Source organism: Streptomyces sp. DT2A-34 (assembly GCF_030499515.1).
GTDB lineage: Bacteria > Actinomycetota > Actinomycetes > Streptomycetales > Streptomycetaceae > Streptomyces.
Genome location: NZ_JASTWJ010000001.1, coordinates 5,212,243 through 5,269,913, shown reverse-complemented (window position 1 = coordinate 5,269,913; position 57,671 = coordinate 5,212,243). Strand labels below are relative to the sequence as shown.

Sequence of the window (57,671 nt, the reverse complement as noted above, 5' to 3'; positions counted from 1 at the left end):
GCGGGGTGCCGGGGTAGTTGTGCGAGGCGACGACCACGGTGACCGCGGCGTCGTCGCTCCAGCGCAGGGGCGCCAGATCGGCGAGGTCGCCCTTGGCGGCGGCCAGCAGGACGCCGGCCAGCGGCGTCTTCAGGCGGGCCAGGACGACCTGGGTCTCGGGGTCGCCGAAGCGGGCGTTGAACTCGATGACGCGGACGCCGCGCGAGGTGATCGCGAGCCCGGCGTAGAGCAGGCCGGAGAACGGGGCGCCGCGGCGGCGCATCTCGTCGACGGTCGGCTGCAGGACCGTCTCCATGACCTCCTCGACCAGCTTCGGGTCGGCCCACGGGAGCGGGGAGTACGCGCCCATGCCGCCGGTGTTCGGGCCCTCGTCGCCGTCCAGCGCCCGCTTGAAGTCCTGGGCGGGCTGGAGCGGGACGACTGTCTCGCCGTCGGTGATGGCGAAGAGGGAGACCTCGGGGCCGTCGAGGAACTCCTCGATGACGACGCGCTCGCACCCGGCGGCGTGCGCCTTGGCGGCCTCGATGTCACCGGTGACGACGACGCCCTTGCCGGCGGCGAGGCCGTCGTCCTTGACGACGTACGGAGCGCCGAAGGCGTCGAGGGCGTCGGCGACCTCGTCGGGCGTGGTGCAGACGTACGACCGTGCCGTGGGCACCCCGGCCGCCGCCATCACGTCCTTCGCGAACGCCTTGGAGCCCTCGAGCTGCGCCGCCTCCTTGGAGGGCCCGAAGACGGGGATGCCCGCCTCGCGTACGGCGTCGGCGACCCCGGCGACGAGCGGCGCCTCCGGCCCTACGACCACGAGGTCGGCGCCGAGCTCCGTGGCCAGCGCGGATACGGCCGCGCCGTCGAGGGCGTCGACCTGGTGCAGCTCGGCGACCTCGGCGATACCGGCGTTGCCGGGGGCGCAGTGCAGCGCGGTGACGTCGGGGGCGAGGGACAGGGAGCGGCACAGGGCGTGTTCGCGGGCGCCGTTACCGATGACGAGGACCTTCACGGGGGTCAGCCTAACGGGGTTTTTGTGCGGGGCGATGAGGGGCCGGGGGTTGGTGAGCTGTACGTTCCTCCAATTCCCGGGCGGTCCTGGATCGCCGGAGAGGCTGACCGGCCGGGCCGAAATGCCTGGGCCTGGTCCTCTTGGGCCAGGGCCCGAGAGGCCCCGCTAGTCGTTCGTGAACTGCTCCACCACCGTCGCCCCCAGCTCCCGCACGATCAGTTCGTAGCCGGACAGGGCCGACTCGTTGAGGTCGGGGTCGTCGTCCTCCGGGATGTCGTCCTCGATGGACACCGGGGGCCGGGGCTCCGGGGCGGAGGGAGGCTGGGGTGCCGAGGTGGGGGCAGCGTTCGGCGCCGGGGCCGCCGGGGCCGCGGGGGGCGGGGTGGGCGTCGGCTGGGGCGGAGCCGGGCGCTGGGTGGTCGTACCGCCACCGCCGTAGCCACTGTTGCCGCCACCGCCGTATCCGCCGGTGCCGCCTCCGCCGAAGCCGCCGCCGGCCCCGCCACCACCGCCGCCGAAGCCGGAGGAACCGCCCGGCGACGGGGGAGCCGAGCCTCCGCCCGACGGGTCGATGATCGCCTCGATCTTCCACTGGACGTTGAACTGCTCGGCCAGCGCCTGTCGCAGGACGTCCTCGCTGCCGCTGCTCACGAAGTTGTCGCGCGCGCCCGCGTTGACGAAGCCGAGTTGGAGGGTGGTGCCGTCGAAGCCGGTCACCTGGGCGTTCTGGCTGAGCAGGATCCAGGTGAAGCGGCGACGGTTCTTGACCGCCTCCAGGATGTTGGGCCAGAGCATGCGGGGGTCGAGGCCGCCGCTCGGGGCCGCGTAGGCCGGTGCCGCGCCGGGCGTGGGCGTGGGCGCCGCGGGCTGCGGTGTGGGTGGGGGCGTCGGGGTGCCGCTCGGCGCTGCCTGGGGGGACTGGGCGCCGCCGCCCGCCGGGGTTGCCGTGGGCCAGCCGCCGGGGCGCCGGCCACCACCTGTGGGGGCGGCTGTGGGCCATGCGCCGGGCGTGGCGGCCGGGGGCGGTGCGGCCGGTGCGGGCGCGGGCGCCCGGGTGGGCGGAGCCTGCGGTGGCTGAGGCTGCTGACCGCTCTGCGTCGGCGGCCGGCCGGGGGCCGAGGGCGGGGACATGGCCTGATCCGTGGGCGCACCCTGACCCGCCGGAGCGGGAGCGGCCGTACCGCCCGTACCGGCCGTCGGCGCACCGGCTCCGGCAGCGGGAGTCGCGGCGGCCGGGGGCGCGGCGGCGGGGGTCGCGGCGGCCGGGGTCGCGGGCGCCCCAGAAGCCCGTACGGCCGCCCGGGCCGCGGCAGGCCCGCCACCCGGCGGAACCGGCTCGGCGGCCGCTCCCGCGTGGGCGTCAGGACCGGGCACGTACCCCATCGGGGGCAGGCCAGCGCCCGCGGCCGGTGAGAAGTTCACGCCCCGCTCCAGCCGGTCGAGCCGGGCCATCACGGAACGCTCGTCCCCGTACGCCGCGGGCAGCATCACGCGCGCGCAGATCAGCTCGAGCTGGAGCCGGGGCGAGGTAGCCCCGCGCATCTCGGTCAGCCCCGCGTTGACGAGGTCGGCGGCACGGCTCAGTTCGGCGGCGCCGAAGGTGCCGGCCTGGGCCTGCATGCGCTCCAGGACATCGGCGGGGGCATCGATGAGCCCCTTCTCGACGGCATCCGGCACGGCGGCGAGGATGACGAGATCCCGCAGCCGCTCCAGCAGGTCGGCGACGAACCGCCGGGGATCGTTGCCCCCCTCGATGACACGGTCCACGACCTCGAAGGCGGCGGCGCCGTCACCGGTCGCGAAGGCTTCCACGACGGAGTCGAGCAGCGACCCGTCGGTGTACCCGAGCAGAGAGGTGGCCATGGCATACGTGACGCCCTCCTCCCTCGCTCCGGCGAGCAGCTGGTCCATGACGGACATGGAGTCACGCACGGACCCCGCTCCCGCGCGCACGACGAGCGGCAGCACACCTTCCTCGACCGGGATGTTCTCGCGGCCGCACACGTCGGCGAGGTAGTCCCGCAGAGTGCCCGGCGGGACGAGCCGGAAGGGGTAGTGATGGGTCCGCGACCGGATGGTCCCGATGACCTTCTCGGGCTCGGTCGTGGCGAAGATGAACTTCAGATGCTCGGGCGGCTCCTCGACGACCTTCAGCAGCGCGTTGAAGCCGGCCGACGTGACCATGTGGGCCTCGTCGATGATGTAGATCTTGTAGCGGCTGCTCGCGGGCCCGAAGAAGGCCTTCTCCCGCAGCTCACGCGCATCGTCCACACCACCGTGGGACGCCGCGTCGATCTCGATGACGTCGATGGAACCGGGCCCGTTGCGAGCCAGGTCCTGGCAGGACTGGCACTGGCCGCACGGGGTCGGCGTAGGGCCCTGTTCGCAGTTCAGACACCGCGCGAGGATCCGCGCGCTGGTCGTCTTGCCGCAGCCACGCGGCCCGCTGAACAGGTACGCGTGATTGACCCGGTTGTTCCGCAGCGCCTGCTGCAGCGGGTCGGTGACATGCTCCTGCCCGATGACCTCGGCGAACGACTCCGGGCGATAGCGGCGGTACAACGCGAGAGACGACACGCTTACGAGGTTATAGGCGCCCACTGACAACCCCACCCCGCAGCGGGAACGCAAACGCCCCCCACGCACCCGCCAGAGCCGACCTACCCTTGCTGCCTTCCGGCCCTGGGGGAGTTCAGTCAGATAGCGCCGCGTGAGGGGCTTCACGAAGAGTACCCGATGTCGGCCTGCGGGAACGAGTTCGCGAGCACTCCTCTCGGTCATGTAATGTTTCCGGCGGAGGATTCGCCTAGAGGCCTAGGGCGCACGCTTGGAAAGCGTGTTGGGGGCAACCCCTCACGAGTTCGAATCTCGTATCCTCCGCCAGTGCCTCACCGGGCACGATGTCGAAGGGCCCCACCGTTCGCGGTGGGGCCCTTCGACGTGTGTGGCAGTACGTGGCCGCACAGCGTCCGGACCTCGCCGTTCGAAGTCTGTGTGGCCGGCCACAGCGCAGTAGGGACACGTAGGCCCATACTGGGGGCAATGACAAAGCCTCTTGTACCGAAGCGTCACTTGCCCACCAGCCCCTTCAAGGCCCCGGTCGCGCCGGCTCCCAAGCACTTCGCCGTGGGTGACCAGGTCACCCATGACGTGCACGGCCTCGGCCGGGTCATCGGCATCGAGGACGGAATCGCGGCACTCGTGGATTTCGGCTCGGCGCAGATGCGGATCCTGAGCCCGTACGCCAAGATGACCAAGCTGTAGGACCGCTGTGCCCGGTCACGGCACGCCAGGCCCTCAGGGCCTGTATCGAAAGGCAGACCTCTCATCGACCTGACGTCGCTGTTCTCCGCTCCGGAAGGGCAACCCCGCCGTTCCGCCACGGCATCGCCGCCTCCGACGACAAGCCCCTTCCAAGCCCCTGACTTCGGGGAAGACGAGATCTTCCCGCTCGACGACGAACAGGAGCCGACCCCGGGCCTGCGTGCCGCGCGGCCCAAGGCCGCCTAGGGGTGTCTTCTGGATCGTGCCGGCGTCGCGGGCCTGGCACGCACTCCCCCACTGCCTCGAAGGCGTGGGGGCACCCCTTGGCGCACCCTGACGCGGGCAGCGTCAATCGCAGCGCTGTGCTTCCTCCCGGGTCGGCCGCGGCGGGACTCGCGCCGTAAGCGGCGCGACCTGGCGCGAGGTGGCCCGAGTGGTCCCTTCGAAGCGGCTCGGGAACGGGTACTTGCGTTCCAGGAACGTGCGGATGGCCGCCTCTGCCGCCGCTCTGGCCGCCGGGGCCGTGTCCACGTCGTTGAGGCAGAAGAAGTCGATGTCCTCGCCGGCCGCGAGGCAGGCCAGGCGGCGGTGCATGTCCGGGGTGCCGAGTTGGACGTAGCGGAAGCGGTAGTCGGCCGGGACGGCCCGGCCGGTCGCGATGGCCCAGTGGTGGTGGAGCGTGGAGGCCGGAGCGATGTCGGTGGTGGAGCGGAAGCGGGAGTAGCACGTCTGCTCCAGCTCCTCGATTCCCAGACTTTCCATCTCGCGCATGACCGAGAGGAGTTGGGGGTGCGGGGTGTGCAGTGATTTGTGGGTGATGTTTCTGCCGTGGAAGCGGCTGATCACCTCGCGGGCGTTCTTGCCGGCGGAGTTCGGGGCCGGTTCCAGGGGGTGCGGGGCGCCGAGTCCGAGCTTCAGGGGGGACAGGGGAATGCGGGCTATGCCGTTGCCGTGGAAGAAGTGCTCGGCCCCTACCGGGCGATTGATGAAGACGTCGTCGTTGAAGTAGAGGTAGTGGTCGGACAGGCCCGGGATGTGGTGCAGGCGGCTCTCGATCGCGTGTGAGTTGAAGACGGGGAGCGCGTCCGGCGGGAGGATGTCCCGGTGGTCCACCACCGTCAGGCCCTCCGCGTCCGGGTCCAGCCAGGCGGGGATCTGGGAGTCGGTCACCAGGTAGACGTGCCGGACGAAACCGGCGTACATCTCCAGGGAGCGCAGCGCGTACTTCAGTTCGTCGTGGCTGGTGTAGCGGGAGGCGCCGGTCTCGCGGGCGGCGATGACGTTCGAGGACAGGGCCTGATGGGCGCCGCGCTTCGCGGCCATCGCCGGGTCGTTCCCGTCGACCCACGTGTATACGGCGTCGACCGGGAAGCACACCTCGTCGATGCCCGGCTCGGCGAACGGGGCGAACGTCGGCACGCTGCGGCGGCGGCACACCACCGCGGCCGGCCGCTGCGCCGCCACCGGGAGCACTTCCGAGACGGCGTTGCGGCGCGGGGCGACCAGTGCCGGGCCGAACACGTCCAGCAGGCGGCTGCCGGGGACGGTGAGCCAGGAGGGGTCCGTGCCCGGGGTGGTGCCGAGGTCCCGGCCATGACGCCAGAACTCGATGTCGCACCCCGTCTCCAAGCCGGTGAGCACCTGCCCTTCCGGGCCCAGGCGCACCACGCCGGTACGGAGCACCGCGGCCCGCCCCAGCGCCCGCGGCAGCTTCCCGTCGGCCCACAGCGCCGCGGTCGTCACGGCGCCGTCCGGTCCTACGGCGCCGACGTACCCGACGGTGCCGGCGAAGCGCTGGGCGGCCCGGGAGAGAACCGCGCCGCGGTGCCTCTCCTCGACGCCGATGACCTGCCGCGGCGCGCCGTGCCCGTGGTCGGCGGGGACCAGGAAGTACGGGACGCCGAGCCCCTCCAGCAGGGTGCACACCCGCTCCAGATCGGCTTCGACGGCGTCGGCGGCGGTGTAGTCGGCGACCGTACGGCCGTAGAGCCGTATCGGTCCGAAGGTGATCCGGCGCAGGCCGGGTACGGCGGTCCGCAGGCGCCGTCGGGCCCGGGTCGCGTGCAGCGCCCAGAGCCGGGCCGTCAGCCAGAGCCGCGAGCGCGAAACAAGGTTCCGGGCCGCCCGGATGCCCCCCGGCAGTCCGAAGCGGTGACGGATGTGCGTGCCCCTCATGTCCATGCCCCCCATGTCCATGCCCCCCAGGCCCGTTACTTCTGCTTCTCGAAGGGGCTCGGGAAGGGGAAGTAGTTCTCCAGGAACTCGTCCATCCGACGGCCGACCTGCTCCCGTTCCTCGGGCGGTACGTCGACGTCGTTGAGGCAGAAGAAGTCGAAGCGGCGGTTGCGGCGCAGGTCGGTCAGGCGCTTCTCGGCATCCGGGCGGCTGATGTTCACGTACCGGAAGCTGTAGTTGCCCGGCACTCCACGGCCGGTCATCAGCGCGTACTGGTAGAGCAGCGGGGCCGTCACGGCGATGTCCTGCGGCGAGCGGAAGCGGGACGCCGTGGTGCGGCGGATGTCCGCCGGGAAGAGTTCCTCGAGGGCCCGCAGAGTTTCGCGCTGTTGCGGCAGGGGGGTGTGCATGAAGTTGTTCGTCGTCATCCGGCCGAACTTCTCCAGCAGCAGTCGGCGGACGTTCTTGCTCGCGGAGTTGGTGGCCGTCTCCTCGGCGTGCGGCTTGCCGACGCCTATCTTCAGCGGGGACACCGGGATCTTCATCAGGCCGCTGCCGTGGAAGAAGTGCTCCGCGGTGACGCGGCGGCCGACGAACACGTCGTCGTTGAAGTAGAGGTAGTGCTCCGACAGGCCCGGGATGTGGTGCAGCCGGGTCTCGATCGCGTGGGAGTTGAAGACGGGGAGGACCTCGGGCGGGAAGATGTCGCGGTGGTCCACGACCGTGATCCCGGGGGCCCGGTCGTCCAGCCAGTGCGGCTTCTGACCGTCGGTCACGAGGTAGATGTGCCGGACGAAGTCGGCGTACATCGCGAGCGAGCGCAGTGAGTACTTCAGCTCGTCGTGGCTGGTGTAGCGGGAGGCGTTGGTCTCCTTGTCCAGGATCTCGGCGATGCCCTGGCCCTGGTACCGGGCCCGCTTGGCCCTCATCTCCGGCTGCTCGCCGTCCACCCAGGTGTAGACGACGTCGACGGGGAAGGTGACGTCCGCCACGGTCGGCAGGGTGAGCGGGACGAAGCTCGGCAGCTCCCGGTCGCCGATCCGCACCGTGGCCGGCTTCTGCTCGGACACCGGCAGAACGTCCGTGATGCCGTTGTTGCGGGGCGCGACGAGGGACTCGGCGAAGATGTCCTCGGACGCCTGCGGCTGCACCTTGGCCAGGCGCCGGGGCCCGTCGTCGGAGGCGAGGAGGTGGGCGCCGTCCTCCCAGAACTCGACGTCGCAGGCGAGTTCCGGGCCGGCGAGCAGCTGGCCCGAGGGCCCGAGGTGGTTCTCCCCGATCCGCAGGACGGGGGCCGTGCGCAGCGGGGTCGGGAGTACGCCGTCCAGGAACAGGGCGGGGTTCTTGAGCTGTCCGCCGGGCAGCGGTCTGCCGATGAACACCGCCTTCCCCGCGTTCTGCGCCTCCAGGATGGTGAGGAAACGCTCCCGGTCGACGGCGTTCACACCGACCGTGTGGCGCGTACGCGAGGTCGGTACCAGGAAGTAGGGGATACCTTCCTGCTCCAGCGCGGCGACGACCAGGCCGAGGTTGGCGGCGGCCGCGTCGGCGGCGCTGAACCGGGTCACGATCCGGCCGTAGAGCTGCTGGCCGCGTACCGCGACCGGGCGGAGCGTCGGGTCCGTGACGGCTGCCGTGCGGCGGCGCCGCATGGTGCGCAGCTGCCACACCCTTTCGGCGGCCTTGCGCTCGACTCGCGGTCGCATCCGCCGGGTGAAGGAACGCACGGTCACGTTCTGAGCTCCTCTTCATGAACCCTCAGACATCCCTGTGTGTGAGAGCAGACCGACGCATGCGGCCGAAGGTTGTAGAAGAGTTCTCCGAGAATTAACAAACGGAGGGTCATATGCACAACTAGCCCTCAGCTGGGCGTGGTAAAGGGCTCAGGGCAGGCGAAAGGCCCCGGCCGTTCGCGGTCGGGGCCTTCGTCGTGGTCCACCAGGCCAGGGGCCCGATCCGGGAGAGTGGATCAGGCCCCTGGCTGGTTTCCGAGGTCGAGCACGGCCGGTCGGACACCGGTGCACTGCCATCGGCGGAACATCCCAGGGGCCGTCTGCGACGGCCCGTACTCCACCGGTAGGTCTCGCCATGGGACACCGGGGTCCGTACCGGCCAGGGCACCCCGTCGGTCGGCCTCCGTCGACATGCGGACGACCAGCCGGCCACGAGAGGCCCTGCTCTGAACCACGGGCTAGAACGCGCTGTTGTCGCAGCCCATGGCCGAGCCGATGTGGGTGTCCTGCCCACCCGAGTTGCCCTCGCCGTTGAGCGCGTTGCCCAGCACGCCGTTGAGCACGCCGACCTGGCCGAGGACGTCGACGTTCAGGTCGTGCGACTTGCAGGAGGAGCTCTGCAGGACGCTGGTCTTGCCGCCGTGGCCGTCCATGCCCTGGGCGGTGGCCGTGCCGGCGCTCAGGATGCCGACGCTGCCGAGGGCGACGACCACGACGGCAGCCTTGCGAAGGTTGTGCATGTCATCTCCGGTGAAGTGAGTTGATTGCGATCCGTGACAGATCGACTTCGTACAGTTATGGGAGGTTAATAGGAAAATGACCAATATGTCCCCGAGGCGCGCCGGGGTTCTTGATCGCGTTGCGGAACCGTCCGGACAACCGCAGGTCTTGTGGAGGGCGCAGCTGAGGGGTCATCAGGGTGCGGGCATCGCCGAGGCGGTGGCTGGTCTCGCGGGAAGGGCCAGGGCCTCGTGGCCGAGGGTTAGAGCCCTACGGCTGTGGCGGTGCCGCTTCGGGCCGCGCGATGCGGCACAGGGTCGACAGGGCCTGCGCCTCCACCGCCCGGAACGAGTGGGCGCGCGCCAGGCTCAGCGCCTGCTCGGCATCGCTGCGGGCCTGGTCGGGACGGGCCAGTTCTCGGTGGGCGGCGGTGACCTGCTCGTCGGTGGCAGCCGCCGTGTCGGCCTCCTTCTCCCGGGTACGGGCCCGGCCGGTCAGGTCACGGAACCGGTACAGGGCCCCGCACTCGGTGGGCGTACGAAGCGTGTGACCGCCTGAACTGCGGCCCCCCACCCGGTCGATGAGCAGGACCGCCGGCGCGCACCGCTGATGCCACCGGCCGAGGGCGGTCTCCGAACCGTCCGCCCTCGCCCGTACCGACCACAGCAACCGGATCTCCACCGGCCCGTCCTTCCGCCAAGGTCCATGCGGCGCCAGGTCTCGCACGCGCCCACCCCGCACCCCGCCCCCCTCCCGGCTCACCGCCCCCTCACCTCGCCACCACCTCGTCATCACCCCTGTCACACCGCAAACCCGAGTTTTCGCCAACTCTCCATCGGTTGACCGAATCACGACGGCGATGCGGCTCCTTGTTCGAGTGGTGTGTCTGACCTCACGATCATCCCCTCGGACGAGGGCGTGGCACCGGCGACCTGCGTCGGGTGGTGGTGGTCGGCGTGCGGCGGGGTGCGGGGCGGCAGGGCGACCAACCTGGCATTCCGCAACTACCGGCCAGTACCCCTGGTATGGCGCAATCCGCTCGGCCCGGAAGTTTGCCCTGCCACCATCAACACCCATCGAAATCCCAGGCGTCCGGAATGCGGCGGGGGGCTGGCCATGGGGCTGCTCGGCAATGAGCGGGCGTTCGCGCACACGTTGACTCCCCAGGAGCGCGAGAGCGTCATGGCCCTCGGCAATCGGAAGCACTACCCGGCCGACGCCCATCTCCTCACCGAGGGCGACCGGACCAGTCACGTCGTGATCATTCTTCAGGGGTGGGTGACCGTATCCGTGGTGACGGACCGTGGGGCCACCCGGCTGATACTCGGCCTGCGCGGCCCGGGCGAACTGCTCGGTGAGATGGCCGCGTTGGATCCGCATCCTCGGAGCGCCACCGTGCGTGCACTGGGCCCCATAGAGGCCCAAGTCATATCCGGGGATGCGTTTCGTCGTTTTCTCGCCCTGCATCCCCGCGTCAGCGGCCTGGTGATACGTCAGCTGACCTCCCGGCTCCGCAGCGCCGACCAGGAACGGTCCGCGCTCGCCTCGCTCACCGTGCTGCAACGCCTGGCCAGCCGGCTCACCGAACTCTCGGGAGCCGAGCCCTCCGGCCCGTACACCCCCACCGCGGCGGGCCCCACGCGCGCCCCCGCCACCGCCGGCCCCGTCGTCCACCTGGCCCAGGACGAACTGGCCGCCACGATAGGCGCCACCCGCGAAGCCGTCGCCAAGGCCCTACGGCTGCTGCGCGCCCAGAACATCGTGCGCACCGGCAACCGGATGGTGGAGATCCTCGATCCCGCGCTGCTCGCCCTCCTCGCGGACGGTCATCAGGAGTAAGCCCACGCACCGCCGTGTGTAAACGGCTACAGACGCCTCACGTCCCGGGCCTGACCCTGAGGGACGGGCCACCTCCGCGGACCACGTCCCCGGCAGGACGTACCACCTCTTCGGCAGCACGAACCACCTCTTCGGCAAGCGGAAAGAACATGCAGGGGGCATGGGTGAACCACGACGCTCTGGAACTCACCGAAGCGCACTACGAGTTGGTGATCAGCGTCGACGCCAGACGTTCCGGCGCGTACGACGACGTCGACAAGCCGCGCATGCGCGCCCGGATCTACCGGGTGCTGGAGACGGCCTTCGGCCACGCCAAGGTGGCTCGGGACGTGGTCCACACGGAGGACCGCGGCGACGGCGTGCTGCTGTCGGTGCCGGGCCGGATCGCGGCGAGCCGGCTGCTCGGGCTGTGGCTGATCGAGGTGCACGAGAAGCTGCGCGACGAGAACCGTGACCTGGCCGTCCCCCTCGGGCTGCGCATCGGCATGCACGTCGGCCCGGTCCGGCACGACGACCGGGGCATCAGCGGACGCGCCGTCGACCTCGCCTGCCGACTGGCCGACTCCCCCGTCGCCCGGCAGCTCCTCGACGCCGAGAAGGCCGACCTCGTGCTGGTGACCTCCCAGTCGCTGTACGAGGACGTGGTCAGCGGCGGCGGCAAGTTCATCGAGCCCGCGCACTACTCCCCGGCCCGGCTGGAGCTCAAGGAGGGCCCGGTCACCGCCTGGTTCCACCTGCCCGGGCGGCCGGCTCCGGAGATCCCCGGGGCCGGGCCGGTAGCCGCGTCGTCGCCGCCGTCCACACCGTCGACGCCCTCGCCCGCCGGTGGTCCGCTGTCCGCCTTCGACGACGAGTTCGACGAGTTCGACGACCTCCACGACAGCGACGACAGCGACGAGGACGAGTTCCCGGTCGTGGACACGTCCGGCCACCGGCCCCGTGACGTCGCCATTCATCAAAACGTCAAGGGCGACGCCTTCCATAACGAGCACAACGTCTACCACGGGCCCGTGCAGATGGGCGGGTCCCACAACCGCGTCACCGAGCAGGGGAAGGACTGAGCCGGGTGAGCGACGACGAGCAGGCGGGCGGCGTTGCCGTCGACACCTCTGAGCAGCCCGGCGGGGGACGGTCGTCCGACGACAAGAAGGCCGGGGACGACAGGAAGCAGGACCGGGACGACCGCGCCCGTGGCGACGACGGCAGGTCCGACGACGACAAGTCCAAGTCCGCGGAGGACGAGGAGTCGGAGAAGGAGAAAGAGAAGGAGCGGGAGAAGGAACGGGAGCGCGCCGCAGGGCGGTTCAAGGAGCGCACCCGTGACCCCCTGGCCGACGATTCCGGCGAGGACGGGCCCACCGATCTCGCCGCCGCCGCACGGACGCGCCTGGCCACCCGGCAGCTGTTCGACGTCCGCCGGGACCTGATCAGCTTCGCCCACTCACGGCTCCAGAGCGCCCACATCGGCGACAACTTCAACCTGCTGCTGGGCTCGCGCCCGCTCGGCCCCGGCATGCGCAGCGGCCCCGTGCCCGAGGAAGAGCTGCGCAGGCTCCGCCGGGACCATGTGGTGCCGCAGGGGTACATACGGCTGCGCGGCGCGCTGCGCGCCCGGCGGCTGCTGGTGCTGGGAGCCGCGCCGGGTACGGGACGTACGAGTACGGCGCTGTCGCTCCTCGACGAGGTCACCCGGCGCGCGACGGGCGACACCGGCGCCGAGCCCGCCGCCGGTCCCCGGGTGCTCCGGGTCGACCCGGAGGGCGGGCCACGTCAGCTGGCCCAGACGCTGGACGACGAGGGCGAGGAGGCCCGACGCGGTACCGGCTATCTGCTGGAGCTGTCCCTCACCCGGCCCGACGCGCTGCCCCCGGACGAGATGGACCTCGACGAGCTCGCCGCGGCCCTGGCCCGCCGCGAGGCCTTCGCGGTGATCGTCGTCACCGTCGGGTCGGCGGCGAACGCGCTGCTGGCCGGGCGGTACGGCATGCTCTGCCCGCCCGCGCCCACCCAGGAGCTGCTCGCCACCCGGCTGCGCGAGCGGCTGGAGGAGCGGGCCGACGAGGCCCGGGAGGGCGATCCCCCGCCGGCCGAGCTGCTGGCGCGGGCGGAGGACCTCTGGGAACGCGAGGAGGTCAAGGACGCGGTCGGGCTGAAGGATCTGCGCCCCGCCGAGGCCGAGTTGCTCGCCTCGCTGCTGGCCGGGCATGTGCTGGGGACCACCTCGTACGACGAGTTGCTGTCCGGCTGCCGCAGCATCGCCGCCGAGCAGGCCCAGGAGTGGTTCGCCGGGGTGGACCGGGCGCTCACCGCGCCGCCCCGCGCCGAGGGGGAGGGGAAGGGCCGGCGGTCGGACACGGCGACGCTGTTCCAGCCGGTGGCGTTCCGTATCGCGCTGGCCGTGCTGGGCGGGGCGTCGTACAGCGCCGTGGCCACCGCCGCACACCTGCTGACCTGGGAACTGTCCGTTCAGTGCGACCCGGACAACACACCGGCCCGCCCCCTGTTCTGCGACGACCCGGTGGTCGACACGGCACTCTCGCGCGCCGAACTCACCGACGGCAAGGTCGAGGTGGCCGGGCACGACGTCCCGGCGCGGCTGATCTGGTACCGGGGTTCCGCCCTGCCGTCCGCGGTGCTGACCGAGCTGTGGGACCGGCACTTCCCGGTCCGGGCGCCGGTGGTGCGCTGGCTGCGGCTGCTGGCGGACGATCCGCGCTCCCAGGTGTGGATGCGCGCCGCGGTCGCCGCCGGAGAACTGTGCGTACGGGACTTCGACCACGGCTACACCGAGCTGGTCCGGCCGCTCGCCGAGGCGTCCACGCCCCGTCGGCGGATCTTCGCGGCCACCACCATGGACCAGGCCGCCGGTCACGACTCCCATCGCAGGACGGTGCACAAGATCGTCGGGGACTGGAGCAGCAACGGCACCAAGTCGCTGCGCTGGACCGCCGCGATGGCGCTGGGCTACGGCAACGCCGCCGCCACGACGGACGACACCCTGGACGCCCTGGCCCGGATCGGGATCCGGGACGAGGGTGAGCAGCTCGCCGTCAGTTCCTTCAACGTCGTACGGCTGCTGACCCTCCCCGATGCCCCCCAGGTGCTGGAGCGGGTGGCCGAGTGGACCCACCACAAGAAGGAGCCGTACCAGGACCTGGGTCTGGTGACCACCGTCCGGCTGGCGCTGACCAGGGTGGACGAGGTCCTGACGGACGACCCCGAGTCCTCCCCGCTGGGCGACCGGGGTGACTGGCCGCTGCCGCTGGCCCTCGCCGCCACCCGGCCCGAACTCGTCGTCCCCATGGCCGACTTGCTGTGGACCACGCTGAACACGGCGCGCTCGAAGGACGTGGCGATGGACGCGCTGGAGGCGCTGCTGCGGTCGGCGGTGCGCAAGGACGGCACCGAGTGGACCCGGCCGGGGCTGGCGGCGCTGCTGCCCGCGCTGGCCACCGAGGCGACCGACCGGCGGCGGCTGGACTGGCTGTTGCGCCGAATGATGAACGACCCGGAGAAGCCGCTCCCCGAACCGAAGGCGCGCGACCTGTGGTGGCTCGCCGTCTCACCGGCGGAACGGACGGGCCAGGAGGAGAGGCATGGCTGACAACGACGACGCGAGGGCGCAGGCGAGGCAGCGGCTCCAGGCGAAACGGGCCGCCGCCGACTCGACCCCCACGGGCCCGTTCCTGAAGGAGTACACGCCGACGGGCGGGCTGCCGCCGATCAGTGCCGAGAAGACCTCGGTGGTGTTCTACCGCAACGGCGGCTACAGCCTGGTCACCGCCTTCGGTGTCCGGCACGTCGACAAGCGGGCGCTGGCCCGGCCGTACACCGCCTGCGAGATCGCGGTCGGCACCTTCGTGACGCCGCTGCGGATGGAGCTCCCGGCCGCCGGCAGCACCGCCTTCTTCAAGGCCGAGGTGGACATCGAGTGGGAGGTGACCGATCCCCATCTGGTCGCCGTACAGGCCGTGAAGGACGTCGCCAAGCGGCTCACGTCCCCGATCCTGGAACGGCTGCACGAGGTCACGCGGTCCTACCGGGTGACCGACGCCGAACAGGCCAACCGGGTCATCACGCGCGAGTGCGCCGGGGGCCGCTGGAGTGATCTGGGGGCCGAACTCGGCCTGCGGGTACGGCTGTACGTCCGGCTGGGGGTGGACGACGACGCTATCGAGCACGCGAAGAAGAAGCGGGACGTGGTGGCCGAGGCCGAGGTGACCCGGCAGCGTCAGGACGCGTTCCGGCGCATGCTGCAGGGCGGGGAACTCGCGCAGCTCAGCTTCATGCTGGCCGCCGATCCCGAGGGGGCCAAGGACTTCCTGGAGAAGATCCGCCAGGAGGGCAGACAGGACGAGCGGGAGCGGATCGACCGGCTCTACACCATGGCGCTCAGCGGAGAGCTCGCCTCCACCGACGTGGAGACACAGGTCCTGAACCTCATCAACCCGGACCGGCGCCGCCCCATCCAGGGCCCCCTCGGAACGCTGCCGCCCCGCCGCGAGCCCCGGCAGCTGGAGCCGTCCACGGACGGGGAGTTCACCCCGGACTGGGTGTCGGACGAACCGCCCCGACGGCGCTCCCACCGGCCCGAGCCCTCCCGGGACGAGCCCCGCCGACCGGGGTCCGGCCGCAGGGAGCCGTATGCCGGCGAGGACACCGACTCGCGACGCCGGCCCCACCGGGACCCCTACTCGGCGGACGACGACGGATACGCACCCGGCCCCCGGCACCGGACGCCCCGCCCGGATCCCTACTCCCCGGCAGCCGACGCCGACTACGACGACCCACGCACCCGCGACCGCCACCGGACCCACCGGCCCGAACCCCGCGACGAGGGCGACGACCCCTACTACGACGACCCACGCACCCGCGACCGCCACCGGACCCACCGGTCCGAGCCCTACGACGAGGGCGACGACCCCTACTACGACGACCCACGCACCCGCGACCGCGACCGGGCCCACCGGCCCGACCCCTACGCCCAGGACGACGACGCCCCCTACGACGACCGTCGTGCCGGGGTGCGGCGGCCCCCGCGCCGGCCGGAGCTCAGCTCCGCGGGACCGGTCCCCGGCCACGCCCCCGAGGATGAGTCGCGCTCCGGCGAGGGGCCCCGGACCTACCGGCCGGAGCCCTACCACCCGGACGACGAGCGGGACTGGGAGCGGCCGCGGCGTCGCAGACGAGATGAGGACGACGGATGGGCCTGGGCGGAAGAGGACCGATGACCGCCGACGGGGCGGCACAGACCTCCCCCGCCTCGGTCGCGCCTGTGCCGGACGGGGGTCGGCACTGCAACGACCGGGCGGGGGAGCGCATCGCCGAGCGACTGCTGGTCACGGTCCGCGAGGACCTCGGCCGGGCCGACTCCAAGGCGGCCGTGCTCCTGTCGGGGACGCTCGCGCTGCCCGCGTTCCTCGTCGGCTGGCACGGCACGCCCGGGTGGGACGGGCTCGCCGACGTGACGCTGGTCCTCTCCGGGGTGCTCTGGGCCGTCGCGGTGGCCGCGCTGGTCGCGGCGCTGATGCCGCGCACCGGCACGGTCCGCGGCCGGGACGAGGTGACCTACTTCGGCGATCTGGTGGCCGCCCGCGACATCGCGAGGCTGTCCGCCCGGGTCACCGAGGCGGCGCGCGACCCCGCCGGGTGGCTGCTCGTCCAGGCCGTGGACGTCAGCTCGATCCTGTCCGCCAAGTACCGGGCCATCCGCTGGGGCGTGGCCTCGCTCGCCCCGTCGGCGGGCCTGGCCGTGGCCTGGGGGCTGACCGCGGGCTGATCCAGAGGGCGCACGCGACACCGGCGTACCACCGCACACACGCCAACGCACCACCGCACACGACATCGGCGCGCACCAGGCACGAGGCACACGCGTCACCACGTACACGTCGCAAGGCGAATCAAGAACCACCAGCACGAACCGCCAGCACCAGCCTCAAGCACGAACCTCAAGCACCAACCTCAGAGACCTAGGGGACGGCCGTGGGAAGAGTCACGGGAAGACGGCAGACAGGAAGGGCCCGGGTGCGCCGCGCCGCGATCTCGGTGCTGGGCACCGCCGCGGTGTTCGTGTCCCTGTTGGCACCGGCCGGTCAGGATCCGGTGCCCGCGGCGGACTCCGAACCGGTGTTCCCGGCGGTCAACTACGCGGTGGCCGTGGACGAGTCGGCCAGCCTCGCGGCCGAGGACATGAAGGCCGAGAAGGCCGCCGCCAAGCGGATCGCGCTGGGCGACGTCTCCTCGTCGTCGCAGGTCACGGTGTTCGGCTTCGCCGCAGCCGAGAAGGCCGGCCAGCGCGTGGTGGACCCGGTGTGCCCGCGCACCACGCTGGACGCGGCGGGCCGCGAGGAGGTCGGCGGTTGCGTGGACAAGCTGCGCAAGCGCAAGGAGAGCGAGGGCACCGGCACCGACCTGCCGACCGCCATCCGGCAGGGCGTGGACGACCTGACCGACGGCTCCGACGCCTCGGTGCCCCGGGTGCTGTTCCTGCTGACCGACGGGAAGATGGACGTCGAGGACAGCTTCAAGTACGGCGATCCCTCGCACCGCGCGGCCGAGGGCGAACGGCAGTTGAAGCTGGCGCTGAAGGAAGCCGCCGAGCAGAACGTCCAGATCTGGCCGCTGGGCTTCGGACCCGACCCGGACAAGAAGCAGCTCGACCAGATCGCCGCCGGCGGCTACCAGAAGGGCTGCGTCGAGCTGCCCTCCGCGACTCCCAAGGCCCACAAGGTCTCCGGGGCGAAGGACGTCGGCACCACACTGGAGAAGATCTTCGCCGCCGCCCACTGCCTGCGCCACGAGGAGGGCCCCAGCAAGCGGCCGCCGGCCACCCTGGAGATCGGCATCTCCCCGCTGGCCACCGTCGGCAGCATCGTCGTCGACAAGGGCGACCCCGAGGTGAAGATCACCTACATCGACCCGGCCGGCGACAAGGTCCCCACCACCTCCGGGACGTACAAGAACTCCCGTTTCGAGCTGGCGGGCGGCTCCGGCACCGTCGAGGCGCTGAAGATCGTCGACCCGTTGCCCGGCACCTGGAAGGTGAAGGCCGAGGCCCCGGAGGGCCACCGCTCGCTGCCCGTCGCCGTCAGCGTGCTGTGGCAGGGCGAGCTGCGCGGCGCCATCACCATGGACCCGCCCTCACCGCAGGCCGGTGAGAAGGTCACCGTGACCATGCGGCTGCAGACCCGCGAGGGCTACGAGATCAAGGACCCGCGCGACTACGAGGGGCTGCGCGTGCGCAGCGAGCTGACCGGGGACGGCTTCTCCCCGCTCGCGCTCGACCTCGCCGACAACGGCAAGGGCTCCGACCCCGAGGCGAGCGACGGCTCCTTCACCGGCACCGTGACCATCCCCGAGGACGCCGACGGGGCGCTGACGGTGAGCGCCACGCTGACCGCCTCGGGCCTGAGCGCCGACACCCGCAGCGAGACCGGCGAGGTCGCGCCCGGCGAACTGCCCGTCAAGGCCCCGCTCGAACTGCCCGCCGGCAACACCCACCCCGGCGGCACCGTCACCGGCACCCTGGACGTCAGCAACACCACCGACTCCCCGCACACGCTGCGGCTGTCCATCGCCGACGTGAAGGACGGGCTGCTCTCCGTCGAGCCGAACGAGATCACGCTCAAGCCCGGTGAGCAGGGCACCCGGCAGGTCACCGTCAAGGTCTCCCCCGCGGACGCCTTCGGTGACCGCCTCGGCGACGGCCTCGACCTCTCCGGCACCTTCACCGTCGTCGACACCACCGACGACGACCGGCGGCTCGAAAGCACCCCGGTCTCGGTGCGGGTCACGCCTGAGCCCGGGATCTGGGAGAAGTACTGGTGGGCGTTCGTGTCCGGCGCCGTCGCGATCGCGCTGGCCGCCGTGGCCGTCGTCGCCTGGCTGGGGCTGCTCAGGCGCCGACGGGACCCCTACGGGCTGGTGCTGCAGCTCGTCTCCGAGGACGGCACCGTCCTCAACGAGCACAAGGCCGGGCACGGCAACAACAAGCAGTGGTACGAGTTCGCCGTCGCCGAGGCCCATCGCAGCCCGCGCATCGAGAAGCGCGCGCACGGCCCGTACGCCGTCCGGCGCAGCCGCGAGGGCGGCGCGGTGGTGCGCAAGGGCGGCAACCGGATCCCGCTGCCCGTCCGCGGCCAGGTCCAGCTGACCGACACCCTGAGCCTCACCCTCGGCGGGACCCCTCCGGCGACCGGCACGGTGCGGGGCACCTACACGGGCGCCCGCGCCGGCCGCACCCACGAGACGTCCCCCAGCCAGGGCAGCGCCTACGACGAGTTCCTGTGACGCGCGGGGCGACGTCCGGACACGTCACCGCCCGGCCCGCCCCACGCACCGCACCGCACCGCACCGCACCGCACCGCACCGCACCGCACCGCACAAGCACCACAACGCACCGCACCACATCGCACCGCACCGCACCGCCGCGCGGCCGTCCCGTCGCGCGGCACCACAGACGTACCGAGCACGAACCGGCGGCCGCGTCGGCCGTGAAGCGGGGAGGAAACCATGAAGATCTTCCAGCCGATGCTTTTCGTCGGCCTGGGCGGCACCGGAGGCCTGGTCGGCGCCGAGCTGGAACGCAGACTGCGCACCGAGCTGTGCGGTCCGGACGGCATGGCGCTCAGCCGGCAGAGCGGCCACGCCCCCTTCCAGCTGCCCGACTGCCTGCAGTTCGTGTACGCGGACTACAGCGAGAGCGATCTGCAGCGGCTGCCGCAGTTCAACGTGGACCCGTCCCTGCGGGCCGCGTACGCCCGCACGTCCCGGGCCACCCACGACCTGCTGCCGAACTTCGACGCCTCCCCGGAAGTGACCAAGATGCTCCGGGCGGTCCTGCGCGACGAGGTCGCCGACTGGCTGCCGCCGCGCATCGACGAGCCGAAGGTCACCCCGCTGCACGCCGGCGCGGGCCAGCTGCCCACCGTCGGCCGGGCCGCCCTGTTCGCCACCCTGCGGCACAGCCTCGCCCCGGTCCTGGAGCCGCTGCTCCAGGCGATCGACGCGATCGCCAAGTCGGCGGGCGAGCTCAGCGAACTCGGCGGCGGCAAGGTCAACGGCTGTGACGTGTTCGTCGCCTTCTCGGTGGCCGGCGGCACCGGCGCCGGGATCTTCCTGGACTATCTGCACCTGATCAACCACGCCTTCCAGCTGCGCCGCTTCGACGGCGTGAAGATCTACCCGCTGGTCGTCATGCCGTCGTCGTTCTCCGCCGCCACCGGTGGCGGACGCGAGGCGGAACTCAACGCCGCCCGGTCGCTGGTCGACCTGTTCCGGCTGGTGGACACGCAGAACGCGCCCTCGGAAGGCCACGAGATCGGCGATCTCGACCAGGAGCTCGGGCTCGGCATCCGCTACCCGGGCACCACGCCGATCCGGCTGCGCACCGGCATCCTGCCCACGGCGTTCCTGTTCAGCCCGACCGCCGGCATCCGCGCGGACGACCTGCGCCGCTCCATCGTCTCCCTGGTGATGTCGCTGATCGGCACCGAGCTGGGCGACGGCCGCGCCCGGGGCCGGAAGGTGGCGGCCGACGACGACTTCCAGACCTTCGCCGCGAGCTTCATCAACCGGGGCGTGCAACGCAGCGCGGTCTCCCCCACCGGCATCGGCCGGCAGGGCGTCTCCACCAGCCTGGTCGCCTCCATGACCGCGCCGATGGACCAGCTCGCCGACCTGGTGGCCGGGCGGCTGCTGCGGCTGGCGGTCACGGACCTCGTGGAGCGGCCGCGGGCGGTGCTGCGGGACGGGGCGGTGCCGATGATCCGGCAGCTGTTCGCCGACTCCCACCTCGAAGAGCTGTGGGAACGCAGGCAGTTGGCGGTCCCCGAGCCCGATCCGCTGCCGCGCGGTGGCCGCAACATCGAGCAGGCGCTCGGCGAACGCATCGCGGACATGCAGCGGCTGCTGTCCGACCTGCGGGTGGAGGCGGACCGCGCGGCCGCCGCGATGGCCGACCGGTTCGCCCCGCGCCCCGCCATCGACAAGCTGCTCCAGACCGTCGACCCCTTCCTCGCCGAACGCGTCGTCAGGGGCGTCCCGGACAGCGAGGAACAGATCGCCCGGCTCGGCTTCCTCGGCATGCTGGAGAACCGCGCCCGCAATCCGCAGCGCCCGCCCGGTGTGACCGAGCAGCCGCCCAAGATCCCCCGCATCAAGGGCCAGTTGGGCGGCCTGGCACCGGCCCGCTGGGGCGACGACGACGTGCAGGCGGCCATCCAGGAGCAGGACGCCTGGTACCAGTGGCGCTGCCGGATGGTGTGGCACGAGGCCTGGCGCGACCAGCAACAGCACTGGCAGCCGCAGGCCGACGCGGCCGGGACCGACCTCGGGCGGCTGGTGAACGCCTTCCGCAGGCACAGCGACCAGGAGCGCAAGACCGCCCAGCAAAAGGGCCTGGAACTGTACGAGGACCGCACCGGCATCTCGTATCTGCTGCCGCCGCAGCGCACCCTCAACCACTTCTACGAGGACGTCGTCGCCCGGCTGGTCCGCCGGGAGGGGCTGCGCGAGAACGACGACGAGGCGGCGCTGCTGCTCAAGCTGGTCGACGGGGACACCTGGCGCCAGGTCCACGGGCTCAGCCGGCGCGACCCCGAGGGCTCGGTGGCCCGGGTCAAGGGGCAGCTGGAGGCCCGGATCACCCGGCTGTTCGCCGAGAGCGGGGCGCATCTGGAGGAGCGGCCGCTGCTGCCGTCCATGGGCACGCTGCTGGCCGCGGCGGCCGGTGACGCGGACGCCAAGGACCAGGTCAGCAAGGAGGCGCTCGACCTGTTCGGCCGGAAGCTGGCCGGGCTGCTGCCGGTGGGGTTCACCCCTGAGGGCACCGGGCTGCTGCGGGTCCTGGTGACCTATCCGCGGGTGCAGGCCGTGGAGGAGGTGCAGGAGTACCTCGGCAAGACGCTGCGGCTGCCCTCGGACGCGAAGAACTCCGTGGAGTACCGGGGCGTGGAGAGCGACTCGATCACCGTGGTCCTCTTCCGCAGCGAGATGAGCCTCACCCAGGTGCCCGAGGCCCGCAAGGTACTGCGCCAGTGGGCCCGCGCGAAGGACAACGAGCAGGCCCAGGACGTCCTGCGGTGGCGGCAGCGGCTCGGCTACCGGGACAGCTGGATGGTCAGCAGCGAGGAGGACCGGCGGGTCATCCTGCACCGCCTCCTGTGCTGCATGTGGAACGGCCAGGTGGACGTGGTGGACGGCGACCCGGCGTCGCCGGACCGGGTCCGGCTGCGGCTGTCCCCCGACAAGGGCACGGACATCCCCGGCGTGCGGCTGCGGCTGGGTGACTACCCCGGGGGCGTGTCGAGCTGGGCCGAGCTGCTGCGCTCGTACGAACGCTGGACGGTCCTCGACGACGAGCGGATCGTCGAGGACTACTGCCGGGAGCTGATGCGGGCCCAGCCGCTGGGCCTGGCCCGCACCGGCAGCGAACCGCATCCGCTCTTCGTCGACCTGGTCGAGAAGGTCGCCCCGCGCCAGCTGGAGCTGCTCGCGGAGCGCCGGGAGCGGGGCGGCGAGCGGGTCGAGGGCTGGGTGCGCCCGCTGTGGGAGTTCTGGGCGGAGACCCTCCCCGCCGCGCTGGACACCCAGTTCGGCGACCAGCGCGCGGTCCAGCCGACCCTGCGCACCCTGCTGGAACACATCCGCGGCGGCAGCCCGGCCCGCCCCCGCGCCCGCGAGGACCTCTCGGAACCCCGGCGCCCCGCACCGGACGAGGACGACTGGGGGACCGCGCCCGTCACCCCGCGCGGCAGGGGCCGTCACGACGACTACGACAGGCCCTACGGCGACGAACGCGGCGACGAGGACCGGGACGGCCGCGACAGCTGGGGCGCCCGCCGCGACAGCGACACCGGCGCCCGCGCCGACGGCCGCCGTGACGACTACGACGACTACGACGTCTACGACCGGCCCGACCCCGACCGGCCCGGGCCTGAAACGGCAGAGCGCGGCGGGGAGCGCCCGAGGTACGACACCGGAAGCGGGGCCCCCGGCTCCGAGGCGCCGCGGCCGCCCTGGGACGACGACGAGCCCGGCGGTCGCGCCCCCTGGGACGGTGACGCGCAGTGAGCCGGTCCCAGGACTTCAGTACGGTCATTCATCTGGACCTGCGCGCCGGGGCGGCGGCGCTGCACAGTCCGTCCGCCCTGCGGGCCAGGGTCGCCCAGGAGTTGGGCCGGGCCGGGCTGCCGGAGCCGGACGAACCGCTGTTCCTGGTGGTCGACACCCCGGCCGGGCTCACGGACCACCAGCCGCAGTACGAGCTGCTCACCGGCTACCGGGCGGTGGGCGAGGTCAGGCTGCTGGTGCTGCTGGTCGGCAGCGCGCCGGGCGCGTTCGCCGGTGCGGAGGGCGGCTTCCAGCCCGACCGCCGGCTGCTGCGGCCCGCGGTGCTGCGCGCCTCGGGCACCGCACTGCTGTGGGCCGGCGATCTGCGCTCCGCCCGCACCGCGCTGGAGCAGCCCGAGCCGGACGACCCGGACGCGCTGGCGGTCCTGGTGGACGTGCTGTCGGTGCCGGACGTCTACCTAGAGGTGCTGGAGCGCATCCAGTCGCTGCCCGACGCCGTCGCCGCGCCCGGCGTACGGCTGCTGGAGCAGGACCTGCCGCCGGAGGTACGTGACCGGGCCTGGCGCGACGCGCTCACCCGGTTCGCCGGGGCGGACACCGAACTCGCCCCGGACGTGCTGCTGACCGCCTCCTCCGGAGCCGATCTGCCGGAGCCGCTGCGCGGCCTGGTCGCGGGCCGGGGCGGCCGGGGCCTGGGGCACCGGGAGCCCGGCGGCGTGGCCGACGACGCCTACCGTGCCTGTGCGGACGCCCTCGACTACGCCGAGGAGGCGCTGGCCGGGCTGCGGACCCTGCCCGGCCTGCTGCGGTCCTCCCGCCGGGAGGCGTTCGAGGCGGACGCCGACCAGGCCCGCCAAGCCCTCGACACCTACCGGGATCTCGTCGCCACGGCCCTGCGCAGCGGCGGCGGCAGCGCACCGTCGGCCGCCGAGTCGGCGACCCGGCTCGCGGCCCTCGGACTGCGGGTGCCCTCGGCCGAGGGCATCGGCGAGCGGATCGGCGAGGGGCTGCGGGAGTTCGCCCACAAACTGCTGGGCCAGCAGCTCGCCCTGCGGTCGGTGGCCCAGCGCTTCACCGGTCTGGCCGGGCGGGTGGAGCCGCTGCCCGGCTCGGCGCTGCTGCCGAAGCTCGCCCCCCACTCCGCCGAGGCCGTGGCCCGGCAGACGGGCGCGGCGGGCACGGCGGGCGCCGAGGTCTCCGGCGTCGCGGTGGCCGGCCCCTTCGCGGCGGCCGGGGCGGGGCTGCTCGGTGCGCTGTGGTCGGGGCCGTTCCTCGCGCTGGCGGTCGTCGTGCCGCTGCTGTTCGTCGGGATGGCGGTGCTCGGGTCGGCCCGGCTGAAGGGTGCGGGACGCCCGGGCCGCTGGGGCGTGGCCCCCACGGTCGCGGCGATCGCCGGCACGGTGGTCGGGGCGACGGTGGGGTACGCGACCGATTCGCCGGCCTGGGTCGGCACCATCGGACTGCTGGCCGCTCTCGGCGTCGCGGAGGAGACGGTCCGCCGGCTCTGGCGCGCGGCGGCCGCCGCCTGGGCCCCGGCCCACGCGACAGCCGTACTGCGCAGGGCACTTGAGGGCCTGGACGCGCTGCTGGCCGAGGCGGTCCGGGAGCACTGGGCCGTCGAGGAGCGGCTGTACTGCGCCGACGCCGCCCGCTCCGTGGCCGGCATGCTGCGGGCGACGGCGGCCGCGGCGGAGGCGGAGGCGGTGCCCGAGCCGGAGCGCCTCGTGGCCGCCGGGGTGTCCACGTCCTTCGGCGCGTCCGGCGCCGGAAGGTCCGTCGGGGGAGACTGGCTCGACGACGACACGGACCTGGAGCCGGACAACGCCCTCGCCGACTCCGACGACGGCGACTGGGCGAGCGTGTACGCCTGGGAGGACGAGCCGGCGCAGGAGGAGAAGGGGAAGGAGCCGGGCGGGGAGTCCGGAATCGCTCCAACCAGGCGGCGCGGCAAGGGAGTTGTCCCGCGCTGGCTGGAGCGGGAGAGCGGGGAGGGCGGGCCCGAACTGGTCGCCACCCTGTCCGCCGACCTGACGGACGCGGCCCTGGAGGCGATGAAGCAGTACTGGGGTGCCGTGGAACGCGGCCAGGCCGGTGCCCGCGCCGTCCTGCGCACCGAGGAACGGGTCCGCGAGCTGCTGTCGACGGCCCGCCACCACCTCCAGCACAACGGCGTGCTGGCCCCGCCTCCGTTCGCCGCCCCGCGCCGCGTCCGCGCCACCTCGGCGAGCCTGCTCGGCACCGACCCGCACGGACCGGCCGAACTGGTCGGCGCGGAGGCCGACCGGCAGTCCGTGGTGCAGCTGTCCACACCCGAGCAGGGCACCCTGCTCAGCCGCGACCCGGCGGCCGCGGTGTGGCTCAGGTTCGCCCCGAGGGCCGTACGCGACGAGGTCGAGAAGGCCTGGCGGACGAGCGGTTCGGTCCATCCGGAAGAGGTCCTGTGGACGTCGTCGGGCCGGTACGCCGGCCTGGTGCGGCTCACCCCGCTGCGCATGGGCGTGGTGCACACCGTCCGGCCCCGGCACGGCTCGGGGCCGGACGGGACGGACAGGGACGGGGACATGGGCCGGGACCCGGGCATGGCCAGGGACCACGGGATGGACGGGATGGAGGCGTACGGCTCGACGGACGCGTACGACCGGACTGAGCCGTACGACCGGACAGAGCCGTACGACCGGCCCGACCGGGGTGAGCCGGCGCACCCCTACGAGCGGACCGCCTCGCACGAGCCGCCCGCCCCGCACGAACCGCCCGCCTCGTACGACCGGACGGACTCCGGCGACTGGCTGAGCTCGGGCGACTGGACGCAGAGCGACGACCGAGGGGACGGCGACCGCTGGTGACGAGCACCACGCATTCCCCCCTGCCGGGGCCGGGCGGACCGGCTCCGGACAAGCTCACGTTCACCGTGCCGTCGGGGCGGCGGCGCGTCACCCCGGTCCGGGTCGGCCGCGAGTTCCGCCGCGACCGGCTGCTGCCCCAGCTGATCCGCAAGGCCGTCCTCGACGACGAGGGACAGCAGTGCGTGCAGGTACGCCTGAGCGCCAAGGAGGCGGCGAACCCGGCGGCGCGCGCCCTGCTGGACACCGAGGCGGGCACGGCACTGCAGCTGAACCAGCTGCTGGGCGGCACGGAGTACGCGGCCCTCTTCCCGAGGATCGTCGGCTACGAGCTGGACACCGCCGAGCCCTATCTGCTGTACGACCCGCCCCGCGGCACGCCCGTCGCCCGGATCCATGTGATGTCCGCGACCGACCAGGAGATCCTCACCCGCGATCTGATGCTGGCCCTGTGCCTGCTGGAGGGCCAGGGCCTGGTGCCGCGCGGCGTCTCGCCCGCCACCGTGTTCTGGGACGGCGCCAAGGTCCAGCTCTGGGGGCTGGAGTCGGTGACCCGGACCGGACGGCCGCGGCGCCCCTGGGGCCGCTCGCCCTTCTGCTCGCCCGAACAGCGCCGGGGCGAGGCCCTCGCCGACTCCCGGGACGCGGTGTGGAGCGCGGCCCAGGTTCTCTACCAGCTGGTGACGGGGCGGGCCGGCCCCGCCGACCGGCCGCCCGCCGACCTCGGCGAACACCGCAAGCTCGACCAGACGTTGCGGGACGCCTTCGCGCCGAGGGCGGCCGACCGGCCGACGCCCGCCCAGGTGCTCGGCCTCGTGGCGCCGGGTGCCGCGCGCCGCGTCCGGCTCGCCGTGCCCCCCGATGAGACGCGCCCGCACCACGAGGCCTTCGAGGAGGCGCTGCGGCTCAAACGGCAGGCACCCGCGGCCCGCCCCCGCAACGGCTCCACGTCCGGGTCGGGGTCGGGGTCGGGGTCGGCCGACGGCGAGGTGCTCTGCCCGTACTGCCTGGAGACCATCCGGCTCGACCTCACGAAGCTGTTCGTCACCGACAGCCGGATGCAGTACCAGCCGCTGGACCTGGCCGGCATCAAGAACCCCCTGCGGCGGACCGACATCATGCGCGGCGCCGTCCAGAAGTGCACGGCGGACCCGGAGTTCCCCGCGCACTACATCCCGGTGCCCTACCTGACGTACGGCCGGCCGCTGACCATCGCGATGGTCGGCCAGTCCTCCACCGGGAAGAGTCATCTGCTGGCCCAGATGATCGCGGCGATCACCGACGGCGGTCTGGAGCCGTTCGGCCTGAAATGGCAGTCCGTCAATCCGGAGCAGCACGCCCGCTATGTACGGGACCGGGTGCAGCCGCTGCGCAACGGCAAGGTGCTGGACCACACGGCGGCCCTGGGCATGGACGACTTCGCCCACTTCGTGGAGTCCCTGCTGATCACCGACGCCCGGGGGCAGGTGCGCCCGGTCGCCTTCTTCGACCTGGGCGGCGAGGACCTGGTACGGACCGACGCGGCGCTCAGGTTCCTGCTCGGGGTCGACGCCCTGGTCTTCGTCGTCGACCCGGCGCTGGCCCTGCCGCTGCCGCAGCTGGACCACGCCAGGGAACGCTGGGGCGTGGAGGTCAACCGGGACGGCGACCTCGCCTTCGGCACGGTCCTGGACCGGCTGCCGAAGAACGGCGGGTATCTGGACGTGCCGGCCGCGATGGTGCTCGGCAAGGCCGACCTGCTCAGGTTCCAGCCGCCCGTGGACCGCTGGCTGAGCCGGCCCCCGGCCACCTCGCTGGACCCCGAGCTGGTCCGCGAGGAGAGCCGGGACCTGTACGGGCTGCTGCGCCGGCACGCGGGCCAGGCATGGCTGCGCCCCTTCGACGCGATCCGCCGGTGCACCCTGCACATCGCGTCCGCCACCGGCGGCCAGGAGGACCACGGCCGCTACCCGGCGGGGGCGGGGCCCCGACGCGTCCTGGAACCGCTGCTGGCGCTGCTGGCCATGCACGGGCTGATCCAAGTGCTGGGCGGCGCCGAGGCGTTGGCGGTGGGAGAGGCACCGGCGCTCGAAGCGGTGCCGTGGGAAGAGGCCGCGGACGCCGGCGAAGCCGAGGAACCCGAGCGGTTCGAGAGGGCTTTCGAGAGGTCCGACGGGTCCGAGGAGCCCGAGGGATCCGAGGGAAGGGAACAGCAGTGAACGACTTCCAGGACCGGGGCTCGGTGCACCAGGTCGTCTTCCGGTGGGACGGCAACCACGGCCGCCAGGGCACCGGCATGAACGCCGTCGCCCACTCCTGCGAGGCCGAACGCGCCGAGGAACTGGGCCGGGAACTGGGCCCGTTGCTGTGGGTCTCCGGCACGGCGGCCGCCCGCCCGAGCGTCGTGCGCACCCTGTCCCGCGACGGCGACGTCCTGCTCGTCCAGCGCTGGCCCACGACCGACCGGGGCGGGCGGCCCAGCACGGTCAGCCATGTGCTGGTCGGCGACCGCGGGACCCTGCCGCCCGCGCGCTGCCTCGGGCTCGCGTACGGCGGCTGGCGCAAGCAGGAGAGGGCCGAGCAGGAGTCCGGCCGACTGACGAAGTTCGATCTCACGGACCTCCACGATCTGGCGAGGGGCCGGCTGCCCGGCATGGTGGAGCGGCTGCCGGAGATCGAGCGCGCGCTGATCCTCGCCGGCGCGGAATTGCTGCGCGATCCGAGGCAGCGGGTGTCGCTGCTGCTGGAGGAGAAGACACCGGAGAGCTGGCCGGACCCGGCCATGGTGCCGCTGGCCTATCTCGGGCTGTTCCTGATCTTCGGGTCCTGGCTTGACACGGAGTGGACGTTCGCCACGTACGACACGGTGGACAGCCATCCCCTGCGGCTGATGTCCGTCCCGCGCTGGGAGCCGGACTCGGGTGGCTCCGGCCCGCTGGCCCGGGTCGTGGGACGCCGGCCGGCCACCTTCCAGTTCGAGCACAGGGCGGCGGCGCAGCTGGTGGCTCACCTCGTCGCCCACCCGCAGGCGGCTCCCGGCGTACCGCAGCTGGTCAAGGAGCTCCCCGACGGTGCGGCACTGGACTGGGAGCGACGCCGCGACCGGCTCAGGAAGATCCTCGGCCCCGACCGACAGGAACGGCCCCGCTCCCGGGAGCGGGCCGGCGAGCGGGATCAGGAGCGGGATCGCGCCCGGGAACTCGACCGTGCCGGGCAGCCGGCCGGGCCCACGATCGCCACGGACCCGTACCCGGAGGCTCCGTACGCGGACCCGTACCCGGAAGCCCCGTACGCGGACACATACCGGGAAGCCCCGTACGCGGACTCTTACGGGCAGCCGTACCCGACCCCCTCACCCGCGCCCCCACCGCCCCCGCACGCACCCGCACCCGCACCCGCACCCGCACCCGCACCCACCTCGAACGGCCACGACCCGCACGACGCCCACGCCCTCCACCTGAAGCTGTGCGGCTACCGGCGCGGGGACGGGGACGGCAGTCGGCGCAGCTATCTGATGGCGGACCTGCGCATGCAGTCCGACGAACTGCTCCTGCGCGAGCTACGCTCCGGCGATCTGCCCGCGGAATCGGTCGAGTTGGTGCTGGACGAGCTGGGCAGGCCCGGCCGCATCGAGGTGCGTGATCCGGAGACGCGGCACGAGCTGTGCGCGGAGGTCCTCCGCAAGCGCCTGTACTTCAAGCCTGAGGAGCCGAGTCCGGAAGACACGTCGAAGATGGCCCTGGCCATCCGGGCGGCCAACCTCTTCACCTGGGCGGTCGCCCCGGTGGCCCGGGACCCGCGCCATTTCGCCCAACTGTCGAAGGTGTTGAACCTGATGAGCCAGAGCACCGAGGTGGCCGCGTCCACCTGGCTCCAGCGAAGCATCATCCGACCGGACAGCGACCAGATCCCCGACCTGCCGCCGGAGCTGTGGAGGCAGTTGCTGCTGAACGCGCTGAACCGCGACGGCAGACAGCCCGCCGCGCCCCAGCCGCCCCGCCCCGTTCAAGCGCCCACAGCGCCACCCCCACAGCGAACCGACCTCCCCTCGGACCCCGGCGGCATCCCGGACCGGCTCTTCATCGGAAGCCTCCTGGTTCTGGGCGCCGTACTGGTGGGACTCGTGCTGATGCTCATCGTCTGACGCGTCCCTGGTCACTCAGCCCGCGTGCGGCTCCCGCACCACCGCCACCTCCCCCGCCGCGACACTGACCGCCCCCGGCACCGCCCTGCCCGTCAGCAGTTCCGTGGCGTCCGCCGCGACCGCGATATGGGCGGGCCGGTCGGTGTGGTTGATCAGGAAGAGATAGTCGGCGTCCGGACCCCGCCGCAGGGCCGCCTCGACGCCCGGGGGAGTCGCGCGGACCGGCCGCACGCCCGCCTCCGTACGGATGCGGTCCAGCAACCCGGCCAGCGTCGCCGCGTCCGGCTGCGTGGCGAGGTACCAAGTGACGCCCTCACCACGGGAGTTGCGCGTCACCGCGGGCCCACCCGCCAGCGGGCCGGTCGTGTACGACTCGACCGGCTCGGCGCCGGCCAGGCCCACGCGCTCCGACCACAGCGTCCCCGTACCGCCCCCGCTGAGCCCCACGGACTCGCCGGGCAGCAGCGGGAACAGCTCGTCGGTCAGCACCCCCAGCGCCTCCCGGAACGCGCCCGGGTAACCGCCCAGCCGGACGTGGCAGTTCTCGTCGACCGCCCCGCTGTGGAAGCCGACGGCCAGCGTGCCGCCGCGCTCCGCGAAGCCGGTGAGATTGGCCGCGCCCTCGTCGTCCACCATGTACAGGCTCGGCGCCAGGACCAGGCGGTACGGCGACAGATCCGCGTCCGGGCGTACGAAGTCCACCGCGACGCCCGCGCGCCACAGCGGCTCGTACCAGGCGCGCACCAGGTCCTGGAAGCGCAGCTCGGCGCTCGGCTGGGAGGGGAGTTCCATCGCCCAGCGGGAGTTCCAGTCCCAGACGATCGCCACCTCGGCCGTACCGACGCTGCCGCGCACCTCGGCCAACGCCCGCAGGTCCGCGCCCAGTCGGACGACGTCCCGCCAGATCCGGCTGTCCGTACCGGCGTGCGGGAGCATCGCCGAGTGCCACTGTTCGGCGCCCGCCTTCGCCGCGCGCCACTGGAAGTAGGCGATGCCGTCCGCACCGCGGGCCACATGGGCCAGCGCGTTGCGCCGCAGCTCGCCGGGGCCCTTCGCCCGGTTCACCGGCTGCCAGTTCACCGCGCCCGTTGAGTGCTCCATCAGCAGCCACGGGCCGCCCGCGAGGGAGCGGACCAGGTCGCCGCTGAGCGCGATGTCGATCTGCGACTCGGGGTCGGCGGACTGGAGGTAGTGGTCGTTGGAGACGATGTCCAGCTTCGGGGCCCAGCGCCAGTAGTCCAGCGCGTCGAAGTTGTACATCACCATGAAGTTGGTGGTGGCGGGGACCGACGGGGCCGCCGCCAGCAGGACCTCGCGCTCCGCCTCGTACAGCGACAGCAGCTCGTCGCTGCAGAAGCGGCGCCAGTCCAGCTGGTGGGTGGGGTTCGGGACGGCGCCCGTCGGCCGCGGCGGGAGGATCTCGTCCCAGTCGTAGTACCACTGGCTCCAGAAGCGGGTGCCCCAGGCGTCGTTCAGGGCGGCCAGATCGTCCGCGTACCGCCTGCGCAGCCAGCGCCGGAAGGCGGCCGCGCTCTCGTCGCAGTAGCACTCCGCGTTGTGGCAGCCGTACTCGTTGTGGACGTGCCACATCGCCACGGCCGGGTGGTCCGCGTAACGCCGGGCGATCTCGCCCGCCATGCGCAGGGCCGCCTCGCGGTACGCCGGGCTGCTCGGGCAGAACGTCTGGCGGCTGCCGTACGACAGCCCCCTGCCGTCCTTGTCCACGGGCAGCGCCTCGGGGTGGGCGCGGAAGAACCAGGCCGGGGGCGCCGCCGTCGGGGTCGCGAGGTCGGCCGCGATGCCGTGGGCGTGCAGCAGGTCGAGGACGCGGTCCAGCAAGGTGAAGTCGTACGCGCCCTCCTTCGGCTCCAGCAGCGCCCAGGAGAAGATGCCGACGCTGACCATGGTCACCCCGGCCTCGCGCATCAGGCGCATGTCCTCGGCCCAGACCTCCTCGGGCCACTGCTCGGGGTTGTAGTCGCCGCCGTAGGCGATGCCGGGGACGGACAGTTCGCGCTTCACAGGTCGGCTCCCCCGAGGAGACGGCGGGTCGTGGCCACGCCCCACTCGTCCAGCGACAGCAGGCGGTCGCTGGACGCCATCAGGCCACCCGTCGCCTCGACGTGGGCCGCCCACTGCTCTCGGGTCTCCACCGCCGGGCGGGCCATCAGACAGTCGGGGTCGTTGACCCAGAGCCGGCCGTGCTGCCACTGACGGCCGACGCCGGTGAACTCGGCCGGGTCCTGGCCGGGCTGGCTGTAGTCGTCGGCCTCGGGGCGGCGGTGCGGGGCGGTGTCAGGGCTGACCCGCATCGCGTCGAACAGGCCGATGGACGCCAACAGGGGTGCTCCGCAGCCCAGCAGGTAGGCGTCCTCGCCGATCGCCTCGCGGATCAGCTGGATGCCCTCGCGGTACGCCGTCAGCGCGTCCATGTCCCCGTCGTGCCGTACGCCGTCCAGGGCGCCCGCGTAGAGGAAGTCGACCTTGAAGTAGTCGTAGCCCTCGGCGCGCAGCGTGCGGAACACGTCCGTCAGATACGCCGCCGCCTCGGGGTGCGTGGTGTCCAGGACGCGCAGGTCGTGGCCCCAGTTGCGGCCGGCGTGCGTGAAGCCGCCGTCCGTGTCCCGGACCAGCCACTCGGGGTGCTCGGCGGCCAGGTCGCTCGCCGGGTCGACCAGGAAGGGCGCGGTCCAGATGCCTGCCCGGCGGCCCCGTGCCCTGATCTCGTCCGCGATGCCCGCGCGGGAGCGGAAGCGGCCGGAGAGGGTGAGCCAGTCGCCGAGGGCCTTCTGGTAGCCGTCGTCGATCTGGACGACGTCGATGGGCAGGTCGAGGTTCTCCATCGCACGGAGGTTCTCGTGGATGTCGTCCTCGGTGACGGCGGTGAAGTACTCGTACCAGGAGCACCAGACCGTCGGGGCCGGGCGCGGGGCCGACAGCTGGAGGCTGTCGGCCCAGTCGCCCAGGACCGACTGCACGGTGGCGCCCGTCCACTCCTTCACCGGACCGTCGGCGCTGACCTCGGCCCGACCGTCCACCACGACCAGCCGGATCGACGGGACCTCACGTGTCGGATTGACCGCCGCCCACAGGCGGACCGGCGATCCGTCGCCCGGGTCGAGCGCCAGCAGGCCCTCGCCCTGGAACGTGCCCTCCGGGACGGTGACGCCCGGCCGGTAACAGACCGTCGCCCAGTTGTCGTTGGTGGGGCGGTACGGCTTGTCGCCGACGGCGTAGGCGCCGCTGGGGCTCCAGGACTGCCAGCCCTCCTCGTGGACGCGGGCGCGGGCCTCGTCCACGGGCACGGAGGCGACGGGGGTGAAGAGGTGGTGCACGGGTGTCTCTTTCAAGAAAGGGGCCGTCGGCTTCGGGAAGCGGGCCGTCAGCCCTTGTTGGCGCCGAGCGTGAGGCCGCTGACGAACTGGCGCTGGAGCAGGAAGTACACGGCCAGGACCGGGACCGCGGTGATCAGGGCGCCGGCCGCGATCAGGTTGGGGTCGGTGAAGTACTGCCCGGAGAGGTTGTTCAGCGCCGACGTGATCGGCATGTTCTCGCCGGTCGAGATCAGGACGAGAGCCCAGAAGAAGTCGTTGTAGATCCAGATGGACAGCAGGGTCCCGAGAGCCGCCATCGCCGGCTTGCACAGCGGCAGGGTGATCTGCCAGTACAGCCGCCACACCGAGGCGCCGTCGACGAGGGCCGCCTCGGTCAGCTCGTGCGGCAGCATCTTCATGTAGTTGCTCAGCACGAAGGCGCAGAAGCCCGACTGGAACGCCACGTGGATGAGGACCAGGCCCAGCGCGGAGTCGTAGAGCTTGCCGCTCATGGTGATGCCGGGCAGGTCGACGAGCAGGTACAGCCGGTACAGCGGGGTGATGATGACCTGCTGCGGCAGCAGGTTGCCGGCCGTGAAGACCAGCAGCAGGAACAGGTTGACGCGGAAGTCGAAGCGGCTGACGTAGAAGGCGACCATCGACGACAGGAACAGCGTCAGCAGCACGGCCGGGATCGCGATCAGCATCGTGTTGCCGAAGTAGTGCGTCATGTCCGACTGCGTGAAGGCGTTCGTGAAGTTCTCGAACGTCAGCTTGTCGGGCCAGGAGACATAGCCCTTCTCGGAGGTCTCGCCGTACGGGCGCAGGGCCGCGTAGACCGCCCAGAGCAGCGGGGCGAGCCAGGCCAGCGCCATGCTCGCGAGGAAGACGTGCAGCAGGATCCGGCCCGGGCGGACGGGGGTGCGCTGCTTGCCCAGCGCGCTCACGGAGCTCATGCGCGCCGCTCCTTCCGGAAGGTCGCGATCAGATACGGGATGATCACGGCGAGGGAGATCAGCAGCAGGACGACGGCGATCGCGGAGCCGTATCCGATGCGGCTGGACTCGCCGATGATGTTGTTGGTGACCAGGATCGACAGCAACTCGGTGCCCTCGGCACCCTTGTTGAAGACGAAGACCAGGTCGAACGCGCGCAGCGCCTCGATGATCGTCACCACCAGGACGATGGTGTTGGTCGGGCGCAGGGTGGGGAAGATGACGTTCTTGAACGTCTGCCACTCGCCCGCGCCGTCCAGGGCGGACGCCTCCCGCAGCGCGGGGTCGACGCCCTTGAGGCCGGCCAGGTACAGGATCATCATGTAGCCGGTGTGGCGCCAGGACGCGGCGATGAGGATCGCCCAGAGGTTGAGGTCCGGGTCGCCGATCCAGTCGATGTACTTGCCGGGCTCGTTGGCCCCGATGAGGCTGTTGATCAGGCCGGTGTCGGGGTTGTAGATCAGCTGCCAGACGAAGCCGATGACGGCCATGGACAGCACGACCGGCAGGAAGAACGCGGTCTGGTAGACGCGGCTGAAGCGGATCTTCTTGTCCAGCTGCACGGCCAGGAACAGCCCGAGCGGCGTCGGGATCAGGATGAGCACGACGAACCAGATGACGTTGTGCTCGACGGCCGGCCAGAACTGCGGGTTGTTGCTGAACAGTTCCTTGAAGTTCTCGAGGCCGACCCACTTGATCGAGTCGAAGCCGATGCCGTCCCAGGTGGTGAAGGCCAGCGCGATCGAGGCGAGGGCGGTGACCCAGACGAGGGCGATGTGCAGGATCGTGGGCAGGCCCGCCATCAGGCCGAGGGTCAGCCGGTCGCGGCGGGTCAGCAGGCGGCGGTGCCCCTGGGGCACCTTCTTGGCGGGGGCAGCGCCCGAAGGCGACTCGGCGGCCGCCTCCGGGATCTCCTTGGTGATGTCGGTCGTCATGACGAGGCGAAGATCGTCTTCTTCTGGCGCTCGATCGACGAGAGCAGGCTGTCGATCTGCTTGGGGTCGCGGATGAACTTCTGCAGCGCGGGCTGCATCACCGTGGAGGTGAAGTCCGGCCGGCTGTCCCGGTCCATGAACTGCGTCAGGCTCTTCGCACCCGAGATCATCTCGTACGCCTTCTTCTGCAGGGCGCTGTACGAGGAGGTGTCGGCCTTGGTGGAGGCGGCGACGACGTTCGGGTCGGACTTGAGGTAGATCTCCTCGGCGGCCGGGGAGCCCAGGTACTGCAGCAGCTTCACGGCACCGGCCTTGTTCTTCTGGGCCTTGGAGAGCATGAAGCCGTCGGTGGGCGCCTCGACGGTCTCCTGGCCGTACGCCGGGTCGATCTCCGGGAAGGCGAAGAAGTCCAGGTCCTCGCGGTCGGCCTCGTTGGTGAACTGCTGCCCCACGAAGGTGCCCAGCAGATACATGCCGGCCTTCTTGGACGCCAGCGTCTGGGCGGCGTCCTGCCAGGTACGGCCGGTGGCACCGTCCTGGTGGTAGGGGAGGATCTCCGTCCACAGGTCGAAGGCCTTGCGCACCTTGGCGTCGGTCCACGAGGCCTTGCCGGCCATCAGCTCGACGTGGAAGTCGTAGCCGTTGGCACGGAAGTTGATCTGGTCGAAGGTGCCGAGCGCGGGCCAGGCGTCCTTGTCACCGAAGGCGATCGGGACGAGCCCGTCCTTCTTCATCTGCTTGCACAGCGCGACGAAGTCGTCCCACTTGGTGGGAACCTCGTACCCCTTCTCCTTGAAGACGCTCTTGCGGTAGAAGAGCGCCCACGGGTACGTGTACAGCGGCACGAAGTAGTACTTGCCGTCCTCGCCCTTGCTGAGCTTGTGCATCGCGTCGGGGAAGTTGCCCCCGATGGTCTTCCACACGTCGTCGATCGGCGTGGCCAGTCCCTTGGCCGCGAAGAACTGCATGCGGTAGCCGGCGAACCAGTTGAACACGTCGTCCGGCGTGCCCTGCAGGTAGGAGTTGATCTGCTCCTGGAAGGTGTTGTGGTCCTTGGTGTTCACGTCGACCGTGAGCCCGGACTCCTTCTTGAACGCCGCGTAGATGTCGGCGAACGCCTTCTTCGGCACCGCGTCCGACGCGTTGGAGCCGACCGTGACGGTCTTCGGGTCACTCGCCGAGCCGCTGCCGCCGCAGGCGCTGAGCAAGGGAATGCCGGCGCCGAGAACTGCGGCGCCGCCCACGCCACGCAGCAGGGTGCGGCGGCTGGGCGAGGGGAGGGAAAGACCGGAGGGGGAGGAGGTGTGGTGCATCTGCGGCTCCTGAAGGCAAGGGGTGGCCGTGGCGGTGGCATGATCAAGCCGGACGTAACCGACCAGAAATCAACTTGACCGAACACGGTGGCGCAATAACAGCCGTATGTCAGGTCATGCGTCAAGAGATGTCGATCGCCGTTTCGGAAACGTGACCGATATCTCGAACGGATCTTGAGCGCTGAGCGCCCAGGAGGGGCCGACTCACGCCGTGCGCCCCCAGGGCCCTTCTGATGGCCCTAGCGCACGACGACCGACCTGGTCTCGGTCACCTGGTCGACCTCCGACGTCCGTACGGTGACCTTCATCTCCCATGTCCCGGCGATGGGCAGGTTGAGGAAGCTGTTGCTCCAGTAGCCGCCCTTGTCGGTGAGTTCGGCGTCGAGGGGGCCGATGTCCTTGGCCGGGAGAGTGAAGGAGATCCGCAGTTCGGGGACGATGGACACGCCGCCGTCGGGGCCGAAGACGAGGGCCTCGATCGAGTTGTCGCCGACCCGGCCGGGGTCGAGGGTGATCTGCACCTTGCCGTGACCGCCGGGGGTGCCGACGTCGAAGGGGACTTCGGTGACGGAGGCGCCGACCACTGCGGGCGCCACCGCCGCCGCCTCGGCCTGCGCCCGGCCGGGCAACGTGCTGGTGAGGATCGTGGTGACCGCCAGCACGGCGGCGCCGACGGCTGCTTCGGCGAGGACGGAACGGCGCAGGGCGCGGCGGTGGGGGTAGGTGGGGGGCGGCGGTACGTCGGCCGACGTCGGCTGCTCCGCCGACGACGGCCCACCGACCGACTCCGGAACCCGCTCCCGCTCCCGATCCCGCTCGTGCTCCCGATCCCGCTCCCATACGACCGTCTCCGCGTCCGCCGTCGCAAGGCGCGCCGTCCAGCGGCGCGACACGGCCGCCGCCCCGAGGAGCAGGGCCACCGCGGCCAGCTTGAGGGTCAGGAGCCTGCCGTACGTCGTGCCGGTGAGCGCGTCCCAGGAGCCGAGGCCGCGCCAGGACTGGTAGACGCCGGTGACGACCAGGACGGTCACGGAGGCGAAGGCGAGGCGGGAGAAGCGGGTGACCGTCGCCGGCGTCGGGGGGCTGCCCGGTACAGCGTCACGACCAGGGCCGCGAGGCCGCCCAGCCATACCGCCGTGGCCAGCAGGTGCAGCGCCGAGGACGCCATCGCGGCCGGTACCTGGATGCCCGCGGAGGCGTGCTCGCCGGCGGCCCAGGTCATGGCGAGGCCGACGGCGAGGACGGCACCGGCCCAGCCGTATGGCTTGCGCTGCCTGGCCAGTCGTACGAGATAGCCGGCGGCCACCGCCAGGAGGCCCAGCCGTGCCAGCAGGACCGCGCCCGGGCGGCTGGTCGGCGTGCGGGTCAGGGACTCGATGCCCAGGGACCCCAGCGGCCCCTCACCCGTCTCGTACGGGGCGCGCAGCACCAGCAGGGCGAGGGTGGCGGCGAGAAGGGTCCACCACCCGGTCCTGAGCAGCTTGTGCAGCACGGGGGCGTCCGGCGGACGGCAGACCGCCATGAACGTCGCCGTGCCGATGAGCAGGGCGGCGGCGAGGTAGGCGAGATAGCGGGCGATGTTGTAGAGGGCCTTGGTCGCCGGATCCTCGGTGGGGCCGGTGTCCACGGTGGCCGTGGTCAGGGAGCGCTTGCCGACGGAGAAGGTGAACGCGCCGGAGACCGGGTGGCTGTCGGCCGACACCACCCGCCAGGCGACGGTGTACGTCCCCTGGGCCAGCTTCGCGGGCAACGTCACCCTGGCCGTGTCACCCCCGCCCTGCGCGTGCTGCGGCTCGCCCGTGCGCAGGCGGCGCCCGTCGGGGTCCAGGACGCGGAAGGAGTCGTCGAGCAGGCCGACGGACTCCGTGAAGGTCAGGGTGAGATGGCGGGGGGCCGACTTGAGGAGGGTTCCGTCCTCGGGGTCGGTGGCCCGGAGTGCTGCGTGGGCCGACGCGGGGCCCGTAACGCCGAGGAGGAGCAGGACCAGCAGGGGGCCCAGCAGCACCAGCCTTTGAAGTCGCCGTTGCCTTCGACACCCTGGGTGTCCGCCGCCGCCATCACACCTCACGCCACTTCTCCGTCGTCGTCCGTGCCACCTCGCTGCTACGTACGGATGCGAAGGGTCCCACGCTCACTTGCCCGTCTCGAACCAGAGCAGCTTCCCGGCCCGCCGGTCGAAGGTGCCGTCACCGAGGGACACTCCGCCCCAGCAGTCGGCGTATTCCTGGACGAGGCGCAGGCCGCGACCACCCTCGGCATCCGGCGGGGCGGGCGGGACGTGGTCGTGGGGCGGTCGGCCGAAGGGTGCGGGAATACGGGGGTGGCTGTCCCAGACCCCGACGCGCGACGTCCGTCGGCAAGGGCGGTCAGGCGGAGGGATGCGGGGCCGTTGGTGTGCAGGTAGGTGTTCGTCACCATTTCGGACGTCAACAGCTCAACGGCGTCGAGGGCTTCGGGCCTGCCGTGGCTGGCGAGCACCGACCGTACGGTCATACGTGCGACCCGTGCCGCGCGGGGGTCGTGGGGGAGGCGGAGGGCGTACACCCAGGTGTCGGGCGGGGATACGGTGCGCATGGAAACCTCCGGGAGTCTCGCAAGGAAGGGAGTCTGAGCTCGCTCAACTGCCGCGCCGGGCGGTGGCATTGCCTGGGGTGGTGCGCTTCCGGCTCATGGGCGGGGGGAGTTGAGCTGCCAGCACGCACAACGTAGCGTGGAGATTGGAAGGTATTCCATCGAATCCACGAAGATCTACCAATAGCCACCCGTGTGAGTGACGCTGCACGCCCGCGCTGAGGAGAGAAACGACACGACATGTCTCCCGCCCTCATCACCACCCTGCGCCAGCAGCGCCTCGGCGCCGAGCTGCGTAAACTCCGCGAGCGCGCGGGCCTGACGTCGACCGCAGCCGCCGGGCTCCTGAGCGCACCGCAGGCTCGGATCAGCAACATCGAGGCCGGGCGGTACGCAGTGAGCGCCGACCGCGTACGCACGCTGGCGCGCAACTACAGCTGCGCCGAGGAGGCTTACGTCGACGCCCTCGCCGGCATGACGGGCGCCCGCACTCGGGGTTGGTGGGAGGAGTACCGCGACAACCTCCCATCGGGACTCCTCGATCTGGCGGAACTCGAATACCACGCCACGGCGATCCGCGTAGCCGTCACCGTGCACATGCCGGGACTGCTCCAGACCTCGGAGCACGCCCGCGCCACTATGCGGGAAGCCGTTCCGCCTCTACGTCCGTACGAAATCGAGCACCGCGTCTCCTACCGCGTGAAGCGCCAGGCCGTCCTGTTCGAGGGCACTCCGACCCCCTACACAGCCATCGTCCATGAGGCAGCCCTGCGCATGGGCTTCGGCGGCGCGGACATCGCCCGCGCCCAGCTGCGGTACCTACTGGAGATGAGCGAGCAGCCGACAGTCACCCTGCTGGTGCTGCCTTTCGGCCAGACCGGCTTCCCCGCGTCGGGCCAGCCCATCACATGCGCGAGCGGCCCTGTCCCACAGCTCGACACCGTGGTCCTGGACACCGACCATGGCTGCGAGTTCCTGGATGCCGAGGCTCAGTTGGACCGCTACCGCTCCGTACTGGACCGCATGGAGTCCCGCGCTCTTCCCGAGCCCGAATCCCGAGACCTGATCCACCGCATCGCCGCCGAGCTCTGAGGAACCCACCATGCCCGAACTGACCTGGCAGAGGTCCACATACAGCGCCGAAGCCGCCAACTGCGTCGAGATAGCCAGCACCCCCACCACCATGCACATCCGCGACTCCAAGAACCCGACCGGCTCCCACCTCACCTTCCGGCCCACCGCGTGGGCAGGCTTCCTCTCACACGCGATGACCGCGAAGCGGTAATCCGCGCGCAAGTTCTCGCAAGTTCCTGGCCTCCGTTCGACGTTGGGCACAAGATCGAGCACGGATGCCCAACGACAAGGGAGGCAGCGATGGCTCTGATCAAACTTGGCCAGGATCCCGAGAGCCCGGAAGGCAAGTCGCCCACCATCTACCTCGACGACGAGAAGGGCACCTACCTGGTGCAAGGCTGGAAGGTGGACGACGAGGCTCGGCGTTCGCAGCTGGACCTTCCGGGCCACGAGGACGTGATCGAGATCCCGAAGCGCATGGTGCAGTTCTTCCCGGAGGTGAAAGACGGTGGCCGTGCCGACTCTTGAGGACCGACTGCGGCGCTGCACCCGTTCCGCTGTCCATCTGGAGATGCGCGACGGGTACATGCGCTCGGACCCTCGATTCGCAGCCTGGCAGAACGGCGTCCGTAATGATCCCGCGGAGAGCGACCCGGAGCGTCGGCCGTGGCTGCGGCTCGTCGCCGACCTCGTAGCCCAAGGGGTCGAGGTACGCAGGGCCCGCATCGTGTCGGAGCCTGTATCGGACTACATCCGGTTCGAGCACCACCTGACCGGCCCCAACGTGGAGGCAGGCGAGCAAGTGCGCTGGCTGCCTCGCCGTCACGCATCCGGGCTGGCCCTGCCCGGCAACGACTTCTGGCTCTTCGACGACAGCTCCGTCGTCTTCAACCACTTCGCCGGTGATGGCGAACTCGCTCCGGACGACGAGGAGTTCACTGACGATCCGGGCGTCGTGAAGCTGTGTGCTGATGCCTTCGAGGCCGTCTGGGCCCTGGCAGTGCCACACGAGGACTACAGGCTCGCCTGATCCACAATCCCGGTGTGACTTCATCCAGTGTTCAGCAGGCACGGCAGGCCCTCGGCCGGCGTCTCCGCGAGATCCGCGTGGACGCCGGCCTTACGGCGCGAGAGCTGGCCAGGCGTGCCGACTGGCACGAGTCGAAGTGCTCGCGACTTGAGAACGGGCGCACGTCCCCGTCCGACGCGGACATTCGGACGTACACGACCCTCTGCGGTGCCCAGGACCAGACCGCCGACCTGATCGCCACGGCACGTGGAATAGAGGGCGCCTACATCCAATGGCGGCGCATGGAGCGCGCGGGCCTTCGACGCGTCCAACAATCTGTGGCGCCACTCTTCGAGCGCACCCGCCGCTTCCGCGTCTACCAATCCTGGGTGATTCCCGGCCTGCTCCAGTCGGCCGCCTACACCCGAGCCGTACTGAGCACCGTGGCCCACCTCCGGGACGTACCCGACGACATCGACGATGCCGTGGCCGTGCGCATGGACCGGCAGCGCATCCTGCACACCGGCGACCACCGTTTCGCCATGCTCGTCGAGGAGTGGGTACTGCGCACCGTCATAGGCGACCACGACACCATGGCCGGAGCCCTCGGCCACTTGATCTCTGTCGCCTCGCTCCCTTCCGTCAGCCTGGGCATCATCCCTCTCGGCACACTGCGCGGTGCCGGGTGGCCCGTCGAGTCGTTCACCATGTACGACGACACACAGGTGAACGTGGAACTCGTCTCCGCGCACCTGACCGTCACCCAACCCGGCGAGATCGCGGAGTACACGAAGGCATTCGCCGAGCTGTCCGCCCTCGCCGTGTACGGCACACAGGCCAGATCGCTCATCACCGCCGCCATCGACGCTCTCGGGTGATCGCGGCGCAAGCTCATGCAAGTCCGTGGATCGGCAACCCGCTGTCTCCATACGGTCGTTGAACCGAGAGCCGATAGGCCGTGGAGGCACCGCATGGAGACACTGAAGCCGCAGGATTACGGCCTGACCGAGCTGCCTACCGAGCCCTCCGCCGTACCTGGCTGCGCCGCGTGTCTGCCACTGGCCGTTGCCAGACAGAACGCCCGCTCCAGCGGTGACTACAGTGCCGTATCTGACGTGAATGTGGAGCTGCGCAAGCATCACGCAGCGGCACACACGTCATGAGCAGGGAATCGGGCTCAGGTCTCTTTGCCGACCGACCCTTGATGACCATGCGCGTCTCTCGTGACTCCGGTCGAACGTGGGGGCCTGAGCAGACCGTGCTCACCACGGATGACCTGCCGCCCCTGCTCACCACTGCATGGCCGCCCTGCCGGTGCTGGCGCTGCACCGAAAGCGGCAGGCGCCCCGGTCGCTGAAGCATCTCGAGGGCTCCGTGACCCTGGCCCGTATCGGCGACGACGCCTGGCGCCTCGACGACAGCAAGCAGCCCCGCACACAGGCGCGCCGCTGCATCACGGGTGAGTGTTCTCGCCAGACACCGTCTCGCGGACAGCGGGACGGCCGACAGACACCATCGACAATCAGGAGGTAACCAAGTGCCCAGCTGGTGGCTCAAGATGGCGGACGGCAACCCTCAGGACGACAGCGACAGCGGGAACAAGCACGGTGGGGGTGGGTCGGACGAGGGCGGCAACACCAACGACGGCCAGGGTCCGGCGGACGGCCGCTAGATGACCGAGCCGTACGAAGCGGAGGCCGGCCCCGAGCGGCTGGCCTCCGCGCTCATGCAGAAGGGCGCGCTGTCGTCCGACTGGCTTCCCGCGTTCCGCAGGGCACCGAGACATATGTTCGTGCCCGAAATGATCTGGCCAGGGACAGCCGGCGGCAACCGTCAGAAGAACCGGGTCATTCGCTCCGAGGAACCCCGCGCGTGGTGGGAGGCCGTTTACACAGACGCCCCGATCACGACTCAGTGGGACGACGGAGCCTACGTCGGTCCGGGGAAGGGCAGGATCCCGTCCTCCTCCAACTCGATGCCGACCATGGTCTTTTCGATGCTCGCCGCCCTGAGCGTCAGCGATGGCCATCGGGTCTTGGAGATCGGCACCGGCACAGGGTGGAATGCCGCACTGCTGTCCGCCCGCGTCGGCCCCGCGAATGTCACAACAGTCGAGGTGGATCAAGCCACTGCCGCAGCGGCCCGTAAGCGGCTCCAGGGCGCCGGATTCGCTCCCACGGTCGTCGTTGGTGATGGAGCGGACGGATACGCGCAGGGCACGCCGTACGACCGGCTGATGGCCACTTGCTCGATCGGCAGGATGCCTTACGCATGGGTTGAGCAGATGAGGCCCGGCGGTGTGATCGTGGCGCCGTGGGGACCGACGTACGGCGGAGAGGCAGTTGTGCGGCTCACCGCCAAGGGGGACGGGACTGCCTCGGGCAAGTTCCTCGGTTCCTCTGCGTTCATGCGGCTCCGCACCCAGCGCACCGAACGCAAGCACGTCCGCGAGTACCTGAAGGGCAAGCCGTGGCCCGCCGACGGCGCCACGTCCACCACGTCCCTTTCCCCCGACGACGTGGGCGACTGGCACGTCATGTTCGCTATCGGTGCCCAGGTCGGCGGCGCGTTCCCTTGGACGGAGTCGTACAAGGACGGCTCTTACACACTGTGGCTTCGGGACACGGCGGTCACCTCATGGGCAACGGCCGATTTCGAGAAGGACCGGGTGGAATTCGAAGTAGTGCAGTCGGGACCCCGGAGGCTGTGGGACGAAGTCGAAAAGGCGCACCAATGGTGGGAAGCTCAGGGGTGCCCCGGATTCGATCGCTTCGGGCTCACGGTGACCCCCGAGGCCGAGACCGTCTGGCTTGACGATCCGGGGAATCCAGTTCCGCCACTCCTCGGCTGAGGAAGCGGCGGTCCGGCTCGGGGAGCGGCCGGCCGAGTACGCGCATCGGTTCGCGTACGCGCCCACAGGGCGGTCTCAGATCACTCGGACAAGTCCTGGTCGACGCCGGGCGCGGAGCTCTCCCTTCCTCGCGCATCGGCGACGGCGTACGGCAGCCCGGGCAGGAGCAGTGCCAGGGCCGCCCAACAGTGGCAGGGTGAACAGCTCCCCGTGGCGCAAGATAACTACTGGCGCATGGGAATGAGTGGCTTCGACGGTGTAGGCAGGTGGCGGCAGCGCGGGTCACCACGTCGGTCGCGCCGACACCCCACCGTCCACCACCAGATCGTGCCCCGTCACCCACGACGCCAGCCCCGACGCCAGGAACACACACGCGTCCCCCACGTCCTCCGGCCGCCCCAGTCTCCCCACGGGAGCCGCCGCACGCCATCTCCGCACCCCCTCCGGCCAGGCCTCCTCCAGCCCTTCCCGGTGAATCAGCCCGGGCGAGACCGAGTTCACGCGGATCCCGAAACGCCCGTACTCCAGGGCGGCCGAGCGGGCGTGCAGCACCACCGCCGCCTTGGAGGCGGAGTAGTGGGCGTGCAGGGGCGCCGGCCGGCTCGCCTCGATGGAGGCGATGTGGGTCACCGAGCCGCCCCCGCTCTGCTCCCGCATGATCTCGGCCGCCGCCTGCGTGCACGCGAAGACGCTCGACAGGTTGGTGTCCACGACCACCCGCCACTCCGCCGCGCTCATGCCGCGCAGCTCCCGCGTCGGTTGCACGCCCGCGTTGTTGACCAGCGCGGTCAGGCGCCCGCCACCCCACTCGGCGGCCTCCCCCACCACCCGCCGGCACGCGTCCTCGTCGGTCAGATCTCCCCGCACCACCACGGCCCGCCCACCCGACTCCCGGACCCGGGACGCCACGTCGTCCGCCGCCTCCACCGCCGTACGGCAGTGCAACGCGACCGCCGCCCCCTCCTCGGCGAACCGCAGCGCGATCCCGCGCCCGATGCCGCCGCCCGCGCCCGTGACAAGGGCGACCTGTCCTTCGAGGAGCCCCCTGGGTCCGTTCATGGGCGGCACAGTCCCGCGATCCGGGCGGCTTCGGCAGGATAGCGCGCCGTCAGGTCCGTCAGGTCGCCGTGCTCGTAGCCCTCGTAGGTGAAGCCCGGTGCCATCGTGCAGCCGAAGAAGGTCCAAGACCCGCCGGTCACCACCCGCGCGCCCATCCAGGTACCGGCGGGCACGGTGAGCTGGATGTGCTGGCCGTTCAGCAGGGCGGGGCCGAGCACGGTGGTGCGTGACGTGCCGTCGGGGGCGAGGAGCAGCATCTCCAGGGGATCGCCCAGATAGAAGTGCCAGACCTCGTCGGACGGCAGGCGGTGCAGGGCCGAGAAGTCGTCCGAGGTGAGCAGGACGACTATCGCCGAGCCCTGTGGCCGTCCGTCGGCGAGTTCCGGTCCCGCCCAGGTACGGCGGAACAGCCCGCCCTCGCGCGGGATCGGCTCCAGTTCGTAGTGCGCGACGAGGTCTTCGGGAGTCACGCCGGGAAGGCTACCTCCCGGGTGAGGAAGGCGAGTTGGGCTTCCTTGCGCGGGATGTACACGTCCGGGAGGTCGACCTCCGGCAGCACGACCGCCGGGCCCGCCATGAAGCCCTGCCTGAGGAAGCGGGCGATGGCCTTCTCGTTGCGCACGTCGGGGTCGACGACGACCCGCCGGCGGCCCAGGGTGAGGAGGACGTAGGACGTGATGACGGTCAGGAGCGCCGACGTCCAGCCGGGTCGCGTCCCCTCCGCACCGGCCGGCGCGAGCAGCAGGTGGACGCCGATGTCTCCGGGGCGGACGTCGTAGCACTCGCTGACACGGTCGGCCTCCGGCTCGTACGTCTGGAGGAGCGCGACCGGGTCGCCGTCCCGCAGGACCAGGAAGGCGTGATGGGTGTCGAGGGTGTCCATGTGGGCGTAGATCTCGGCCACCTGGTCCCTGGTCACGCCGTTCATGCCCCAGAAGGAGGCCCGCTCCTCGCTGACCCAACCGTGCACGACCTCGGCGTCGGCCTGCGGATCGAGGGGCCGGATGCGGACGGTGCCGAAGCCGTCGACGGCCTGTTCATGGACGGGTTCGCGGACGCGGTCGCTGCCGACCGCAGGCAGCTCAGACATCGGACTCCTTCTCCAGCTGGGTGAAATCGGTGACGACGGGGGCCAGATCTCCCTTGAGCCACAAGGGGAGTTGGTCGCGGTGGTGGGGCGAGCCGGGGATGCCCGAGGCGCCGAGCGGGACCACCCAGCGGCTCGCCTCGCGGTCGGCCAGGTCCCAGACGTAGCGGGCGGCCGGGCCGCGTGCGCTCAGGTCGGTGAGGCCGGGTACGGCGGAGGTGCACAGCACGCAGTCGTGGTCGCCGGAGAGGGCGGGTTCGTCGTAGGGGGTCGTCGTGGCCCTCGCCCGCCAGGGGGCCAGGCGGTGGGTGTCGCCCCAGGTGCCGGTGGGCTGCGGGGCCGCCGCCACCTCCTCGACCGCCGCGCGGACGGTCTCGGCGCGGTCGATGCCGTACAACTCCGGGGCGCGCAGGAGGTGTTCGAGGGCGAAGCCGACGCGCGGGACCAGGGACAGCCAGGGGAGGAGGACCTCCGGGTAGGCGGGCGGGGCCGACAGCGCGGTGAAGGCCGGCTGGGCGGCGAGTCGCCGTACGACCGCCCCGCGCACCGCCGCGTACACGGCCGCGGCCTCGCTGCTCGCGTCCATGCGGCGGTCCCAGGCCAGGAGGGTCCGCCGGATGCGGGCGGCCTCGGGGGTGAGGGTGTCGACGGAGCGCAGGAGGTCCAACAGCGGCGTGGCGGAGGCCAGTTGTGTGTCCATGTGGATCGCCGGCATGTCGGCGGCCGACCAGTGCTCCTTCTCGCCCAGCAGTTCCGTGATGCGGTCGGCGCGATGGGGCGGGGCGAACTCGACGCCGAGCGGGGTGGCGAGGCCGCGCTGGTTGGCCATGGCGGCGACGCCGTCGGTGAGGCCGCCGCGGGGCGTCTCGCGCCAGCCCTGCCAGTCGTGCCCCGGCTCCCAGGCGGGCACGAGCCGCACCCGGTTGGCCTCGGCCCGCACCGGCACCTTCCCGGCGACGCGGTGCAGCAGCCCGCCCTCGGTGTCGGCGGCCTGGACGACGTTGACGGGCTCGGCCCACAGCTCGACGGCACGGTCGACGTCGGCGACGCGGCGGGCGCGCAGGAGGGGGAGGAGGGCGCTGAAGCCGAGGTCGCCGGTGACGCGGGGTGGGTAGCGGAGGGCGACGGCGAGGAGGGCGCCGTCGTCGAGGTCAGCCTGCGGGGTGTCGGGGAACGCATCGAGCAGCCCGCTGGAGAAACCTTCCTGTAGACCATCGGCAGAGCCACCGGACCCACCGGACCCACCGGAGCCACCGGACCCACCGGGCAACCCGTCCGGCCCCCCGATGATCACCGGCCCCCGCTCCGTCTCGATCACCTCGACCTCGACCGGCTCCTCCCCCGCCACCTCCACGACCTCGATGTGCCGCGAGGCCCGCCGCCACACCCCGTCCGGCCCGAGGGCCTCCACCCCCGCCCCCGTACGCCGCAACCGCTCCCGGTACAGGTCCTGGTAGTCGGCCATGGCGTTGGTGATGGCCCAGGCCACCGTGCCGGTGTGGCCGAAGTGGGCGATGCCGGGGATGCCGGGGACGGCGAGGCCGACGACGTCGAACTCGGGGCAGGAGAGGTGGATCTGCTGGTAGACGCCGGGCTCCTCGATGAACCGATGCGGGTCCCCCGCGATGATGGCGTGCCCGGTGACGGTCCGCTCCCCGCTCACCAGCCAGCCGTTGCTGCCGGAGGTGCCCGGCCCGTCGGTGGCGAACAACTTCACCGCGTCGGCGCCGAGATGCCGTACGACCTGCTCGCGCCAGAGCTTGGCCGGGAAGCCCGCGAAGAGGATGTGGACCGCGAGCCAGACGCCGAGCGGGGTCCACGGCTCCCAACGGCCGGGGGCCAGGCCGGTCCGCGCGAACTCCGGCGTACGACGAGCCCCCTCCGTCAGCCCCTCGTTCACGCCGTCGACATACGCCCGCACCCACGCCGCGGTCTCCGGATCCCGCCTCTCCAACTCGGCGAAGCAGCGTCTCGCCGTGTCGTCGAGGCGGGCCCGTCTCACGAACCGGTCCCAGGGCAGGACCTCGGCGCCGAGGAAGGACGCGGACGTGCCCTGCGCCCGGTGCCGCTCCACCTCCAGCTGCCAGGCCCGGTCGAGGGCGGTGACGCGGCCCTGTACGCGGGCGAGCTCTCTCGCGCCGTTCGCACGGAGATGCGGAATGCCCCAGGCATCACGGAAGATCTCGCCCGTCACCTGTGCCCCTCCTTTGCTTTAGGTTAGGCTTCCCTAAGTATTTGGTGGGGGAATCGTACGCGAAGGGTGCAGAGACCATGGGGCAGGGGCACGGCTGGGAGGGCGCGGTCCTGAAGCTGCTGCGCGCCAAGGACTTCGTGTTCACGGTGACGGACGCCGAGGACGTCACCGAGCACTACCGCCGCGTCCACCTCACGGACGGCGGCATGCTGGCCGCGACGGGCGTGCACCCGACCATGTGGGTCCGCCTGTGGTTCGACAACGCGGGCAGGCCCCACCAGCGCGCCTACACCCTGGTCGACCCGGACCCGGCGGCCGGCACCTTCAGCCTGGAGTTCGCGCTGCACGAGGGCTGCGCCAGCGACTGGGCGCGCACGGCGAAGCCCGGCGACACGATCGAGGCGACCCTTCACGGCACCGGGTTCACCGACCCCGACCCCGCCCCCTCCCACGTCTTCGCCGTCGCCGACCCCGCCTCGCTCCCCGCCCTCAACTCCCTGCTCACCACCCTGGCCTCGGCGCCGGCCACGGTCTGGTTCGAGGGCGAGCGGGACGACCTGCCCTTCCGCACCGAACCGTCCCGCCACGAGGTGCGAAAGGTCCCGCGCCGCGACTCCGGCGCCCACCTGGTCGCCCAGGTGAAGGACGCCCTGCCCGGCCTCCTCGACGGCACCCCGGACCCGTACGTCTGGATCGCCTGCGACACGGCGACGACCCGCGCCCTCACGTCGTACGTCCGCAGGGAGCTGGGCCTGCCGAAGCAGCGGGTGAACGCGCTGGGGTACTGGCGGCCCTGACCGGGCGCGCGGCTGCGGGGCGTGGGCGTACAACCGTTCGTGCGCCTGGTGCGTCAAGAGGGGCGTCTGTCGCACGAGTCGAGGAGCCCCTTTGCGCAGAGCAGTCACGGCCGCCGCGGTACTCACCGCGTCCGTCGCCGTCACCCTCACCCCCGTGACGTCCTCCGCCGCCGCCCCCTTCAAGGGCGCCAACACAGCCGCTGTGCAGGACGACTTCAACGGTGACGGCTACCGCGATCTGGCGGTCGGCGCGCCGGGCGCCGCCAACGGCACGGTGGAGGAGGCCGGTTCGGTCGTCGTGCTCTACGGCTCGGCGTCCTCGGTGAGCACCACCCGCCGCACGGTCATCACCCAGGCGACGACCGGGATCCCCGGTACCGCCGAGGAGTCCGACCGCTTCGGCAGGACGGTGGCCGCCGCCGACCTGGACCGGGACGGCTACGCCGACCTGCTCGTCGGCGCCCCGGGCGAGGATGTCGGCGACGCCGAGTCGCGGGGCTCGGTGACCGTGGTGTGGGGCGGGCCGAGCGGACTGAAGGGCGGCGCGAACATCGCCCCTCCGACCGGGTACGGCGAAGACAGGATCTACTGCCGCTTCGGCATGTCCCTCGCCGCCGGAGACATGAACGGCGACGGCGCCCCGGAGGTCGGCATCGGCTCGGGCTGCCACGTCGCGTCCTACAGCGGCCCCTTCACCCGCACCGGCCAGGCCGCCTCCCGCTATCTGGAGTGGCGGGAGAACGCCCGTGGCGTGGTGATGGGCGACGTGAACGGCGACGGCAAGGCCGAGCGCTTCTACCTGGCCGGCCCCACCGACGGCGACATCCGCGGACCGGTGACCCTCGACGCCGGCGCCCCCGGCTCCGAGGACCCTCTCGTCAACCAGGGCGTCGAGCTACCGTACGCCGACGGCCACGCGGGTCGGATCGGCGACATCAACGGCGACGGCTACGGCGACCTCGTCACCGGTATCGCGGGCGACGACTCCCACTTCAACGCGCCCACGCCGGCGGCCCGTCGCGGGGGCGAGATCCAGGTTCTCTACGGCAGCGCCCAGGGCATCACCGCCGAGCAGAAGCCGAAGGTCTTCCACCAGGACACGGCCGGTGTCCCCGGCAGCGCGGAGTGGGGCGACTGGTTCGGCCAGTCCCTGAGCGTGGGCGACGTCAACGCCGACGGGTACGCCGACGTCCTGGTCGGCTCCCCGGAGGAGGCGATCGGCTCGCGCGCCTCGGCGGGCACCGCCGTGCTGCTGCGCGGCTCCGCCACCGGCCTGACCACCACCAGGGCCGCCGGTTACACCCAGGACACGGCGGGTGTGCCCGGCTCCGTCGAGACGGGCGACCAGTTCGGCGGGACCGTCCATCTCGCCGACCTGAACAAGGACGGCAAGGCCGAGGCGGTGGTCGGCGCACCCGGCGAGAACAGCGACGGCTGCGTCTGGGTCGCCCGCGGCTCGGCCTCCGGCCCGGTCACGAGCGGCTCGGTCAACCTGTGCGGCAAGGGTGCCGGCGTCACGGTCCGGGGCATGGACGCCGGCTTCGGCGCCGCCCTCACCAGTCCTCACGTGGAGAACTGACGCCGGCCACGACATGATCGGGGTCATGGACGTCACCCTGCACCTCGCCCAGGACCCCGAGGCCGACGCACTCCTCGGCCGCAGCCCGCTCGCCGCGCTGGTCGGCATGCTGCTGGACCAGCAGGTTCCGATGGAGTGGGCGTTCAAGGGCCCCCGCACGATCGCGGACCGCCTCGGCACGGACGACCTGGACGCCCACGACATCGCCGCCCAGGCCCCGGAGGCGTTCGCGTCCCTCCTCTCCGAGAAGCCGGCCGTGCACCGCTACCCGGGCTCGATGGCCAAGCGGATCCAGCAGCTCTGCCAGTACCTCGTCGAGCACTACGACGGTGACGCCGAGCTCGTCTGGAAGGGCGTCGACGACGGCCGGGAACTGCTGCGCCGCCTGGAGGACCTGCCCGGCTTCGGCAAGCAGAAGGCCCAGATCTTCCTCGCCCTCCTGGGCAAGCAACTGAACATACGCCCCAAGGGCTGGCAGGAGGCCGCCGGCGCCTACGGCGAGCCGAAGTCCTTCCGCTCCGTCGCCGACATCACCGGCCCCGAGTCCCTGGCCAAGGTACGGGCCCACAAACAGGAACTGAAGGCAGCGGCCAAGGCAGCGAAGGCCTCCGGCAAGTAGCCCACCACCGCCCGCCCGGCCCGGGAGCGCCGGCCACGGTGATGGCCGGCAGGCGGAGCACCAGCCCGACAGTGACGATCGGCGGGGGCGCCGGCCCGACGGCAACCGTCCGGCACACGCGGCCGCGGGGCGGCTCCGGCCCGGGAGCGGCAGCCCGGCCGCCCCGACTACCCCGGCCGCCCCGGCCGCCCGCACGCTCGACATAGGGGCGCGCTGACCCGCGCCCCCTTCGCCGTACGCCTCCGACGCCGCCCCGCCCGACCAGGAGCAGCCCGGCCGCAGCCGACCGCCCCGTAAACACCCCCGCAGCAGACGTCAGTCGAGTGGACCCCTTCAGATGGCGGAGCCGGTGGCCTCGTTCGCAGCATGGAGCATGAGCGAGGCACCGACCGGCTCCCCCTACGGCCGGGACTACGACGACCGCCGGGTCCACGCCGGTCACCCACCCGGGCCCCCCGGGCCAGGGACGTCCCATGAGCCCGAGCCGCCGTTCGAGGGGCCGCTGCACGCTCTCTCCCGCGCCGCCTGGCAGATCGTTCTGCTCACCGGGGTCGCCTCCCTGGCCCTGGGCATCCTGGTCCTGGTCTGGCCGGGCGCCCCGCTCTTCGTCTCCGGTGTCCTCTTCGGCCTCTACCTCCTGATCAGCGGCGTGTTCCAGCTGGTCTCCGCCTTCGGCACGCACCGGACGACCTCGCTGCGGGTGCTGGCCTTCATCAGCGGCTCCCTGTCGGTGCTCCTCGGCCTGTTCTGCTTCCGCCGCCCGATGCAGTCGGTCCTGCTGCTCGCCCTGTGGATCGGCATCGGCTGGCTCATCCGCGGCATCACCCAGACCCTGGCCGCCGCCTCCGACAAGTCCATGCCGGCCCGCGGCTGGCAGATCTTCCTCGGGGGCATCACCTTCGTCGGCGGCATCGTGCTGATCGACTCCCCGATCGAGTCGGTCACCGTGCTCATGCTGCTCGCCGGATGGTGGCTCGTGGCGGTCGGCATCGTCGAGATCATCACCGGCCTCCGGATGCGGACGCGGGCCCGCCAGGTCCCGCACGAGCTGTGATACCCGCCGCGCCCCGGTACGCCGTGCGGGCGGATCTCACGTCCGACGCGGTGATCACCGTACGGCCGCCGGGGAGATGACCTTCCGTGAGCACCGCACGACGTCCCCTGCTCAGCCACGCCTGGCTGCGTGTCCTCGTGCTGCTGCTCGCCCTGCTGGTGCCGGGCGCGCACACGCAGGTGCACGCCGTGCCCCTGGCGGCCGGTGCCTCCGGCGCCTCCGGCGAGCTCGCCGAGCACGACGCCCTCGACACACTCCTGCGGCCCCTGGCCCGCCCCGACCGGCGCAACACCGTACGGCTGCGTCCCGCACCCCTGCCGAAGCAGGCGCCGCCCGGCGTCTCGGCCTGCCTCGCCCGCCCCGCGCCGCCCCGGCCGCCGTACGTGCCGTACATCCTGCGCACTGTGGTCCTGCGCTGCTGACAGACCCCGCGACGAGGTCAGCCGACACGACCACAAGGAGCACAGCAATGCCCACCGACCCTTACGCGGTCCTGCGCGCCCTGCTGCGCGCGGAGGCCGTACGCAACGCCCCGAAACCGCAGGTGCGGAAGGAGAACCCGCAGCAGCCCCCGAAGGAACGGGAGCGCCGCTGACGCCGATGTGGCGGAGGCGGGCCTCCTACGGGAACCCCGGCCTCCGCCACGTACCGATCGATCCCTGTCCACAGCCTGTGCACACCGCCCGCGCATCCCCGCCTCCTTTCGAGCGAATCAGGCGTTCGGCTCGGCCCCGGCCGCCGTCCGCGGCTTCCGTTCGGCGCCGTTCCGGCTTCCGATCGGGCCGCCGTTCCGCCACCCCCTCCCGGTCCGTCCCTTTTTGTCGCGTCTTTTCCAGTGCCGCACTCCGTCGCCATGGCTGCGCCCGGAAGGTCTTGACCGGTAGGCTTTCCGTGTGATCTTCAAGCGCATCGGAAACGGCCGGCCGTACCCCGACCACGGCCGGGAAAGCACCCGGCAGTGGGCGGACGTCGCGCCGCGCCCGGTCCGCCTCGATCAGCTCGTGACGACCAAGGGCCAGCTCGATCTGGAAACCCTGCTCGCCGAGGACTCGACGTTCTACGGCGACCTCTTCGCGCACGTCGTGAAGTGGCAGGGCGACCTGTATCTGGAGGACGGCCTCCACCGCGCGGTGCGCGCGGCGCTCCAGCAGCGCCAGGTGCTGCACGCGAGAGTCCTGGAACTGGACTGACCCGGGGGCCGACACCCCCACGCCCGCACAGTTGGCCCTTTCGGGTTGGACTGAGCGCCGTCGAATGATCATCTAGTAGGCATTGCCGCCCAGGAGCACTACGCTGCGCCCATGAGCATGCTGACTCCCCCTGGCATGGGCGGCCAGTACCGCATCAAGGGGGACAAGTACCCGCGGATGCGGCGCCGTCGGCGGCGCGGCAGGCTCGTCGCCGCCGCCGTCGCCTCCGTCGCCGTACTCGGCATGATCGGGTGGGGCACCCTGCAGCTCATCGACCTGTTCACCGGGGGCGGCGGAAAGGCTTCGGCAGCCGGCACCAAGGCCGGCTGCGGGACCAGGGCGACCCCCTCGGCCACGCCTACGGCCACGGGGCCACTGCCCGAGCCGGCCAAGATCACCGTCAACGTCTTCAACGCCACCACCCGCAGCGGCCTCGCCAAGCAGACCGCGGACGAGCTGAAGAAGCGCGGCTTCAAGATCGGTGACGTGGGCAACGCGACGAAGCAGTTCGACAAGAAGGTCAAGGGCACCGGGCTACTGCTCGGCCCGGACTCGGCCCTGGACACCTCGCTGCCCGTCCTCGCCACCCAGCTCGGCAACGCCGAATACCGCGCCGAAGCCGCCCGCAAGGGCACGGCCGTCGACCTGATCATCGGCGACAAGTTCAAGGGCCTGACAAAGAAGGCGGACGCCGACAAGGCGCTGACCGCACTGGCCAACCCCGAGCCGACGCCCGGTGCTTCAAAGAGGGGCTGCTGAGAAGCGCCCCAAAGGGGCGCGGGGCTGTGCCGATATGCGGCTCCGCCGCGTGGGCGCGACCAGCCACAACGAACCCGTAGCCGCCGACACACCGCACCCCTACGGCGAACAGGCGATCTGCCCCCTACTCGGCCGCGCCGTAAAGACGATCCCCCGCGTCCCCCAGCCCCGGCACGATGTACCCGTGCTCGTTCAGATGGTCATCCACCGCGGCCGTCACCACCGTCACCGGCGTCCCCGCCAGCTCCCGCTCCATCAGCTCCACACCCTCGGGCGCGGCCAGAAGCACCACGGCGGTCACGTCATCGGCACCCCGCTTGATGAGCTCCCGGATCGCCGCGACCAGCGTGCCACCCGTGGCCAGCATCGGGTCCAGCACGTATACCTGACGGCCGGAAAGGTCCTCCGGCATGCGCGAGGCGTACGTGGAGGCCTCAAGGGTCTCCTCGTTGCGGATCATGCCCAGGAAGCCCACCTCGGCGGTCGGCAGCAGCCGGACCATGCCGTCCAGCATGCCGAGACCGGCCCGCAGGATCGGCACCACCAGGGGCCGCGGGTGGGAGAGCTTGACGCCGGTGGTGTCGGTGACCGGGGTCGTGATGTCGACCGCTTCGGTGCGCACGTCCCGCGTGGCCTCGTAGGCGAGCAGGGTGACCAGTTCGTCGGCGAGCCGCCGGAAGGTCGCGGAGTCGGTGCGCTGGTCGCGCAGCGTGGTGAGTTTGTGGGCGACCAGAGGGTGGTCGACGACGTGGAGACGCATGTCCACAACAGTAACGGTGCTCGCACGCCCACCCGTCGCCCACCACCGCCCTGCTCGAGAGGGCTCCGCCCTCCCCCCTCTTGAATCCGAGTCGGCATCAAACCGCCCATCGGAGGGAAAGTGGGAGGGACGTACCCGGGGGTGGTGAGCCGATGCCTGATCCTGAGTCCCCAGCGGATCCCGCGCAGGACACGCCGGAGGAGACCGACGTCGCGCGCCGTCGGCGCCGGGACCGGTTCCTGCGGGAACTCGCCGAGGCCCGCGAACTGCGCGACCGCGTCCAGCCACGGCGCGCCAAGGTGGCCCGCCTGCGTCACGCGGTGCGTATGCGGACGTTCCGCTGGTAGAGGGAGGCGTCGGGGGAGATCCGCGGTCCGCGGGTGCGTTGCGGCGGTGGGCGTGCGTGGACACCTGGAAAAGCCGCGTACGATCCGCACGTGGCAGCAACGACTGTGCTGGTCGGTCCTTTGCGGAGGTGCTCGCGCCTCTCCCGGGACAACGCGATCAAAACTGCCGGACACAGGGAGCCGAAGACGTCCCCTGAACGCCTTGTTTCTGCCACGATTCCGAGTGGGTGGGCTCGGAGCACAGCTCTCCCCACCCCAACCTCCGCCGGGGGGACCCCCAACCGGCACGCCTATGACCAGTGGGAGAGTCACGGTGTACTTCGCCGCACTGCTCGCGCGCACCGAAGACGGGTGGGAAGCGAGCGACACAGAGCTCGACGATGTGGAAACCCTGTCGGACCTGGCCGAACTGGCCCGTGAAGCCTCCCCCGAGGACGACACGGTGCTGGTGCTCATCGAGCAGGAGGACGCCTGGTTCGGCGTCGTCCGGATCGACGGCGAGGACGACCCTCGGATCTACGTCTCGGACGCCGCCGCCGCTGCCCGCAGCAGTTACGGGGAGATCCTGCTCACCGACGAACTGCTCGGCAGGGAGCCCGGCGACGACGGCCCCGACCTGGACGCCCTCGACCTCGACGGTACGGAGGAGCCGGACGGCGACTCCGACGACGACGAGGACGGCGGCTCCGCGGAAGCCGTTCCGCACAGCCCCGTCGGCGATACCGAGATCCTCGACGACCTCGGCGTCAGCGAGAAGGAGCTGAAGGCCCTGGACGCCGACGACGCGCTGGGCGCGATCGCCGAGGCGCTGGGTGCCTCGGAGGTGCTGGAGACCGTCCGCTGACCTCGTTCGACCAGGAGTCGGCGCCCGAGGTGCCCGACCCGATACGCGACCGCTGGCGGGCCGCGATGCGGCTCGCCCTGGACGAGGCCGAACTGGCCGTCCGGGGCGGGGACGTACCCGTCGGCGCCGTCGTGCTGGCCGCCGACGGCCGGACGGTCCTCGGAGTCGGCCACAACGAACGCGAGGCGACCGGCGATCCGACCGCCCACGCCGAGGTCCTGGCGATCCGGCGGGCGGCGGCGAAGTTGGGAGGGGCGGCGCGAAGCGTCTCCGGCAAGGGCGGTGGTGGGCGACGGGCGGGCGAGTGGCGGCTCTCGGGCTGCACGCTCGTCGTCACGCTGGAGCCCTGCACGATGTGCGCCGGCGCGATCGTGCAGTCCCGGGTCGACCGGGTCGTCTACGGCGCCCGGGACGAGAAGGCCGGCGCGGCGGGCTCCCTCTGGGACGTCGTACGCGACCGGCGGCTCAACCACCGGCCCGAGGTGATCGAGGGCGTACTCGCCGAGGAGTGCGCGCAGATCCTTACCGACTTCTTCCGCGGCGGCCGCTGACCCGGTGCCGGGCTCCTGACCGGGGGCTCGTCGGGAAACGGATTTCAGAGCACGGCCGACCGTGCTGTAAGGTCTCCCTTGGTAGCGTGTCCGAGCGGCCGAAGGAGCTCGCCTCGAAAGCGAGTGTGGCGCAAGTCACCGAGGGTTCAAATCCCTCCGCTACCGCTCTCAGAAGGGCCCCGTCGAAAGACGGGGCCCTTCGTGCGATCATGTGCGGTCGATGGGGCAAAAGTGACAGGGGAGGCCGCGATGGCGGTGAATTCGAAGAAGGCCGCCGTCTATGTACTCGTGGTCTTCGTGCTCTACGTGATCATCACGGACCCGAAAGGGGCCGCCGGGTACGTCGAGATAGGGTTCGAGGGCATATCGGACGCCGCCAAGGCCATCGGCGACTTCATGACGTGGATCGCCAACAGCGGCGGCAGCTAGGGAGTACTCATGATCCGCCACCTCGTCCTCTTCAAGCTCAACGAGGGCGTCGAGCGCGACGACCCGCGCGTCGTGGAGGGCGTCGAGGCGTTCCGCTCGCTGGAGGGCAAGATCTCCGAGATCCGGCACTGGGAGCTCGGCTGGAACATCAGCGACCGCCCCATCGCCTACGACTTCGCGATCAACTCCGCCTTCGACGACGCGGCCGCCCTGCGTGCCTACGCGGAGCACCCCGAGCACCAGGCGGGCGTCACATTGTGGCGGGAGTTCGCCACCTGGGTGATCGCCGACTACGAATACTGAGCCCCAGCGCCCCGGATCCACCCGGATCCGCCCGGTCTTCCCGGAGCCCTCCGCCGGAACGGCGGGGGGCTTTCGCATGCCCGGCCCTCTGATCCGACCCCCGAACCATCCCCAACACGGCGTTATGCGGTGCTTGCACACGGTGGACATGTCTTGTGATGCTATGACCGCTTTTGACGGATGAGTTGATGTGAGTTGATGGATCACGAGGTGGAGTTGACCGTGCCGGCCAGTACTGCGCCTCAAGCCCCGGCCCAGGAGGACACTCCCG

General features: G+C 71.6%; 49 protein-coding genes, 2 tRNA genes, 1 other RNA gene and 2 pseudogenes (2 of these 54 only partly in view). 35 read left to right on the top strand and 19 right to left on the bottom strand.

Going from position 1 to position 57,671, the window contains the following annotated elements; translation table 11 throughout:
• The 3 genes from purD to ffs form a co-directional block, all read right to left on the bottom strand.
• Positions 1-1,000 carry the 5' portion of a phosphoribosylamine--glycine ligase gene (purD, locus tag QQM39_RS23410; protein WP_301999450.1) on the bottom strand. 254 nt of this gene lie to the left of the window's left edge, so 1,000 of the gene's 1,254 nt are visible here — the first part of the coding sequence; it begins with the start codon at positions 998-1,000; its stop codon lies off the left edge, out of view.
• Between the two features lie 165 nt (positions 1,001-1,165).
• Positions 1,166-3,577 (bottom strand): DNA polymerase III subunit gamma and tau, encoded by a 2,412-nt coding sequence (locus QQM39_RS23405; protein WP_301999448.1) that lies wholly within the window; start codon positions 3,575-3,577, stop codon positions 1,166-1,168.
• 50 nt (positions 3,578-3,627) lie between these two features.
• Positions 3,628-3,722, bottom strand: an RNA gene (gene ffs, locus QQM39_RS23400) — signal recognition particle sRNA small type.
• 73 nt (positions 3,723-3,795) lie between these two features.
• On the opposite strand from ffs, the gene QQM39_RS23395 reads away from it, so the two are divergent.
• Positions 3,796-3,883: transfer RNA gene (locus QQM39_RS23395), tRNA-Ser, on the top strand.
• 159 nt (positions 3,884-4,042) lie between these two features.
• A complete protein-coding gene (locus QQM39_RS23390) occupies positions 4,043-4,264 on the top strand; it encodes a hypothetical protein (RefSeq protein WP_301999445.1) in 222 nt (73 codons plus the stop codon).
• Between the two features lie 348 nt (positions 4,265-4,612).
• Here QQM39_RS23390 and QQM39_RS23385 read toward each other — a convergent pair whose 3' ends face one another.
• From QQM39_RS23385 to QQM39_RS23370, 4 genes are all read right to left on the bottom strand, one after another.
• Complete coding sequence (locus QQM39_RS23385; RefSeq protein WP_301999443.1) at positions 4,613-6,439, bottom strand: stealth family protein; 1,827 nt, start codon at positions 6,437-6,439, stop codon at positions 4,613-4,615.
• 35 nt (positions 6,440-6,474) lie between these two features.
• On the bottom strand, positions 6,475-8,172 hold the full coding sequence (locus QQM39_RS23380) for a stealth family protein (RefSeq protein ID WP_301999442.1): 1,698 nt from the start codon (positions 8,170-8,172) through the stop codon (positions 6,475-6,477).
• A gap of 458 nt (positions 8,173-8,630) precedes the next feature.
• Positions 8,631-8,912, bottom strand: a complete 282-nt coding sequence (locus QQM39_RS23375; RefSeq protein ID WP_301999441.1) for a hypothetical protein — start codon at positions 8,910-8,912, stop codon at positions 8,631-8,633.
• Positions 8,913-9,162: 250 nt separating this feature from the next.
• Entirely contained in the window at positions 9,163-9,573 is a 411-nt protein-coding gene (locus QQM39_RS23370; protein ID WP_301999439.1) for a hypothetical protein, read from the bottom strand.
• Positions 9,574-10,008: 435 nt separating this feature from the next.
• Between QQM39_RS23370 and QQM39_RS23365 the strand changes: the two genes are divergently transcribed.
• The 10 genes from QQM39_RS23365 to QQM39_RS23320 all read left to right on the top strand — a co-directional run bounded on the left by QQM39_RS23365 (position 10,009) and on the right by QQM39_RS23320 (position 29,766).
• Positions 10,009-10,731 (top strand): Crp/Fnr family transcriptional regulator, encoded by a 723-nt coding sequence (locus tag QQM39_RS23365; protein WP_301999438.1) that lies wholly within the window; start codon positions 10,009-10,011, stop codon positions 10,729-10,731.
• A 164-nt stretch (positions 10,732-10,895) separates the two neighbouring features.
• Positions 10,896-11,792 carry a hypothetical protein gene (locus QQM39_RS23360; RefSeq protein WP_301999436.1) on the top strand — a complete coding sequence of 299 codons (897 nt, stop codon included), beginning with the start codon at positions 10,896-10,898 and terminating at the stop codon, positions 11,790-11,792.
• A 5-nt stretch (positions 11,793-11,797) separates the two neighbouring features.
• Positions 11,798-14,335, top strand: a complete 2,538-nt coding sequence (locus tag QQM39_RS23355) for a hypothetical protein (RefSeq protein ID WP_301999434.1) — start codon at positions 11,798-11,800, stop codon at positions 14,333-14,335.
• Entirely contained in the window at positions 14,328-15,962 is a 1,635-nt protein-coding gene (locus QQM39_RS23350) for a hypothetical protein (RefSeq protein ID WP_301999432.1), read from the top strand. Before QQM39_RS23355 ends, QQM39_RS23350 begins: the two co-directional genes overlap by 8 nt.
• Positions 15,959-16,510 (top strand): Pycsar system effector family protein, encoded by a 552-nt coding sequence (locus QQM39_RS23345; RefSeq protein WP_301999431.1) that lies wholly within the window; start codon positions 15,959-15,961, stop codon positions 16,508-16,510. Before QQM39_RS23350 ends, QQM39_RS23345 begins: the two co-directional genes overlap by 4 nt.
• Before the next feature lie 245 nt (positions 16,511-16,755).
• Positions 16,756-19,020, top strand: coding sequence for a VWA domain-containing protein (locus QQM39_RS23340; protein WP_301999429.1), 2,265 nt, complete (start codon positions 16,756-16,758; stop codon positions 19,018-19,020).
• Between the two features lie 222 nt (positions 19,021-19,242).
• Positions 19,243-22,803 (top strand): tubulin-like doman-containing protein, encoded by a 3,561-nt coding sequence (locus tag QQM39_RS23335; RefSeq protein ID WP_301999428.1) that lies wholly within the window; start codon positions 19,243-19,245, stop codon positions 22,801-22,803.
• Entirely contained in the window at positions 22,800-25,646 is a 2,847-nt protein-coding gene (locus QQM39_RS23330) for a hypothetical protein (RefSeq protein WP_301999427.1), read from the top strand. Before QQM39_RS23335 ends, QQM39_RS23330 begins: the two co-directional genes overlap by 4 nt.
• On the top strand, positions 25,643-27,841 hold the full coding sequence (locus tag QQM39_RS23325) for a hypothetical protein (RefSeq protein WP_301999426.1): 2,199 nt from the start codon (positions 25,643-25,645) through the stop codon (positions 27,839-27,841). Before QQM39_RS23330 ends, QQM39_RS23325 begins: the two co-directional genes overlap by 4 nt.
• Complete coding sequence (locus tag QQM39_RS23320) at positions 27,838-29,766, top strand: hypothetical protein (protein ID WP_301999425.1); 1,929 nt, start codon at positions 27,838-27,840, stop codon at positions 29,764-29,766. The genes QQM39_RS23325 and QQM39_RS23320 overlap by 4 nt, the downstream gene beginning before the upstream one ends.
• Positions 29,767-29,781: 15 nt before the next feature.
• Here QQM39_RS23320 and QQM39_RS23315 read toward each other — a convergent pair whose 3' ends face one another.
• From QQM39_RS23315 to QQM39_RS23285, 7 genes and pseudogenes are all read right to left on the bottom strand, one after another.
• Positions 29,782-31,788 carry a beta-galactosidase gene (locus tag QQM39_RS23315; RefSeq protein ID WP_301999424.1) on the bottom strand — a complete coding sequence of 669 codons (2,007 nt, stop codon included), beginning with the start codon at positions 31,786-31,788 and terminating at the stop codon, positions 29,782-29,784.
• Complete coding sequence (locus tag QQM39_RS23310) at positions 31,785-33,101, bottom strand: glycoside hydrolase family 36 protein (protein ID WP_302003699.1); 1,317 nt, start codon at positions 33,099-33,101, stop codon at positions 31,785-31,787. The genes QQM39_RS23315 and QQM39_RS23310 overlap by 4 nt, the downstream gene beginning before the upstream one ends.
• A gap of 47 nt (positions 33,102-33,148) precedes the next feature.
• Positions 33,149-34,036, bottom strand: a complete 888-nt coding sequence (locus tag QQM39_RS23305) for a carbohydrate ABC transporter permease (RefSeq protein ID WP_301999423.1) — start codon at positions 34,034-34,036, stop codon at positions 33,149-33,151.
• Positions 34,033-35,010, bottom strand: a complete 978-nt coding sequence (locus QQM39_RS23300; RefSeq protein ID WP_301999421.1) for a carbohydrate ABC transporter permease — start codon at positions 35,008-35,010, stop codon at positions 34,033-34,035. The genes QQM39_RS23305 and QQM39_RS23300 overlap by 4 nt, the downstream gene beginning before the upstream one ends.
• The gene (locus QQM39_RS23295) at positions 35,007-36,323 is read right to left on the bottom strand and encodes an ABC transporter substrate-binding protein (RefSeq protein WP_301999420.1); all 1,317 of its coding nucleotides are present in this window, start codon (positions 36,321-36,323) and stop codon (positions 35,007-35,009) included. The genes QQM39_RS23300 and QQM39_RS23295 overlap by 4 nt, the downstream gene beginning before the upstream one ends.
• 239 nt (positions 36,324-36,562) lie before the next feature.
• Positions 36,563-38,328: pseudogene (locus QQM39_RS23290) on the bottom strand (copper resistance CopC/CopD family protein).
• A 126-nt stretch (positions 38,329-38,454) separates the two neighbouring features.
• Positions 38,455-38,897: pseudogene (locus tag QQM39_RS23285) on the bottom strand (ATP-binding protein).
• 237 nt (positions 38,898-39,134) lie between these two features.
• Between QQM39_RS23285 and QQM39_RS23280 the strand changes: the two are divergent.
• From QQM39_RS23280 to QQM39_RS23245, 8 genes are all read left to right on the top strand, one after another.
• Positions 39,135-39,986, top strand: a complete 852-nt coding sequence (locus tag QQM39_RS23280; RefSeq protein WP_301999419.1) for a helix-turn-helix transcriptional regulator — start codon at positions 39,135-39,137, stop codon at positions 39,984-39,986.
• Positions 39,987-39,996: 10 nt separating this feature from the next.
• On the top strand, positions 39,997-40,179 hold the full coding sequence (locus tag QQM39_RS23275; protein ID WP_301999418.1) for a DUF397 domain-containing protein: 183 nt from the start codon (positions 39,997-39,999) through the stop codon (positions 40,177-40,179).
• 89 nt (positions 40,180-40,268) lie between these two features.
• Positions 40,269-40,496, top strand: coding sequence for a hypothetical protein (locus tag QQM39_RS23270; RefSeq protein WP_301999417.1), 228 nt, complete (start codon positions 40,269-40,271; stop codon positions 40,494-40,496).
• Positions 40,483-40,998, top strand: coding sequence for a DUF6879 family protein (locus tag QQM39_RS23265; protein WP_302003698.1), 516 nt, complete (start codon positions 40,483-40,485; stop codon positions 40,996-40,998). Before QQM39_RS23270 ends, QQM39_RS23265 begins: the two co-directional genes overlap by 14 nt.
• Before the next feature lie 14 nt (positions 40,999-41,012).
• A complete protein-coding gene (locus tag QQM39_RS23260; RefSeq protein WP_301999416.1) occupies positions 41,013-41,855 on the top strand; it encodes a helix-turn-helix transcriptional regulator in 843 nt (280 codons plus the stop codon).
• Between the two features lie 93 nt (positions 41,856-41,948).
• Positions 41,949-42,140, top strand: a complete 192-nt coding sequence (locus QQM39_RS23255) for a hypothetical protein (protein WP_301999414.1) — start codon at positions 41,949-41,951, stop codon at positions 42,138-42,140.
• Between the two features lie 374 nt (positions 42,141-42,514).
• Complete coding sequence (locus QQM39_RS23250) at positions 42,515-42,649, top strand: hypothetical protein (RefSeq protein ID WP_301999412.1); 135 nt, start codon at positions 42,515-42,517, stop codon at positions 42,647-42,649.
• Positions 42,650-43,828 (top strand): methyltransferase domain-containing protein, encoded by a 1,179-nt coding sequence (locus QQM39_RS23245; protein WP_301999410.1) that lies wholly within the window; start codon positions 42,650-42,652, stop codon positions 43,826-43,828. It abuts the gene before it with no gap.
• Between the two features lie 282 nt (positions 43,829-44,110).
• Here QQM39_RS23245 and QQM39_RS23240 read toward each other — a convergent pair whose 3' ends face one another.
• The 4 genes from QQM39_RS23240 to QQM39_RS23225 are packed head-to-tail and all read right to left on the bottom strand — an operon-like array spanning position 44,111 to position 48,168.
• The gene (locus QQM39_RS23240) at positions 44,111-44,887 is read right to left on the bottom strand and encodes an SDR family NAD(P)-dependent oxidoreductase (RefSeq protein ID WP_301999408.1); all 777 of its coding nucleotides are present in this window, start codon (positions 44,885-44,887) and stop codon (positions 44,111-44,113) included.
• Positions 44,884-45,357: a cupin domain-containing protein gene (locus tag QQM39_RS23235; protein WP_301999406.1), complete on the bottom strand. Its 474-nt coding sequence runs from the start codon at positions 45,355-45,357 to the stop codon at positions 44,884-44,886. The genes QQM39_RS23240 and QQM39_RS23235 overlap by 4 nt, the downstream gene beginning before the upstream one ends.
• On the bottom strand, positions 45,354-45,977 hold the full coding sequence (locus tag QQM39_RS23230) for a GNAT family N-acetyltransferase (RefSeq protein ID WP_301999404.1): 624 nt from the start codon (positions 45,975-45,977) through the stop codon (positions 45,354-45,356). The genes QQM39_RS23235 and QQM39_RS23230 overlap by 4 nt, the downstream gene beginning before the upstream one ends.
• On the bottom strand, positions 45,970-48,168 hold the full coding sequence (locus tag QQM39_RS23225) for a penicillin acylase family protein (protein WP_301999403.1): 2,199 nt from the start codon (positions 48,166-48,168) through the stop codon (positions 45,970-45,972). The genes QQM39_RS23230 and QQM39_RS23225 overlap by 8 nt, the downstream gene beginning before the upstream one ends.
• Positions 48,169-48,245: 77 nt before the next feature.
• Here QQM39_RS23225 and QQM39_RS23220 point away from each other — a divergent pair, with 77 nt between their 5' ends.
• The 8 genes from QQM39_RS23220 to QQM39_RS23185 all read left to right on the top strand — a co-directional run bounded on the left by QQM39_RS23220 (position 48,246) and on the right by QQM39_RS23185 (position 54,166).
• Positions 48,246-48,965, top strand: coding sequence for a siderophore-interacting protein (locus QQM39_RS23220; RefSeq protein WP_301999401.1), 720 nt, complete (start codon positions 48,246-48,248; stop codon positions 48,963-48,965).
• A 91-nt stretch (positions 48,966-49,056) separates the two neighbouring features.
• Positions 49,057-50,544: an FG-GAP-like repeat-containing protein gene (locus tag QQM39_RS23215; protein WP_301999400.1), complete on the top strand. Its 1,488-nt coding sequence runs from the start codon at positions 49,057-49,059 to the stop codon at positions 50,542-50,544.
• Between the two features lie 25 nt (positions 50,545-50,569).
• Entirely contained in the window at positions 50,570-51,163 is a 594-nt protein-coding gene (locus QQM39_RS23210) for an HhH-GPD-type base excision DNA repair protein (RefSeq protein ID WP_301999398.1), read from the top strand.
• Between the two features lie 373 nt (positions 51,164-51,536).
• Entirely contained in the window at positions 51,537-52,217 is a 681-nt protein-coding gene (locus tag QQM39_RS23205) for an HdeD family acid-resistance protein (protein WP_301999396.1), read from the top strand.
• An 86-nt stretch (positions 52,218-52,303) separates the two neighbouring features.
• Complete coding sequence (locus tag QQM39_RS23200; RefSeq protein WP_301999394.1) at positions 52,304-52,639, top strand: hypothetical protein; 336 nt, start codon at positions 52,304-52,306, stop codon at positions 52,637-52,639.
• 47 nt (positions 52,640-52,686) lie between these two features.
• The gene (locus tag QQM39_RS23195; protein ID WP_301999393.1) at positions 52,687-52,812 is read left to right on the top strand and encodes a hypothetical protein; all 126 of its coding nucleotides are present in this window, start codon (positions 52,687-52,689) and stop codon (positions 52,810-52,812) included.
• A 298-nt stretch (positions 52,813-53,110) separates the two neighbouring features.
• Positions 53,111-53,407 carry a type II toxin-antitoxin system VapB family antitoxin gene (locus QQM39_RS23190; protein WP_003999914.1) on the top strand — a complete coding sequence of 99 codons (297 nt, stop codon included), beginning with the start codon at positions 53,111-53,113 and terminating at the stop codon, positions 53,405-53,407.
• Between the two features lie 135 nt (positions 53,408-53,542).
• On the top strand, positions 53,543-54,166 hold the full coding sequence (locus QQM39_RS23185) for a LytR C-terminal domain-containing protein (protein WP_302003696.1): 624 nt from the start codon (positions 53,543-53,545) through the stop codon (positions 54,164-54,166).
• A gap of 124 nt (positions 54,167-54,290) precedes the next feature.
• On the opposite strand, the gene upp is transcribed toward QQM39_RS23185, so the two are convergent.
• Positions 54,291-54,926, bottom strand: coding sequence for a uracil phosphoribosyltransferase (gene upp, locus QQM39_RS23180; protein WP_301999392.1), 636 nt, complete (start codon positions 54,924-54,926; stop codon positions 54,291-54,293).
• 152 nt (positions 54,927-55,078) lie between these two features.
• Here upp and QQM39_RS23175 point away from each other — a divergent pair, with 152 nt between their 5' ends.
• From QQM39_RS23175 to QQM39_RS23145, 7 genes are all read left to right on the top strand, one after another.
• Complete coding sequence (locus tag QQM39_RS23175) at positions 55,079-55,273, top strand: hypothetical protein (RefSeq protein WP_301999391.1); 195 nt, start codon at positions 55,079-55,081, stop codon at positions 55,271-55,273.
• Positions 55,274-55,586: 313 nt separating this feature from the next.
• A complete protein-coding gene (locus tag QQM39_RS23170) occupies positions 55,587-56,117 on the top strand; it encodes a hypothetical protein (RefSeq protein WP_302003694.1) in 531 nt (176 codons plus the stop codon).
• 65 nt (positions 56,118-56,182) lie between these two features.
• Positions 56,183-56,668, top strand: a complete 486-nt coding sequence (locus QQM39_RS23165) for a nucleoside deaminase (protein ID WP_302003692.1) — start codon at positions 56,183-56,185, stop codon at positions 56,666-56,668.
• An 80-nt stretch (positions 56,669-56,748) separates the two neighbouring features.
• Positions 56,749-56,833, top strand: a tRNA-Ser gene (locus QQM39_RS23160).
• Positions 56,834-56,917: 84 nt separating this feature from the next.
• Positions 56,918-57,097 (top strand): hypothetical protein, encoded by a 180-nt coding sequence (locus QQM39_RS23155; protein ID WP_301999389.1) that lies wholly within the window; start codon positions 56,918-56,920, stop codon positions 57,095-57,097.
• 9 nt (positions 57,098-57,106) lie between these two features.
• A complete protein-coding gene (locus QQM39_RS23150; RefSeq protein ID WP_301999388.1) occupies positions 57,107-57,400 on the top strand; it encodes a Dabb family protein in 294 nt (97 codons plus the stop codon).
• 198 nt (positions 57,401-57,598) lie between these two features.
• Positions 57,599-57,671: the start of an RNA polymerase sigma factor SigF gene (locus QQM39_RS23145; protein ID WP_301999386.1), read on the top strand. Its footprint extends 794 nt past the window's final position; only the first 73 of its 867 coding nucleotides appear in the window; it begins with the start codon at positions 57,599-57,601; the stop codon falls past the right edge of the window.

What these genes read in the sequence shown, in the direction of transcription:
- QQM39_RS23390 (WP_301999445.1), top strand. Translation starts at nt 4,043, where the DNA reads ATGACAAAGCCTCTTGTACCGAAGCGTCACTTGCCCACCAGCCCCTTC.
- QQM39_RS23385 (WP_301999443.1), bottom strand. Translation starts at nt 6,439, where the DNA reads ATGAGGGGCACGCACATCCGTCACCGCTTCGGACTGCCGGGGGGCATC.
- QQM39_RS23375 (WP_301999441.1), bottom strand. Translation starts at nt 8,912, where the DNA reads ATGCACAACCTTCGCAAGGCTGCCGTCGTGGTCGTCGCCCTCGGCAGC.
- QQM39_RS23365 (WP_301999438.1), top strand. Translation starts at nt 10,009, where the DNA reads ATGGGGCTGCTCGGCAATGAGCGGGCGTTCGCGCACACGTTGACTCCC.
- QQM39_RS23350 (WP_301999432.1), top strand. Translation starts at nt 14,328, where the DNA reads ATGGCTGACAACGACGACGCGAGGGCGCAGGCGAGGCAGCGGCTCCAG.
- QQM39_RS23345 (WP_301999431.1), top strand. Translation starts at nt 15,959, where the DNA reads ATGACCGCCGACGGGGCGGCACAGACCTCCCCCGCCTCGGTCGCGCCT.
- QQM39_RS23335 (WP_301999428.1), top strand. Translation starts at nt 19,243, where the DNA reads ATGAAGATCTTCCAGCCGATGCTTTTCGTCGGCCTGGGCGGCACCGGA.
- QQM39_RS23305 (WP_301999423.1), bottom strand. Translation starts at nt 34,036, where the DNA reads ATGAGCTCCGTGAGCGCGCTGGGCAAGCAGCGCACCCCCGTCCGCCCG.
- QQM39_RS23300 (WP_301999421.1), bottom strand. Translation starts at nt 35,010, where the DNA reads ATGACGACCGACATCACCAAGGAGATCCCGGAGGCGGCCGCCGAGTCG.
- QQM39_RS23295 (WP_301999420.1), bottom strand. Translation starts at nt 36,323, where the DNA reads ATGCACCACACCTCCTCCCCCTCCGGTCTTTCCCTCCCCTCGCCCAGC.
- QQM39_RS23280 (WP_301999419.1), top strand. Translation starts at nt 39,135, where the DNA reads ATGTCTCCCGCCCTCATCACCACCCTGCGCCAGCAGCGCCTCGGCGCC.
- QQM39_RS23275 (WP_301999418.1), top strand. Translation starts at nt 39,997, where the DNA reads ATGCCCGAACTGACCTGGCAGAGGTCCACATACAGCGCCGAAGCCGCC.
- QQM39_RS23270 (WP_301999417.1), top strand. Translation starts at nt 40,269, where the DNA reads ATGGCTCTGATCAAACTTGGCCAGGATCCCGAGAGCCCGGAAGGCAAG.
- QQM39_RS23255 (WP_301999414.1), top strand. Translation starts at nt 41,949, where the DNA reads ATGGAGACACTGAAGCCGCAGGATTACGGCCTGACCGAGCTGCCTACC.
- QQM39_RS23245 (WP_301999410.1), top strand. Translation starts at nt 42,650, where the DNA reads ATGACCGAGCCGTACGAAGCGGAGGCCGGCCCCGAGCGGCTGGCCTCC.
- QQM39_RS23240 (WP_301999408.1), bottom strand. Translation starts at nt 44,887, where the DNA reads ATGAACGGACCCAGGGGGCTCCTCGAAGGACAGGTCGCCCTTGTCACG.
- QQM39_RS23230 (WP_301999404.1), bottom strand. Translation starts at nt 45,977, where the DNA reads ATGTCTGAGCTGCCTGCGGTCGGCAGCGACCGCGTCCGCGAACCCGTC.
- QQM39_RS23220 (WP_301999401.1), top strand. Translation starts at nt 48,246, where the DNA reads ATGGGGCAGGGGCACGGCTGGGAGGGCGCGGTCCTGAAGCTGCTGCGC.
- QQM39_RS23210 (WP_301999398.1), top strand. Translation starts at nt 50,570, where the DNA reads ATGGACGTCACCCTGCACCTCGCCCAGGACCCCGAGGCCGACGCACTC.
- QQM39_RS23205 (WP_301999396.1), top strand. Translation starts at nt 51,537, where the DNA reads ATGAGCGAGGCACCGACCGGCTCCCCCTACGGCCGGGACTACGACGAC.
- QQM39_RS23195 (WP_301999393.1), top strand. Translation starts at nt 52,687, where the DNA reads ATGCCCACCGACCCTTACGCGGTCCTGCGCGCCCTGCTGCGCGCGGAG.
- QQM39_RS23185 (WP_302003696.1), top strand. Translation starts at nt 53,543, where the DNA reads ATGGGCGGCCAGTACCGCATCAAGGGGGACAAGTACCCGCGGATGCGG.
- upp (WP_301999392.1), bottom strand. Translation starts at nt 54,926, where the DNA reads ATGCGTCTCCACGTCGTCGACCACCCTCTGGTCGCCCACAAACTCACC.
- QQM39_RS23175 (WP_301999391.1), top strand. Translation starts at nt 55,079, where the DNA reads ATGCCTGATCCTGAGTCCCCAGCGGATCCCGCGCAGGACACGCCGGAG.
- QQM39_RS23165 (WP_302003692.1), top strand. Translation starts at nt 56,183, where the DNA reads ATGCGGCTCGCCCTGGACGAGGCCGAACTGGCCGTCCGGGGCGGGGAC.
- QQM39_RS23155 (WP_301999389.1), top strand. Translation starts at nt 56,918, where the DNA reads ATGGCGGTGAATTCGAAGAAGGCCGCCGTCTATGTACTCGTGGTCTTC.
- QQM39_RS23150 (WP_301999388.1), top strand. Translation starts at nt 57,107, where the DNA reads ATGATCCGCCACCTCGTCCTCTTCAAGCTCAACGAGGGCGTCGAGCGC.